The organism is Rhodococcus sp. P14 (assembly GCF_000256505.1).
GTDB lineage: Bacteria > Actinomycetota > Actinomycetes > Mycobacteriales > Mycobacteriaceae > Rhodococcus > Rhodococcus ruber.
Genome location: NZ_AJFC01000302.1, coordinates 1 through 47,844, shown reverse-complemented (window position 1 = coordinate 47,844; position 47,844 = coordinate 1). Strand labels below are relative to the sequence as shown.

The window sequence follows — 47,844 nt, the reverse complement described above, 5'->3', positions numbered from 1 at the left end:
GTGGGACCCGCCCTGCCGGTCGCTCACGGCGGCGATGCGGCTGCTCGTGCCCCCGGCCGGCACCACCGGGAAACGCCGGCGCCGGCGCCGGTCGTCCCCGCCCGAGCAGATCGAGCTGTTCGAGAACCCGGACGAGCCGACCCTGTTCGACGAACTCTCCGACTGAGCACCTCACGCCGGCCTTCCGTTTCCGAGGGTCGGGCCGTGCCCGGGACGGCTCAGGGCGTGGTCGCCTCGAGGTGCTTCAGCACGGCGAGGACGCGCCGGTGGTCCTCGGGTTCGGGGTGCAGACCCAGCTTGAGGAAGATCGCCCGGACGTGCGCCTCGACGGTGCGTTCCCCGAGGAACAGGGCCGCCCCGATCGCCCGGTTCGAGCGGCCCTCGGCCATGAGCGCGAGGACCTCGCGTTCGCGGGTGGACAGCGTGTCGATGGGACGGCTGTCGCGGTGCGGCCGGGCCACCAGCCGGCTCACCACGCTGGGGTCGATGGCCGAACCGCCCCCGGCGACCCGGTGCAGGGTGTCGACGAACTCGTCGATGTCGGAGACCCGATCCTTGAGCAGGTAGCCCAAGCCGGCGGCCCCGTCGGCGAGCAGGTTCATGACATGGTCGGTTTCCACGTACTGCGACAGCAGCACCACCGCGGTGTCGGGGTGGTCGGCTCGGATGGTCGCGGCGGCACCGATGCCCTCGGTGGTGTGGGTCGGGGGCATCCGGATGTCGACGACGGCGACGTCGGGACGTTCGTCGGCGACGAGAGCGAGCAGGGTGGCGGCGTCACCGGCCTCGCCGACGACGTCGATCCCCTCGTCGCACAGCAGCCGGGAGATGCCCTCGCGCAGGAGTACGGAGTCGTCGGCGAGCACCACCCGCAGGGGTGCCGCACTGTCGCCGCGCCGTGCGGCGCGCCGCGTCGCGGCCACCTGGGTCGGTGCCGCGGCGTCCACCGCCACCGTGCGGGCCAGCGTGTCGTCGCCCGCCGCACCGGGAACCGGGGTGGGGACGGTGGCCGTGGCCTCGGTGGCGAGGGCATCGCGGGCGGCGGCGGTGAGTTCCCGGCAGGTGCCGTAGCGGTCGTTGCGGTCCTTCGCGAGCGCGCGCGCGACGACGGAGTCGAACGCGGTCGGCAGGTCGGGCCGGGCCTCGCTCGGCCGGGGTATCGGGCTGCGGACGTGCCCGTGCCACAGCTTGGGCAGGGTGTCACCGGAATACGGGGGCCGGCCGGTGAGCAGGTGGTAGAGGGTGCAGCCGAGCGAGTAGATGTCGGTGCGGTGGTCGAGCGCGACGGTGGTGTCGAACTGCTCGGGTGCGGCGTTCTGCAGACTGCCGACGAACGTCCCCGTGCGGGTGAGCCCACTCGCCTCGTCGAGGGCCTTGGCGATGCCGAAGTCGGTGAGCAGGACCCGTTCGGGCTCGCCCGGACCGGCGGGCTCGGCGAGCAGGATGTTCGTCGGTTTCACGTCGCGGTGCAGCACCCCGGCCTGGTGCGCATAGTCCAGGGCCTTGCCGATCTCGCAGACGATGTGCACTGCCCGCTCGGGTGGGACGGGGCCGTGCCGGAGCAACGCGGCGGCGGTGGTGCCGGGGACGTACTGCATCGCGATCCAGAGCCGGCCGTCCTCGCAGCCGCGGTCGTAGACCTGGACGATGTTGGCGTGTTCGAGCCGCGCGGCGTGGTCGGCCTCGAGTTCGAAGCGGGCCCTGACGCTGTCGTCGGCGGTCAGGACCGGGTGGAGCAGTTTGAGGGCTACCTTGCGTGGCAGGTGCGGGTGCTGCGCGAGGTAGATCGACCCCATGCCGCCCGCGCCGAGCAGCCGTTCGATGGTGTATCCGGCAAACACCGAACCCGGCCCGGGAGCCCCGTTCCCGTTCACCGCCACCACCTCCCGAAGCGGCCCGTCTCCTCTATTCAACCCCTCGGGGATCGTCGGCGGAACCGAGGCCGAATCCCAGATGTTCGAACAGTGCCAGCACGGTGGTCGGCCGGGACCCGAAGCGGGATGCTGAGAGCGAGGATCGGAGGCCTCGTCGTGAGTCGTCGAACATTGCCGGCGGTCGTCGCCGTGACCACCCTGCTGGTTGTCGGGGTGGCGGTGGTGTCGGTCGATTGGCCGGGCGGTCCGCCCGCGGGACCGGCGGAGCTGATCGCGTTCCTCGCGGTGGGCGTCGCCTTCGTCGCGGCGGGCATCGTCGCGTGGCAGAGCCGGCCGGACGACAACACGGGACGGCTGATGGTGCTGGCCGGGTTGTTGAGGCTGGTGAAGGGGGGCGCCGCGGCCCGCAACCCGGTGGTCTTCACCGTCGGGGCAGCGCTGACGGTGATGTACCTGCCGGTGTTGATCCATGTACTGCTCGGCTTTCCGACGGGACGACTGACCCGCAGGTGGGAACGGTGGTTCGTGGGTGGCTGCTATGTGTACTTCCTGGCCTCGGTGCTGCTCGACCTGATGTTCTACAACCCCTCCGTGATGATCGGCACCGACCGCTTCACCGCACCCAACCTCCTGCTGGTCCGGGACGATCCGACGATCTTCGCGGCGCTGCAGCTCGTGTTCGGAGCGGTGGCCATCGGCATCAGTGTGGTCGTGATCGGCGTGCTGCTGGCCCGGTGGCGGTCGGGCTCTCCGGCCTATCGGGCCGCGTTCGCACCCCTGTGGATCGCGGGGCTCCTGGGGTTCGCCACGGTCATCGGCACCGGGCTGGTCACGGCGCGCTCGTCCGGCGTGGGGAACGTGTGGACGGCCTACGTGGGCTACCTGGCGACCGCGCTGTTTCCGATCGCGGTGCTGGTGGGGTTGTGGCGTTACCGGGTGGCCCGCGGGGCGGTCAGCGACGTGATGGTCGAGGTCGGTGCGGCCCCGCTCGGGGAGGAGTTCGTCCACGCGCTGCGCAAGGCGCTGCGCGACCCCGGTCTGGTCCTGTGGTCGTGGTCGCCGCGGTCGAACAGCTACCTCGACGCGCACGGGGACCCGCAGCGCCTGCCCGGCGGCGGCGACCCCCGTGCGGCGACCGTCCTGGAACGCGACGGCGTCCCGGTCGGGGCGCTCGTGTACGACCGGTCGCTGCGGCATCAGCCGCAACTGCTCGCGGCGGTGCGCAGCGCGGCGACCCTCGCGCTGGACAACCAGCGGCTCCAGTTCGAGTTGCAGGCTCAGCTCGCCGAGGTCCGCCGGTCCCGGGAGCGGATCGTCGCCGCCGGGGACGCGCAGCGGCGGCGACTCGAACGCAACCTGCACGACGGTGCGCAGCAACGCCTGGTCGCTGCGACGATCCTGTTGCGGCGCGCGCAGCGGACGTCCCAGCCGGAGCGCAAGCAGGAGTTGCTCACCGAGGGCACGGCCGAACTGGACTCGGCGCTGGTGGAGCTGCGGGAACTGGCCCGGGGCGTCTATCCGCCGGTGCTGCAGGAACACGGTCTCGCCGCCGCGCTGACCGCCCTGGCCGAGCGTGCTCCGCTGCCGGTGGAGATCGTCGACACCCTGACCGGGCGAGCTCCCGCGTCGATCGAACTCGCCGCCTACTTCATCGCCGCCGAGGCGGTCGCCAATGCCACCAAGCACTCCGGCGCCACGCACATCGAGATCGACCTTCGCCGGGACGGCGGGATGCTGCGGATGGTCGTCACCGACGACGGGTGCGGCGGTGCGACGCTGACTGCCGGCGGCGGTTTGAGCGGACTGAGCGACCGCGCCGCGGCCCTCGGTGGGGTGCTCGGGGTGCACAGTCCCCCGGGGGGCGGGACGACCCTGACGCTGTCGCTTCCCCTCACCGCCGGGACATCCGGGGAGCCGTCATGAACCTGCGGGTGGTGCTCGCCGACGACTCCGCGGTGCTCCGCGAGGGCATCGCCGGCCTGCTGCGCGACGAGGGAATCGAGGTGGTCGGCCAGGCCGCGGACGGGCAGGGTCTGCTGCACCTGGTGGAAGAGCACCATCCGGACCTGGCCGTGGTCGACATCCGGATGCCGCCCACCCACACCACCGAGGGCATCGACGCCGCCCTCACCGTTCGCCGGTGCTTCCCGGGCACCGCCGTGCTGCTGCTGTCCCAGTACGTCGAAACCGAGAACGTCATGAACGTCTTCGCCGGCGGGACCGCCGGCCTGGGATATCTGCTCAAGGACCGCCTCTCCGACATCGACGGGTTCCTCGGGTCGCTGCACCGCGTCGCGGCGGGCGGAACGGCACTCGATCCCGACGTGGCCGGCCGGTTGATCTCCCGGCCGCACCGCGACCGGGGGGCCCTCGACGAGCTGTCCCCCCGGGAGCGGGAGGTCCTCACCCTCGTGGTCGAAGGCTGTTCGAACCGGATGATCGGAGCCGCCCTGGCCCTCGGGGAACGCTCCGTGGACGTGCTCGTGCGTGCCGTCTTCGACAAGCTCGGTCTGCCACCCGAGCCCGACGACCACCACCGTGTCCGGGCGGTGCTCGGCTACCTCGGCCCCACGGTCCGCAGCTGATCTCGCCAGGTCTGCCGACCCGTCCGCGACCTGGCATGATCGGGTGTCGTGACATCGACGGTGAAGCTGCGTGAACTGGCCGAACGATTCGGGATCGCCACCACGTACGTGGGGTGGGATCAGCAGGACCACTACGCGAGCGACGACACGCTGCGCCGGGTCCTGGCCTCCCTGGGGGTGCCCGCCGGCACCGAGGCGGAGATCGACGCCGCCCTCGCGGATGTGCCGAATCAGCCGTGGCGGCGGATGCTGCCGCCCGCGCTGGTCGTCGTGCAGGGCGAGGAGCACACCTTCCCCGTGCACGTGGCCCACGGTGATCCCGTGCGGGTGCAGGTGCGCACCGAGGACGGCGACGTCGTCGACGTCGCGCAGCGGGACGTGTGGGTCGATCCCCGGGAGGTCGACGGCCGGCTCGTCGGCCGCGCGACGTTCGCCGTGCCGGATCTGCCGCTCGGGTGGCACACCCTGCACGCCCGCAGCAACGACACCGAGGCCGAGGCCACCCTGGTGGTGACGCCCGCCCGCCTCGCCACCGCCGACCGGCTCCTCGAGCGACGTCGCCGCGGCCTGGCCACGCAGTTGTACTCGGTGCGGTCGACGCGGTCGTGGGGCGTCGGCGACTTCGCGGACCTCGCGGACCTGACGGCGATCACCGCCTCCGTGCACGGGGGTGACTTCGTGCTCGTCAATCCCGTCCACGCGGGCGAGCCGGAGCCGCCGCTCGAGCCGTCCCCGTACCTGCCGAGTTCACGGCGGTTCGTGCACCCGATCTACCTGCGGGTGGAGAACATCCGGGAGGCGGCGCTGCTGCCGCGCAAGCACCGCAAGACGCTCGAGGCGTACACCGAGAAGTTCGCCAAGTCGAACCGCAAGGACAAGCGCATCGACCGCGACACCGCGTACCGGGCCAAGCTGGAGGTGCTCGGGCACGTGTTCCGGGTGCCGCGCAGCCCGGCGCGGCAGGCACAGTTCGATGCGTTCCGCGCGGCGGGTGGCGACGCGCTGACCGACTTCGCGTTGTGGTGCGCCCTCGGCGAGAAGTTCGGTGAGCGCAGCACTCGCTGGCAGACCCTGGCGGCGACCCCGGACGAGCCGTACGTCACGCGCCAGCGGACCAAGCTGGCCGAGCGCATCGAGTTCCACTGCTGGCTGCAGTGGCTGTGCGACGAGCAGCTCGCCGAGGCACAGGCCACAGCGCGCGCGGCCGGCATGGACATCGGGATCGTGCACGACCTGGCGGTGGGTGTCCGGCCCGACGGCGCGGATGCCTGGACACTCGGCGACGCGCTCATCCGCGACATGACCGTCGGGGCGCCGCCGGACGACTTCAACCGGCAGGGTCAGGACTGGACCCAGCCGCCCTGGCATCCGGTCCGGCTCGCCGAGCTCGGCTACCGGCCGTACCGCGACGTGGTGCGCACCGCGCTGCGCCACGCCGGGGGCCTGCGCGTGGACCACATCCTGGGCCTGTTCCGCACCTGGTGGATTCCCGAGGGCTGCACGCCCGACCAGGGCACGTACGTCAAGTACGACCACGACGCCTTCATCGGGATCCTGGCGCTCGAGGCGCACCGGGCGGGCGCCGTGCTGATCGGCGAGGACCTCGGTGTGTTCGAGGGCTGGGTGCAGGAGTACCTGTCGCGCCGCGGCATCGCCGGGACGTCGATCCTGTGGTTCGAGCGGGACGGCGACGATCCGCGGCCACCGGAGAGCTACCGCAGGCTGTGCCTGACGTCGGTCACCACGCACGACCTGCCGCCGACGGCGGGTTTCCTTGCCGGAGAACACATCACGCTGCGTTCCGAGCTGGGCCTGCTGGAGCGGGACCTGGAGACCGAGGCCGCCGACGCGGCCGCCGAACGCGACGCCGTGCTGGCGGCGCTGCGGGAGCGCGGACTGCTCGACGCGGACGCCGACGAGCAGCGCACCGTCGAGGCGCTGCACCGGTTCGTCGCCGCGAGCCCGTCGGCGCTGATCGGGGTGTCGCTGGCCGACGCCGTCGGGGAGCGACGCAGCCAGAATCAGCCGGGCACGTCCGACGAGTACCCCAACTGGCGGATCCCGCTGGCCGACGAGAACGGCCGGACCGTGCTGCTCGAGGACCTGCCCGGCAACGAGCGGTTCGCGGCCCTGCTCGCCGCGGCGGCCCCGGAGTCGTCCGGGTCCGGGCAGGCCTGAGCGCCGCGGCCTGCTGCCGGGTCCGGGACCCGGCAGCAGGCCCGAGCGTCACTTCGCGTACATGCTCTCGATGTCGGCGGCGAACCGCTCGGTCACGACGTTGCGCTTGATCTTCAGCGTCGGCGTCAGCTCACCGGTCTCCTCGGTGAGGTCCCGGTCGAGGACGACGAACTTCTTGATGGCCTCGGCGTGCGAGACCATGGAGTTGGCGTCGTCGACGATGGACTGCAGCGCGTCGTGCAGGGCCGGGTCGCGGCGCAGGTCGGCGATGGTGGCCGTGGGGGGCTTTCCGTTCTCGGCCTTCCAGTTGTCGAGCACCTCGGGGTCGACGGTGAGCAGCGCGGTGATGTAGCTGCGCCCGTCGCCGATGACGACGGCCTGCGAGACGAGCGTGTGCGAGCGCATCCGGTCCTCGAGCGGACCCGGGGAGACGTTCTTGCCGCCGGCGGTGATGATGAGGTCCTTCTTGCGGCCGGTGATGCTCACGTAGCCGTCCTCGTCGATCTCGCCGAGGTCGCCGGTGCGGAACCAGCCGTCGTGGAAGGCCTCGGCGGTGGCCTTCTCGTTGCGCCAGTAGCCCTGGAACACGACCCCGCCGCGCAGCTCGATCTCGCCGTCGTCGGCGATGCGGGTGCTGTTGCCGCCCATCGGTTGTCCGACGGTGCCGATCTTCTGGGCGCCGGGGACGTTCACGCTGTGCGCGGCGGTGCTCTCGGTCAGGCCGTAGCCCTCGTAGATCGGGACGCCGACGCCGCGGAAGAAGTGGCCGAGGCGGGGGCTCAGGGCGCCGCCACCGGAGATCGCGAACCAGCACTCGCCGCCCATCGCCTGCCGCAGCTTGGCGTAGACGAGCTTGTCGGCCATGTTGCGCTTGGCCTTGAGCGCGAACGACGGACCGCCGCGGTCGAGCGACTCGCTGTAGGCGATGGCGGTCTCCTCGGCGAACGCGAAGATCGCCGCGTTGAACCGGCCGCCGGCCGCGGCCTTGCGGGCCGCCGCGTCGCGCACCTTCTCGAAGACGCGCGGCACGCCGAGGATCGTGTTCGGGGCGTACCGCTCGAACTGGGCGGAGATGGTGCCGAAGTCCGACCAGTGCGCCTGCGCCGCACCACCTTCGAAGACGGCCAGCGACACGGCCCGGGCCAGCACGTGCGCGAGCGGCAGGAAGGTCAGGACCCGGCTGCCCGGCTTGGCGACCTCGCCGATCGACGCGGTGAGGATGCCGCGGACCTCGCTGTAGAAGTTGCGGTGGGTGAGCATGCAGCCCTTGGGCCGGCCGGTGGTGCCCGAGGTGTACACGAGCGAGGCGAGGTCGTCGGCGCGGATGCCGTCGAGGCGGGCCTGCAGGGTCGCGTCGTCGACGCCGGCGCCCTCGGCGATCAGCGTCTCCACCGCACCGCCGTCGATCCGCAGGGTGCGGCGCAAGGTGTCCGGCATGTCGACGAACAGCGCTTCGTGGCGTGCGGTCTCGACGACGGCGATGCCGGCCTCGGAATCCTGCAGGATCCAGCGGATCTGCTCGGTGGACGAGGAGTCGTAGATCGGCACGGTCGCGGCACCGGCGGCCCAGATGGCGTAGTCGAACAGCGCCCACTCGTAGCGGGTGGCCGAGAGCAGGGCGACCCGGTCGCCGGGCTGCACGCCCGCCGCGATGAGGCCCTTGGCGACCCCCGAGACCTGCTCGGCGAACTGCCGGGCGGTGACGGCGACCCAGTCCTCGCCCTCGGGGCGGGAGTACATCACGCGGTGCGGCGTCTTCTCCGCGTGCGTGAAGACCGTGCGGACGACCGATTCGTCGTCGCCGACGGTGAACTGGGCGGGGGTGGTGTACTCACGCACGAGCGTCTCCCTCGTTGTGGTCGGGGTGGGCAGTGGACCGGTGTTCCACTCCCTGGCGGAATCGGCGCAGCATGTCGACGAACCGGTCGATGTCGTCCCGGTCCCAGCCGGTCAGCGCCGCGCGGATCTCGTCGTGGCGTCCGGCGACGGTGCGGGCGAGGATCTCGCGGCCCCGGTCGGTGAGCCGGAGGGGATGGCCGAGCCGGGTGGGTCCGGCCTCGGCGTGGACCCAGCCGGCGTCGATGCAGCTGCGCAGTTGACGGGAGACGGTGGACCGATTCACGCTGAACGCATCCGAGATGTCGGTGGCTCGGCAGCCCGGGTTGCGGTCGATGAAGCCGAGCATCGAATGCTGCGCCAGGGACAGCACGTCGTCGTGGGCGCGCTCCCCCGCTGTGAGATGGCGAACCAGGTACACGAACTCGTCGTAGACCTCGGATACACCGGTCGCTGCGGACTGCGCCGCAACCTCCCGTTTGTGTTGCACGACGCAACTGTAAGCCCTGTGCCGCTCGACACCCCAATCGCCTCTAATCGCGGCGCCGCACACACGACTCGACGCCCGGATCGAGCACCCCGTCGCCGGTGCCGTCGACGAGCCGCACCGTCGCCGGCACCAGGCCCCGGCCGCGCTCGTCGAGACGCACGTCGTCGATCGCATCAGTGCCGGTCAGGGCGTCGCCGGGACGTCTCGGACGCCGGAAGCGCACCTCGGTCAGCATCCGTACGCGGCCGCCACGCTCGGGCGCCGGGCGACGGCCCGGGTGTGGATCCCGCTGACGATGAGCCCGCCGACATGCCGCCCTCCGCGGCCGCGCGAGCGGTGCGGAACCACCGGGGGTCCCAGCCGGCCCCGGCCGCACCGCCGGTCGCGGATTCGCCCGAACCGCCGGTGCGGCCGGCCCGGGTCGGGTACAGATGATGCGACAGGACTCTCCCTCACCCGAGGAGTTCCCATGGCCGTACGCGATCCTTCGACGGCCGGACGCGGCCGTCGCCTGACCACCGTGCTCGTCGGCCTGCTCGCGGCAGCGCACGCCCTGGTGATGCCGGCGGTCACCGCGGCGCAGCAACCCGTCGGGTCCTGCGCGTGGCAGTTCCGGTCCGATGCGACCGTGCTGGACATCGCGTTCCCCGACGCCGCCGCCACCTACTGGGTGCTGCCGTACGCGCTGACCCCCGGCGACAGCATCGAACTGCACGGCACCTATCCGGCGGCGCGGTACTTCTCGCTCAACACCTACGGAACGAACTTCGACACCGTCGACACCCTGCGCGACGCGCAGATCGCACCCGACCCGGGCAGCGGCAATCCGTTCGCGGACGCGGCTGCCGAGGCGCTGCCCCCGTCGGCGCGGCGCTGGAGCGCGACCGTCGTCACCGGTCCGGCCGACCCCGCCCGCAACGAGATCGCCGCGCTCCCCACCGGGTCGCCCACCGCACCGGTCGGATTCCTCATCATCCGGGTGTACGTGCCCGACGACCCGGCCTCCGCGTCCGGCGGGGTTCCCCTGCCGGACGTGACCCTGCACCAGGGCGGGCGCGCCGTGCCGGTACCCACGTGCACCGCCGAGTTCGACCCCGCCGACTACGGCAGCGGACCGGTCGAGCGCGCCGCCGAGGCGGCCGTCGACCGCATCGTCGAGAGCGCCGCCTCGGGCGCCTTCCCCGGTGACGTTCCCGAGACCACGTTCGTCAGCCCCGCCACCACGTCCGGTTTGTTTCCCAACGGCGACAACAAGTACATCGGCACCGTCCTGACCTACCAGCCGGGCCGCATCGCCGTCGTGCGGGGCAAGGCCCCCACGTTCCCCGACACCCGCGCCGGCGAACCGGTCACCACACCGGGCCGTCAGGTGCGGTACTGGTCGATGTGCCAGAACGACCAGGTCACCCCGTACCCGGTCGTCGCGTGCGCAGCCGACTTCGAGACGGCCGTCGACGCGGAGGGCTGGTTCACCTACGTCGTCGCCGCGCCCGAGGACGTGCCCGCCCGCGCCACGGCCGATCCGACGGTGACGGTCCTGCCGTGGGGCTCGACCGAGGTCCCGAAGAAGACCCTGCTCTACCGGAACATGCTCCCGTCCGACGAGTTCCTGCCGCAGTCGGTGCAGTCCGCGCAGGGCGGCGATCCGGCCGCCACGATGGGGCCGTACTACCCCCGAGGGGCCTACTGCGAGACCTCCGCCTTCGAGGCCGGCGGAGTCGCGGCCTGCCTGCCCGGACAGTGAGGCCGCTGGGGTCTGCGGCGATACGCCCGATTCCGAGACGCCGCGCCGCCCCGGCAATAACCTGTGTGACACCCGCCACAGGGCGGGCAGCTGTTCTTCCAGGAGGCCCCCGCATGTCCGTCCCCGCTCCGTCCGTCATCCTCGACCGCGTCGCGCACTGGGCGCAGACCAAGCCGGACGAGGTCGCGGTGCAGTACCTCGACCGCACCCACACCTGGGCGCAATGGCACGAGCGGCTGCTCCACCTCACCGGTGCTCTCGCCGCGGAGGGGATCGGGCCGGCCGACACCGTCGCGTTCGTCGACAAGAACAACCTCGCCTGCCTCGAGGTCACCTACGCCGCGTCCGCGCTCGGCGCGGCCAACGCGATCCCGAACTTCCGGCTCGCCGGGGACGAACTCGACTACGTGATCAACGACTCGCGGGCGCGGATCCTGTTCGTGGGAGCGGAGTTCGCGCAGGAGATCGCGTCGCTGCGGTCGCGGTTGTCCTCCGTGGAGAAGATCGTCGTCGTCGGCGGGGAGAACGACGAGTTCGAACCGTGGCTCGCGGCCGCCGCTCCGGCGACCCTGCCCGACGTCGCGGCGGAGACCACCGCGCTGCTGCTCTACAGCTCCGGCACCACCGGCCGGCCCAAGGGCGTCCAGCTGACGCACCGCAACCTGTTCGCCCATGCCGAGGACGTGCTCGCCGTGCTGCCGTTCACCGACGGCGACTGCCTGCTCGTGGCGATGCCGCTGTTCCATGTGGGCGGCACCTGCTACGCCGTCATGGGTATCCACGACGGCCGCCGCTGCGTGTTCACCCGCGAGGCGGATGCGCCCTCCCTGTTCGGGGGTCTGGCGGCGGGAGCGAACATCGCGTTCCTGGTGCCCCCCGTGATCGCGGCCGTCCTCGCCGCCGGCGAACGGGCGATCGGGGCGTTCGCGCGGCTCAAGCGCATCACCTACGGCGCCGCGCCGATGCCGCTGCCGCTGCTGCGGGGCGCGCTCGCCGCGTGGCCGGACACCAAGTTCGTCCAGGTGTACGGCATGACCGAACTCGCCGGGGTGATCACCGCGCTGCTGCCGGACGTGCACCGCGACCCGGCACAGGAACGGCGGATGGCGTCGGCGGGCACCCCGATCCCCGGGGTGGAGATGCGCGTCGTCGATCCGGCCACGCTCGAGGACGTGGCGCCGGGCGGGATCGGCGAATTGTGGTGGCGCTCGGCGCAGACCACACCCGGCTACTGGAACCGGCCCGACGCGACGGCCGAGACGATCACCCCCGACGGGTGGTTGCGCAGCGGCGACATGGGCCGGGTCGACGACGGCGGGTTCGTGTTCATCGAGGACCGCCTCAAGGACATGATCATCACCGGCGGCGAGAACGTGTACTGCCCGGAGGTCGAGCGGGTCCTCGTCGAGCATCCGGCCGTGGCCGAGGTCGCCGTCATCGGCGTCCCGGACGAGAAGTGGGGTGAGACGGTCAAGGCGGTGGTGGTCCTCGCCCCGGATCAGAAGGCCGACGAGCAGGAACTCGTCGACTACACCCGCCGGCACCTCGCGCACTTCAAGTGCCCGTCGAGCATCGACATCGTCGACATGCTCCCGCGCAACCCCACCGGCAAGATCCTCAAGCGCTCCCTGCGCGCCCCGTACTGGGCCGGGCACGAACGCACCATCTGAGCGGTGCGTCCTTTGGGCGGCTGCAGCAGCCCAAAGGACGCACCGGCCGCGGAGCGGCCCGGCTCAGCGGATGCGGCGGATCAGGGCGGCCAGGGCCTGGCCGCCGCCGATGCACATGGTGACGATGCCGAGCTCGAGGTCGCGGCGCACCAGGTCCTTGGCCACCCGCAGGGTCAGGATGCCGCCGGTCGCACCCACCGGGTGGCCGAGGGCGATCGCCCCGCCGTACGGGTTGGTGCGGGCCGGGTCGAGCTTGGCGTCCCGGATCACCGCGACGGCCTGCGACGCGAACGCCTCGTTCAGCTCGATCGTGTCGATGTCCGCCGGGGTGGTGCCGGTCTGCTCGAACAGCTTCTGCAGGGCCAGCACCGGCGCGTAGCCCATCAGCTCCGGCTCGAGGGCGGCGGTGGCGACGGACTCGAGCACCGCGAGCCCGCCCAGGCCCCGCTCGACCGCGACGGACTCGCGGGCGAGCACGACGACGCCGGCGCCGTCGTTGATGCCCGAGGCGTTGCCGGCGGTGACGGTGCCGTCCTTGACGAAGGCCGGGCGCAGCGTCGCCAGGGTCTTGACGGTGGTGTCGGGCTTGGGATGCTCGTCGGTGGTGACGACGGTGGGCTTGCGGCCGCCGATCTCGACGGGGGTGATCTCCTCGGCGAACGCGGCGCGGGCGGCGTCGGTGGCGGCGCGGCGCTGCGACTCGGCGGCGAACTCGTCCTGCGCGACGCGGTCGATGCCGTACTCGCGGGCGACGTTCTCGGCGGTGACGCCCATGTGGATGCCGTGGAACGGGTCGGTGAGCATGCCGACGGTGCCGTCGACGAGGGTGCGATCGCCGAGCTTGTAGCCGGAGCGGGCGCCGAAGTCGTAGAACGGCATGCGGGACATGTTCTCGTCGCCGCCGGCCAGGGCCAGATCGACCCCGCCCCAGCGCATCTGCATCGCCGCCGACCAGATCGCCTGCAGGCCCGAGCCGCACAGCCGGTTGACGGTGTACGCGGGGGTCGAGACGGGCAGCCCGGCCGCGAGGGCGACGCGGCGGGCGTTGTAGGCGTCGGGCCCGACCTGCCCGATGCAGCCCATGACGACCTCGTCGATGTCCTCGGCCGCCACGCCGGCACGCTCGAGGGCCGCCTTCGCGGCGGTCGCGCCGAGTTCGTGGGCCGGCACGCCGGCGAACGCGCCGCCGAAGCTGCCGACCGGGGTGCGCGCGCCGTCGACGACGACGATCCGTTCCGCTGTGCTCATCTCACGTCCCATCTCTCGCAGGAGCGGCACCGAGTGCCATATCTTGCGGTCGACGATACCGGAGCAGTGAGCCGCAACACAGTCGGGTGGCACTGCGACGCAAGGCGGGCACTGTCAGGTGGGATCGCCGAGGTCGTGCCGATGCACGCGCTCGGTCGCCGCGGCCGACCCGAGTTCCGTGCGGGCCTGCGGATTGCTCGCATAGAACTCGAGCACCCGGAACAGCAGCACCGGGTCGCAGTCGAACTTGCGGGAGTCGATCTCGATCACCGGTTCGGGAGGCAACCGGTCCAGGCGGAACAGCCGGCTGGTCCGTCGTCGCGCCCAGGCCGCGGCCGGCGTGCCCAGCACCCAGATCTCGGGGAAGCCGTGGTGGACGGCATGCACCCCGGCCACCGACACCCACGGCAGATACGACTCGATGGTCCAGCCGCGCTGCCGGATCCCGTCCGGTGTCAGCAGTAGCGCCCCCCGGCGGATCCCGCCGCGCAGCACCTCCACGACGAACGCCGCGCACGGCAGCCCGAATGCCGCGAGGAGCACACTCACCCACGGAACGCCGGGGGCGAACAGCACGATCTCGACGGCAGCGCCGAGGGAGAGCAACGCCGCACTCGTCGTCATGGCGCCCATCAGATGGAAGACCGGGCCGGATGCGCGGATCTCGGTGGCCCCGCGGCCCCACGCCTCGACGAGACGGATCTCCGGGTCGCCGCGCCGTGGCCGCCAGAACACGTATCCGAAGAGCGCGGTGAGGGCCATCAGGCCGGACAGGATGAGGAAGAACCGCATCACCGCCCAGGCCCCCGCGTGACCGGCATCCCAAGCCCGCCAGAGGGAGACGAGGATCACGACACCCGCCAGGACTATCGCGGCGGCGACCCGGGTATTGACCTTGGGAGGCGGCCACTCCTCCGGGCGGATCATTCGCGCGGAGGCGGACTCGTCTTCATCGGTGCCGTGCACGAAACACCCGTCCCACTGCGTTCCCCTTCCGGAAGCGCCGGGGACCCCGCCGCCCCGACCGGTTGCCGGTAGGTGGGGAACGCTACCGCAGGGCTCACCGATCGTGGCGCACGACACGCACCGCGACCGCGGTCGCCCGCCGAAGGGACCTTCGACCCTACGCCCGGGGCCGGATCCGGGCCCGCACGCCGCGGTGTGACCATTGCCACATACGCCCCAGGACGGACATAAAGCCCAGTTCAAGAGGTGTTCATCTCGTGGCCGTCGATCCCGGGCGGCGGGACACGAAAATCTTGTCTACGGATGAGTAACACTGGCGCCGACGGGAACGACACAATCATCGACGATCCAGACGAGACCGGAGGAATCTGCATGACTGTCCAGCTTGATTCGCCTGGCTTCGAGTCCGCCCGCGAGGTGGTTTCGACCCAGGAAGACCTCGGTCGACTGTTCGACGAGATCGGGGAGCTCGACGCGCAGATTCTCGAGGCGATCGAGCGCCGCAGCGAGCTGTCGCGCCGGGCGGGCATCGCTGCGAAGGAGTCCGGGACTGCTCGGCAGGCCCAGAACCTCGAGATGCGAGTCCTCGACCGTTTCGCCGAACTCGGCGCCGACGGCAAGACCCTGGCGATGACGCTGCTCCGCCTCGGACGCACCCGCCTGTCCTAGACCTGACGACTTCCGCGGCCCCCGCACCGATCGGTGCGGGGGCCGCATCGTCGGCACTGCCGGAACACGAACGTTCAGTGCCTCGCGTGCAGCAGACCCTCCCGCACCGAAGCGGGCCGAGATGCCTCGAGCTCGAACTCGGCGAGCGCGCGGCCCGCGACGGCGGCGATGCCCGCCGGCGGCAGCTCCTCGAACTCGCCGAGCACGAGGGCGATCTGCTCGATCGGCGGCAACGTCGAGAACAGCACGGCGTCGTCACCGCAGCCCTCCGCACGCCGGGGCGCCCGGCCCTCCGCGTGCAACAGGTACACGAACCACGACACGGCGTACGCGCACAGTTCGGGACCGATCGGGCCGCGCCAGGTCGCGACCGCCCGTGCCAGCGCCCGGTCCAGGATCGGAGCCGCCCGCTCGGAGCCGACGGACAGCAGCCGAGCGCACGCGGCGAGGTCCGGGAGCCGGCCTTCGAGCACCTCGCGCAGACCACGACCACTCGGGTCGCCCGTGGACCCGCCACTGGGCTCCGGCGGCATGATGTACATCGTCCGCTCCCTCCGTGCATTCCGGCCCGGGGAAACCGATGCCGTCTCCCCGTCTATCGTTCGGCGAGGCCCGAACGTGACGGACCTCTCACCGCAGCAGTGCCTTGACCTCCAGGAATTCTTCGAGGCCGAAGACGCCTGCCTCGCGGCCGACACCGGAGTGCTTGTAGCCGCCGAACGGTGCGTCCGTGTTGAAGGCGCCGCCGTTGAGGTAGACCTGCCCGGTGCGCAGCTGCCGAGCGACTCGCTCGGCCCGGGCGCGGTCGGCGGACCAGACGCCGCCGGAGAGCCCGTAGTCGCTGTCGTTGGCGATGCGCACGGCGTCGTCCTCGTCGCGGTATCCGATGATCGACAGCACCGGCCCGAAGATCTCCTCGCGCGCGATCGTCATGTCCTCGGTCACGTTCGCGAACACGGTCGGTCCGACGAAGTAGCCGGTGCCGAGGCCGGTTTCGCGGCCGTCGAGGACCAGCTCGGCGCCCTCCTCGATGCCCTTGTCGATGTAGGACCGCACCCGCTTGAACTGGTTGGCGTTGACCAGCGGCCCGAGGCGGGTGGTCGCCGCGGCGGGATCGCCGACGGTGTAGGCGCGCGCGACCTGTTCGGCGAGGGCCGCCACCTCGTTCATCCGCTCGGCGGGGACGAGCATGCGGGTCAGGGCCGAGCAGGTCTGCCCGGAGTTCAGGAAGCACTGGGCGACGCCGTCGGTGACGGCGCGGGTCAGGTCGGCGTCGTCGAGGATGACGTTGGCAGACTTGCCGCCGAGTTCGAGCGCGACCTTCTTCACCGTCTCCGCGGCGACGACGGCGACGCGCTTGCCCGCGCGGGTGGAGCCGGTGAACGACACCATGTCCACGTCGGGATGCGCGGCGATGGCCTCCCCCACGACGGGACCGTATCCGCTGACGAGGTTGAACACGCCGGGCGGCAGCCCGGCCTCGTCGCAGAGGTCGACGAGCGCGTAGGTGATCAGGGGCGCCACCTCGGTCGGCTTGAGCACGACGGTGCAGCCGCCCGCGAGGGCCGCGAAGACCTTCAGGACCACCTGGTGCAGTGGGTAGTTCCACGGGGTGATGGCACCGACGACACCGATGGGTTCCCGGACGATGAGGGCGTTGCCCACCTCCCCGGCGTCGAAGTCGTAGGTCGCGGCGAGTTCGGCGTAGCGGGTGATGTTCTTCAGCGGCATGCCGATCTGGACCGGCTTGGCCAGCGCCACCGGCATGCCCATGTCGCGCGAGACCAGTTCGGCGAGCTCGTCGATGCGCTCGGCCATGAGGGCCGCGACCTTGCCGAGGTGGGCGCCCCGTTCGGCGCCGCTGAGCGCCGACCACGCCGGGAACGCCGCACGCGCGGCGCGGACGGCCCGGTCGACGTCCTGCGCGGTGCCTTCGGCGACGACGGCGATGACGTCCTCGGTGGCCGGGGCGATCACGTCGATCCGGCCGGTGCCGTCGGAGTCCACCCATTCGCCGCCGATGTAGATCTTCGTGCGATCGAGCACGTTGTTCATGTTTCGGTCCTTCTCCCCTGAGTGATGTGCTTCACAGGCAGCGTACGACGCGGGTCCGACGCGCAGCGGGAAGCCGGTCCGGCCCGCCGCGGCGGGTCAGGGCCGAGTCTCGAGGGCGCGCTGGAGCGTCGGCCACGCCTTGGGCAGCTGGTCGCGCCAGTAGCCCCACGCGTGCACCCCGACGGGTTCGTAGGTGACGGTGACGGGGATCTTCAGGGCCCCGAGGCGCTCCTCGAGCCGCTGGGTGCACATCCGCGAGCCGGCCTCGAGGATGCCGCCGAGGACGAGGGTGCGTGCGAGGTCCGGGGTGTCGGGTGTCTCGTGGGGTCCCGGCACGCCGGTCGCGGCGGACAGGTACAGCTCCTTGCCGGCGAGGTTCTCGGCGTGCGCGACGGTGTCGTGCTCGGCCCACTCCCGGCTGCCGGGCGGCCCCCACATGTTCACGGCGTCGCCGCCCTGCGACGAGGTGCTGGTCTGCACGACGGCGCTGCCGAGCAGGTCGACGGTCGAGTAGCAGCCGCTGAACGCGGCGACGCCCCGGTACAGCTCGGGGTGGCGGTGGGCGAGCATCATCGCCGCCTGCCCACCCATCGAGTTCCCGGCGATCGCGTTGACCCCGTTGCTGTTCAGCCGCGCGGCGAGCAGCGGCGGCAGTTCCTGGGTGAGGAAGGTCTCCCACTTGTTGAGCCCGAGCTTGGGGTCGGACTGCAGCCAGTCGCTGTAGAGGCTGCCGCGCCCACCGTTGGGCATGACGACGTTGACGTTCTTGTCGGCGAAGAAGGCGGGCGCGCCGCCGATGTTCATCCAGCCGCTCGTGTGGTTGCGGGCGCTGACCCCGTCGAGCAGGAACAGGGTGGGACGCGGGACGGAGTTGTCGGCGGGGAGCAGGACCTCGACGCCCACGTCGCGGCGCAGGGCGGGGCTCGCGACCGTCAGCCGCACCGCGCGTTCGGCGATCGGGGTCTCCCCCACGATGGCCGCGGTCTCGATGTCACGCAGCTCGGGCAGCGGGCCGGGGTCCTCCTGGAAGGCGGCCGGCACCGAGGAGCCGGAGTTCGACCCGGTGCCGGGTGCCGCGACGGCGGCTCCCGCACCCAGCACGGTCACGGCGGCGAGGGCCGTACCGGTCGTGAGCAGGCGGACGAGTGCCGGACGCCGGGCAACCACCACGAGGACCTCCCTAAACCTCAAGTTCAGGTTGAGAGTAGCCGACGCGCGGGCTTCGTGGTGCCTTTCCGGATCGTCGGCGTGCCCGAAAGACGCCACGGCGACGGAGGCGCCTCCTACACTTTTGGCACAGGCCACGGGAGGAGTCGCCGATGCCCGACCGCTCTGCCGCACGCACCGAACGGGCGCCCGCCGTCGAGCGCCCCGCACAGCTCCGCAACGTCGTCCTCGTCGGCTGCAGCGGGGTCGGCAAGACCACCCTCGCCGAATCCCTCGCGCTGGCCGCCGGCGCCGTGGGCCGGGCCGGCCGGACCGCCGACGGCACCACAGTCTCCGACTACGAGGCGATCGAACAGCAGCACCGTCGCTCGGTGCAGCTGGCCGTGCTACCGCTCGCGTGGAACGGGGTGAAGATCAACATCATCGACACCCCCGGGCACCCGGACTTCGACGCCGAGGTCCGCGCGGGACTGCACGCCGCCGACGCGGCCGTATTCGTGGTCTCCGCAACCGATCCCATCTCCGCCGCCACCCGCACCCTGTGGCGCGAGTGCGCCGAGACCGCGATCCCCCGCGCCATCGTCGTCTCCAAGCTCGACGTCGCCCGCACCGGCTTCGACGACATGCTCACCGCGTGCCACGACGCGTTCGACCTCGGCCCGGACACCCTGCGCCCGGTCTACGTGCCGGTCTTCGACGGCGGCCGCCCCTGCGGCTCGATCGATCTGCTCACCGGCCGCGGCTACGGCAATCCCGCCGCCGTGCCGGACACCGGCGCCGCACGCGAGAGCCTCGTCGAGGCGATCTCCGGCCAGGACGACACCCTCATGGAGCGCTACCTCGCGGGCGAAGCCCTCGACACCGAATCCCTCGACGAGGGGCTGCGGCACGAGATCGTCGACTGCGCACTGCATCCCGCGCTCGCCACCACCGACTACGGGGTGGGCGCCGCCGAGCTCCTCGACCTCGTCGCGATGGCCTTCCCCGACCCCACCCACCGTCGCCCGCCCGCCCCCGCCGCCGACCCCGAGGCACCGCTGGCGGCGCAGGTCATCCGCGTGGCCGGGGACGCCTACGTCGGACGCATCAGCCTCGTTCGGGTGTATTCCGGAACCCTGCGGCCCGACACGACGATCCGGCTGGCCGGAGCCGCCGGCGACGACACCACCGAACGCGTCGCGACCCTCACCAGCCCGTTCGGCCGGCAACAGCGCCCGGTGCCCGAGGCCGTCGCCGGCGACCTGGTCTGCATCGCCAAGCTCCTCACCGCCCAGCCCGGCGACACCCTCTCCGACACGGGGGAGTCGACCCTCCTGGACCGCTGGCCGCTACCCGAGCCGCTGCTGCCGGTGGCCGTCGAGGCCCACACCCGCAGCGACGACGACAAGCTCTCCCAGGCCCTCGCCCGGCTGACCGCCGAGGATCCGGCCCTGCGCCTCGAACAGAACCCCGACACCCACCAGCTGGTGCTGTGGTGCACGGGCGAGGCCCACGCCGAGGTCGTCCTCGACCGGCTCCGCACCCGCCACGGCGTCCACGTCGACGCCGTCCCCTACCGTGTGGCGCTGCGCGAGACGTTCGCAACCCCGGCCAAGGGCCACGGCCGGCTCGTCAAACAGTCCGGCGGGCACGGCCAGTACGCGGTGTGCGACGTCGAGGTCGAACCGTTGCCCCTGGGCGGCGGCATCGAATTCGCCGAACGCGTCGTCGGCGGCGCCGTGCCCAGGCAGTTCTTTCCGTCCGTGGAGAAGGGCGTGCGGGCGCAGGCCACCAAGGGGGTGGCCACCGGGAACCCGCTCATCGACGTCCGTGTCACCCTCGTCGACGGCAAGGCGCACTCGGTGGACTCCTCCGACGCCGCGTTCCAGACCGCGGCCGGGCTGGCGTTGCGGGACGCCGCCACGCACACCGAGGTCACGCTGCTCGAACCCGTCTCCGCGGTGCGGGTGATCCTGCCCGAGGAGTACCTCGGCGCCGTCCTCGGTGACCTGTCCGCCCGGCGTGGCCGGGTCCTGGGCACCGAGAGCGCCGAGCCGGGCCACACTCTGCTGCGCGCGGAGGTCCCCGAACTCGAACTCGCCCGCTACCCGGTGGATCTGCGGTCGCTCACGCAGGGCACCGCGGAGTTCTCCCGGATGCACCTGCGCTACGAGCCCATGCCGGCCGCGGCGGCGGCACAGTTCACCGGCGGGCAGCGCGAGTCCACGTCGAACGGCAAGTCCCGCAACGGAAACCGGTAGCGTCCCGGGCAGATCATTCCCGCAGCAGCAGCGACGCCAGTTCGGGCGGGCGGGCGAGGGCCGGCAGGTGGCCGGTGTCGATCACCTCCGGCTCCACCCCCACGCGTTCGTGCGCGAGCCGCTCGATCAGCGGCAGCGGGAACAGCCGGTCGTGCCGGCCCGCGATCACCCGCACCGGCACGTCCGGCCACCGCTGCGCCCGCCACGCCGGCTCGAACGCCGACTCCGCCATGTCCGGCTGCTCGTGCGCGAACGCCTCGTCGACGACGTCGTCCGGCACGTCGTGGAAGAACAACGCGCGCGGATCCAGCGGCGCGTCCGGGTCACGTCCGTCGGCGACGTCCTGCGCGCGCTTCGCCTCGGCCTGGCCCACCGCCGACCACCACTGTCCCGGCGACTCGCCCGGCGCCGGGATCATCGGCGCCACCAGGACCAGCGCGTGGACCGGCATCCGCTCGGCGACGATCGCCGCGGTGAACGCGGACATCGACTGCGCCACCACCGTCGGTGGGCGCGCGAGGTCACGGCAGGCCGCCACCACGACGTCCGCGTACGCGTACTGGTCGGCGCCGGGATCGGTGTACGGGAGGTCGACCGGCACGACCTCGTGCCCGCGCAGCAACGGCGCCACCCGGTGCCAGTACCACGAGTCCGACCCCGCCCCCGGCAACAGGACGAAGCTGCGGGTCGTGGCACCGGGCATCGTCGGCGGCCGATCCGTCACGAGAGGGGCCGGTCAGTCCGGCGCCTCGTCGCCGGTCTCGATCGGACGCTGCTCCTCGCGGTCCGAAACGCTGCCCTCGACGCCCTCCTCCTCGCGTTCGCTCTCGACCCGTTTCTCCATGTCGTCCACCAGGTTCTCCAGGTCCTCCCCGGTGACCGGGGCGGGACGGTCGGTGGCCTCCACGGGCTCTTCTCGGTCATCGCGCTGTTCCGGACTTCCCACGGTGTGACGTCCTTTCGATGTCGGCCGACCTCGGTCGGTGCAGCCCTCCCGCATTACCCGGTCGCCCGCGCCCCGAAACCGCGCACCGGGCGCACATCACACCGTCGGGAAGGTCTCCGAGGGGCGCTCCCCCTCGTCGTAGACCGTCTCGGGTGAGCCGATGATCTGGGCATCCGGGGTGCCGACCACGCGCGGATTCTTGCCGGTGTAGTCGAAGCGATGCAGCACCCACTTCATCGCCTCGATCCGCGAACGCTTCTTGTCGTTCGCCTTGACGATGGTCCACGGGGCGTGCGGGGTGTCGGTGTAGAACAGCATCGCCTCCTTCGCCTCCGTGTACGCGTCCCACTTGTCGAGGCTCGCGAGGTCCGTCGGCGAGAGCTTCCACTGCTTGACGGGGTCCGTGCTGCGCGCGACGAACCGCGCGTGCTGCTCCTCGCGGCCCACCGAGAACCAGAACTTGACCAGGTGGATCCCGGACTGCACCAGCATCCGCTCGAATTCCGGTGCGGAGCGCGTGAATTCGCGGTACTCGTTGGGGGTGCAGTAGCCCATCACCCGTTCGACACCGGCCCGGTTGTACCAGGACCGGTCCATCAGCACGATCTCCCCGCCCGCCGGCAGGTGCTCGACGTAGCGCTGGAAATACCACTGCGTGCGTTCCCGCTCGGTCGGCTTCTCGAGCGCCATCACCCGCGCACCGCGGGGATTGAGATGTTCGGTGAACCGCTTGATCGCCCCGCCCTTGCCGGCCGCGTCGCGCCCTTCGAAGATGACGACGATCTTCTCGTTGTGCTCCTTGACCCAGGCCTGCAGCTTGAGCAGTTCGATCTGCAGCTTGCGTTTGCGGGCCTCGTACTGCCGCCGCGTCATCTTCGTGTCGTACGGATAGCCGTTCCGCCACGGTTCGTCGACGTCGGCGATCCGATTCTTGCGGCCGGACTTCCGCAGCAGCTCGCCGATCTCGTCGATCTCCGGGGTGACGTCGATCTGACCGTCCGACGCGAGTTCGAACGGTTCGCCCTTCTCGTTCAACTCGTCCACTCCGTGAGATTACCGCCGCCACCGGCCCGTCGCGGTCCGAACGCCGGTGCGACCCGCGGCGCATTCGCCCGTTTCCACCCCACCCTGTAGGCTTCGAGTCATCGATGGGCATTTCGCATCGGGCTTCCCGCCCGGTGGGCCCCGATTGGAACATCTTCCGGCTGATTCGCGGCCGACCAAGGAGCGTCCCGTGACGCACACACCGCGGCCCGGACAGCGCGGCACCGACCGGGGTGTGCCGGCGCAGCCGGGAACGCAACCGTTCCCCGAACCCACCCGCACCCCGCGGCTGCTGCTGCGTCCTGCCGGGGCACCCACGTCGTCCGTCGACGGCGCCTGGTTCCCCTGGACCCAGAACATCACCTCGGAGCTGCACGACCTGGTCTCGGCACTCGCCCCGAGGCTCGGGCCCGTCGTGCGGATCGCGTTCGAATGGAATGCGGTCAGCTCCGCCCAGCGGCGCATCGACGACGTCGACGGCATCGAGATCACCGGTCCGATCCCCGGCCAGCCGTCGACTCTGATGTACCTGTTCGGCGAACACGGCACCCGGCTCGCGCTGACGATCGTCGCGCCCCACACCGACCCCGACCGCGCCTACGAGATCATGCGGACCGTCGCCGGTGTGCCCGATGAACACTGACCCGCTTCCCCCGACGATTACCACCACAGAACAGGACACCATGCAGCACCACGAGTACCCGATCTTCCTTCAGCCCGGCACCCCCGCCGACGCGGACACTCCCACCGAGGCCGAGACGGATCCCCGCCGGCACGGACCGCACGACTACTCCGGGCTCTTCTCGGCTCCGAACTGACCGGCATATCCCCGCTGCGGGGGGAACATGATCGAATCCGGCGCAGGACCCCGGCGCAGACGTCACACTGAAATCCGGAGAAATCCCCCGAACTCTGGAGACGCCATGCGCCGGCTGTCGATCCTTGCGATGACCACCTTCGTTCTGGCGGCCGCCGCCTGCGGCTCCGACAGCGGCACCGAGGACTCCGCGACGACGACCACCCGCGCGCCCGACTCGGCCCAGGCCGAGCAGTTCCAGGCCGCGCTCGACGACGTGCGCGACGACTTCAAGTTCCCCGGCGTCGTCGCGCGGGTGATCACCGCCGACTACGAGTGGACCGGCAGCTCCGGGACCGCCGGCCGGGACTCGACCGAGCCCCCGACCGCCTCCGACCACACGCGCATCGGCAGCATCACCAAGACGTTCACCGTCACCGCGATCCTCCAGCTGATGCAGGACGGCAAACTCTCCCTCGACGATCCCATCGGCAAGTACGTGCCGGGCCTGCCCAACGGCGACACCGCCACCCTGCGCCAGCTCGCCGACATGACCAGCGGCATCCCCAGCTACACCTTCGACGAGAACTTCCAGAACCAGCTGTTCGGCGACCCCACCAAGCCCTGGACTCCCGAGCAGCTGCTCGACATCGTGCGCGGCGACCCGCCGAACTTCGCGCCCGGGGAGAAGTGGGAGTACTCGAACTCGAACCTCATCGCCCTCGGCCTGGTCGTCGAGCAGGTCAGCGGGCAGAGCCTGGGCGACTACATCACCGAGCGGATCACCGAGCCCATCGGCATGAGCGAGACGTCGTTCCCCGACGGCACCGACATCCCCTCCCCCCACCTCGACGGCGTCACCGAACAGGGACAGCCGGAGGGGCAGACCACCGACGCCACCAACTGGGATCCGTCGTGGGCGTGGGCCGCCGGAGCGATGATCTCCACCCTCGACGACCTGGAGATCTGGGCGAAGGCCATCGGCACCGGCGAGGGACTCTACGACCAGCAGACCCAGGACGTGCGGATGTCGTCGTTCCTGTACGGGCTGCCGCCGAACACCGCGACCGCGGCGTACGGGCTCGGACTCGGCGACGCCGACGGCTGGCTCAGCCACACCGGCGAACTGCCCGGCTTCAACACCTACTTCGGCTACAACCAGGACACCCGCGACATCATCCTCGTCGCGGTCAACAGCGACATCCCGAACGCCCAGAACCAGAACCCGGCACCCACCGTGGTGCAGAAACTGCAGGCTGTGCTCGCCGGCTCCTGAGGCCGTGGCGGCCCTCACGTTGGCCGGATCCGGCGTGATCGGTCGTTATGGTGGATCAGGTGACTGCCGCACTCCTCGCCGCCATACCCGCCGACGCCGGCGCCCCCACCGACGGCCTCGCCGGCTGGGCGCTGTCCCTCATGGACCGGCTCGGCGGCGTCGGAGCGGGCATCGCGATCGCGCTGGAGAACTTCTTCCCGCCGCTGCCGAGCGAGGTCATCCTGCCGCTCGCCGGCTTCGCCGCGAGCCTCGGCAGCTTCACCCTCTTCGGTGCCCTGTTCTGGACCACCCTCGGCTCGCTCGTCGGCGCCCTCGGGCTCTACGCGGCCGGACGCGGCATCGGTCCAGACCGGATCCGGCGGATCGTCGACCGGCTCCCCCTCGTCGACGTCGCAGACCTCGACCGCACCACCGCCTGGTTCGAACGACACGGCGGCAAGGCCGTGTTCTTCGGCCGCATGGTCCCGCTGTTCCGCAGCCTGATCTCCATCCCCGCGGGCGTCACCCGCATGCCCGCGTGGCGATTCGTCCTCTTCACGACCGCGGGCAGCCTCATCTGGAACAGCATCTTCGTCTTCGCCGGCTACGGCCTGGGCGCGAACTGGTCCCGCGTCGAGCCGTACGCGTCGGTGTTCCAGAACGTCGTGATCGGTGGCGTCGTGCTCTTCGCCGGGTACGCCGTGGTCAAGCGGGTGCGCAAGCGCCGCGCGCAGACCGACGCGAACTAGCCGACCTTGCACCCGTTCCTGTCGGCTTGCATCCGTTCCGGCGCGACGAAACGGGTGCAAGCACGCAGAAACGGGCGCAGGCTCGGATTCAGAACATGACGCCCGCGAACGGCGCCGAGGCCGTCGCGAACAACTGCTCGACCACCGGCAGCGCGTCCGCGTCGTGCACCTGCACGAGCCCGGCGACCTCGAGCTGATGCCAGCGGGTCCCGCCGAGCAGCGTCGCGGCGAGCGCGGACGCGTCCACCTCCAGCTGCGCCGGCTCGTCCACGCGGTCCGCGCCCGACGCCGAGATCCGGTAGGTGCCGGAGTTCTCCGGCAGCCGGTCGTCGACCACCGCCAACCGCACCTCACCGGGGCCGGCGAACGTCCGCTCCCGCAACGCGGCGGGCACGTCCACGATCCGCAGCCACGTCTCGTCGCCGGCGCGGCGCAGCTGCACCGCCCGGGAGTCCGTCAGCAACCACGGCAACGGGTCGTCCTGCGGCATCGCGACGAACACGAACGTGTCGACCAGATCCAAGTTGAGCAGGAACCGCAGCAGACCGAGGTAGGCCGTGCGGGTCGGCGCGAAGAAGTCCTCGACGACGACCGTGCGCTCCCGGCTGCCGAACCAGGTGTCGGTGCCGATCGGGCGGTAGCGGGCGAAGCCCGTCTCCGCTCCCGGCTCGCCGTGCACCGCGACGTACCGGGGTTCGCGGTCCCCGACGATCCGGTGCTCCTGCGACCGCCACCAAGGCGGGATGCGGTCGATGCTCCCGGGCCGCGACGACGGATTGTCGTCGGCGATGCGCGAGAGCAGGTCCCACGCGTCGTGCGGGTCGACGAGCCGCACCGGCCCGCCCTCCCCCACCGACGGGCGCAACGCCGCCCGCCGCACGTCCAGTTCGACGGTGTGCGTCGTGGTCGCGATGCCGTACCCGAAACGGCCGTAGATCGTCGCCTCGGAGGCCCGCAGCGACGTCACCACCTCACCCCGCTCCTGGGCGTCACTCAGCTGGTGCCGCATCAACGCCGACAGCACGCCCCGACGCGTGTGCGTGGGCAGCACCCCGACGTGCGTGACGGCGGCATGCGGGACGCGGCGCCCGCCCGGCAGGATCATCCCGCTCGACGCCGACTCCACGGTGCCCACCAACTGCCCGTCGACGAACGCGCCGAGCGTGCGGCCCTGCTCACGCTGGGTCAGGATCTGCCCCGGCTGGAGCGGGTTCGGGGCGGGCATCCCGATCATCGCGGTACGGAACAGTTTCGCCGCCGACAGCAGCTCTGATTCGGTCTCGAGGACCCGGATCTCCGGCATTACCGCAGCATACGGGGATCGCGGCGACGGGACCGCCCGGACGTGCCCTCCGCCCTGGGCTGTCGTTCATCGAAGTGCCGCCGCCACCCCACCGAACAACAGAACACCGACCAGCAGCGACGGGACCGCGACGCTGGAGATGGCCAACCCTGTGCCGAATCGACGGACCGGCCCGCGGAACGCCGTCAGCACTCCCCCACCGACGAGGGGACCGAGGTACGGCCACGCTGCGTCGCCGCCGGCAATGCCGAGAGGGACCGACGCCACGCACACCAGTCCGCACAGCGCCCCGGCGAAGCTCTCCGGGCCGAACCAGTCGATGCGATCGGCCCACCACGACTCACGGCTCATCACGACAACGACCACACGACACAGAGAACTACCGCAGCCCCACCGACTCCGAGCGCAATGCCGCGGCGACGTTCGACGCGTGAGCGCGCCAGCACAGCAGCGATGGCAGCCATGACCGCGGCGACGACAACGAGAATCCACCCTTCCGGCGGGTTCGCCCGATAGTCGATCATGCCGATCGCGGCGACAATCCCGACGAACATCGACGCTCCGCCGGCTGCGGCAAACGGCAGGGACCACGTGGCGGCCTCCCAGAAGCCGATCCGATCGAGCCGTTGCGAAAGCCCAGGCGGGAGGACCGGCCGAATCATCGGACGACCACCACACGAAGCGCATCCTCCGTACCACCGAGCCGGGTGGGCTGGTGCGGATCCGCATCGGGACGTGTCCCCGCCTCGTAAGGCGGCAACTGAGCGTACGCAGACCTGAAACGTTCGAACGCTTCCGTTCCGACCCCGATCGAATGATGGAACGGAAGGTTGATGAGCGGACCGTATTCGCTGCCGCTGTCGGCAGGGTCGATCGTGACAGTTTCCGTACCGCCCATGGGCGTATCCCGATAGACCTCGAGCGCCGGGTAATCCGTGATCACACCGTCGACAGCAATTCCTTCCGCCCGCGGCGATACCACGATGTCGCCGTTGACCGTATGCGTTGGCGTCGACACATCCGGAGCGAGAGGGTTTCTCGCGTGGTACTGGATCCGAACGGCACCGTCGGCCGCCTGCTGGACGTCTACGGTCGGCACACCGACCCGTACGTCACCGTCGACCGACACCGAAGGATTCTGACGGGCGATCACCATGCCGTTCTCGTAGTCGACGTAGATCGCGACTCGTGTGTCCTCGACGTCGAATCGGGGATCCTCGGACCGATGGTCACCCAGATCCTGCGGCAGGTTCACCACCGTTTCGGACGGGATGTAGAGCCCGATCCGGACTACGCCCTGACCCGGCACGGGTTCGATCCGACCCGCGACGACCTCCGGCCCCACTCCCGCGTACTTCTCGGCATAGCTGTTCGCCACAAGGATGTACGCCGTCTCCCAGTCCACCGGATCGAGCGGGAGCCGACCCGTGACTCGCTCGAACGCACCAGCGGCATCCGCCCGCCGCTCATCGCCGGAGTCTCCCCCCGGGGCAGGCGTGGGTCCGGCGAGAACCACGTCCGTGGGAAATCGAACCTCGTCCGATTGCATCGCGGAGAGCGACTCGAGCGCTCTGCGCATCGCCGACGCAACCCGAGCGTCTTCGTCGCCCAATACGGTCAACGCGCGGGCAATTTCCGTCTCGTGTCGGCTCGCGACTTCTGTGGATGCTCCGGCCATATCGACCGCCACGACGCGCCCATCGTTCGCAACCCGAAGCCCCTCACATTCCGCCGATGCGACGGCATGCACTACGTATGAACGCGCAGCCTCGATGCTCGAGGCTCCGCGGCGAGCAACATCGGCACAGCGTTCGAGAGCCCCTGCTGCGCGATTCGCCGCGTCGACGAACCGCTGAATCCAGCTGCGTTCGTGATCTCCGGCTGCTCCTCGCCAAAACCGGTACGAGTCGTCGAAGTCGCGCTCCATGTCGCGCTTACGCCGGTCGATCTCGTCACCAAGATCTTCCCATTCAGCTGCGATCACGACCAGCGAAGCGGTGTCCCAGCGTTGGGCGTGCTCTCTCGTCGCCGGACTCACACTCTGCCCCGCAGGTCGCGCAACGCGTCGGCCGACGCACGATCCACCTCCGAATACGAATCCGCAGCAGCATCAGCCCTCACCGCCACGCCGCGCAGACGAGCGGCCAACTGGGACATCGATGCGACCACGGCTGTCCACACCTCTTCACATGCAATCGCGGTACACGATCCGGAAAGCAGATCCCCGACTTCCGACCTGTCGGTGCATTTCTCCAGTGCGGCAACGGCGTCCGCAGTCCTTGCTGCAAGCAACCGGAGTTCTTCCGGCACGACGAAAACGCTCTCCCCCATGCAGTTGCCCCCTCTGTCCCCAACCTGCCCGATGCACCTTACACAGAAGGACCGCCCCTACTTACGACTGTCGGATGACCCGATGCCGAAAACCTGACGACTTCCGCGGCAACGCTCACCGAGTCGGCAGACTCCCGGTCGTCCCGCCCATCAGTCGCCAGTGCCTCGCGTTCGAGCGGTGGCGTTCCCATGCCGTCGGCGCGCTACAGTACCCGGGCCGATGGACATCATGGGGGGATTTCATGGCCGGGGAACTTCGTCTGGATCCGCAGACGATCGACGAGATCGTCGCGATCTGCGACACCATGCTCGGAACGCTGAAAGACGCGGCTGAGAAGGCTGGCAATCTGTCCGATGGGCCCAGCTTCGGTGGCTTCGCGTCGGCCGAGGCTCTCCGCGCCGGATTCGTGCGCAAGGCCCAGGGCACACCCGAATCGCTCTACGAACGGCTCGAACAGTTCTATGTGGTGCTCAAGGACATGCGGGACCTGTTCGCCGCCGGTGGCGAGGGTTTCCTTGCCGCCGAGTACGACTGGGTGCAGCGTGTGCACGGCGCAAGTTTGGACGAGCAGTGACCGGCCGCCGCACCGCCGGTGGCCTGCTCGCTGTCGGGGTGCTCGCCGGCTGCGCGGTGCCTTCACACTCCGCCATCACTACGAGCGAGCCGCCGACCCCCGTGACCACCACGACACGCGTGCCGCGCCTGGTCGACGAATCCGATCGACCGCTCGTCGCCTTCGACCCCTGCCTCGACATTCCCGACGAAGTGCTCACCGCCGCCGGCTACGACCCGAGAACCGAGGACAATGCGGACTTCGCCGCCACGCATTTCACGATGCTCGGCTGCTCCTACGACGGCATCGTGCACATCCCCGGAATCCTGGCCAACTATGGTCTGTCCGTACTGTCCGCCAACTTCGACTTCGAGGAGGAGCGGCAGAAGGCCACCGGCAACGGTGATGACATGGTGCTCACGGAACTCGCCGGCCGGAGAGCACTGTTGAAGACCAATACGTCCCTGCCGTACCGATGCGGCATGAGCGTCGAAACGTCATATGGGGTGCTCATATTCGGCCGAATCCACTTCCGCGACAGCAGCGCTCCCCTACCCGAATCACAGTGGTGCGTCGGCCTGGAGGACACCGTCGGTCGGATCGTCGCGGTTCTCGACGACTTCGAATCGGCATCGCGCTGAACGACATCCGCAGGATTCACGCAGAGAGCACCGCTTTTGTGTCGGCATCCCGCGCTACGGTTGATCACACTGGAGGAAACCACAGAGGAGGCGGCCAGTGAACGACAGCACGGACCTCCCGGAGATCAACACCTGGGACGGAATGATCGACTGGCTCGTCGACTCGTTCACCGACAAGCCGACGGGTCTCGTCATCGATCTGGGACCGAGCGGCTACGTCGCTCCACTCGACCACGACGAGGACGAGGACGAGGACGAGGACGAGGACGAGGACGAGGATCCGGTGGTGTGCGCGCAGGTACACGTGCTGGCAGACGGTGTGCTGATGGTGCGCCGCTCCCGGACCGTCCTCGGCCGGCTGCGGCTGGACACTCACGCTGTGGACGGACTCGAGCTCGACCGGTGGTTCTTCGACGGTCACTTCGACGACTGCAGCGCTGGCTACCTCTTCACCCGCGACGTCACCTTGGCTGCCGACGCATGTGTTTCGTGGTTCCGCGACAGCCCGGACGCGCCCCCGCTCGACGAACTGGGATGCGAGTACGAGTTCCCCGACACGCTTCCGACCGGCACGTAGCCCCTGGCGTGATCCCCGTGGCTCGTTCCGGTCAGCCGTGCCGCTGTCCGAGCAGACGCTCGAGGCCCGTCTGCCCGATGATCGAGATCCTCTGCCCGAGCCGCAGGCGCTCCCGCACCGCGTACAGCTTGCGTCCCTCGGACTCGTTCAGCCCATTGCGGACGTCCCCTCGCACGAGCAGCGTGGTCGAGTCGCCGACGGCATCCTGCACGTGTCCGCCGGCGCGCCGGACGAGCTCCGCGGCCTCGTTCCGGGTCCATCGCTGGAGCTTGCCGGTGAAGACCACCCGATGGCCCTCCAATGACGCGGGGCCCCGTCCCGACCGCATGTTGACTTTCGCCAGCGTCGTCAATGCCTCACGTGCGTCGAGTGCGTCGACATACTTCTTCGCCTTGGCGGCCGTCGCGTGCCAGATCCAGCACTTCAGATCGTCCGGCGCCGTCAGAGTTCGCAGTTGCTTCACGTCACGTGCCGTCCAGATCTCGCCACTCAGCAGGGTGCACGCGAGGAGTCCCAGTTGGAACACGTCGTCGCCGGGACCCCAGTTGTGGTGGACCCACACCGCGTCCGGAACGAAGTCGGGCGTGAAAGCGGTCACCTTCGCCTTGCGGGGATCGAGTGTCATCCGGGAAATACCGAAGTCGCCGAGGACGAGCCGTCCACCCCGGAGGAAGACGTTCTGGGGTGTGATGTCGCGGTGCGTGATGCCGACGTTGTGCATCGTCGCAAGCAATTTCAGTAGGGCACCGACCTCCGTGCGCACGCGCGACGGACTCCACCCGCGACCGTTCGCCTCGACGAGGTCGGCGACGGTTCCATCCGGCATGTATTCGAACACGAGCAGGTGCAGGCGCCGTCGCCCGCCACGACCGGCGGCAACGACGAACGAGTCGTGTAGCGCGACGGCCCGGTCGTTGCCGTGGAGCAATCGACCGAAGAACGCCTCCCCGTGCCAATCGTCGATGTTGTGACACACTTTGACGCACACTCTCCGGACCCGACGACCCGAGTTCCGCGCGAGGCGGTAGGCCAGGTAGGTCTCACCGAATCCGCCCTCGCCGATCCGCTCGCAGAGCTCGTAGCGAATCCCGTCATCGTTGACCACGGATCCGCCGACCTCGAGTCGTCCCACCCCGCCTCCCGCCCGTCGGTCCCGACAGCGACGATATCGAAGGAAGGCGCCCCATCGTCTTGTCCCCGCGTCCGAGGAGCTTCGCCGAGATGTGGATGAGCAACCGGATCGAGCGCGCACCAGGCTCGTCAGCGCGTGGAGGTCTGCCTCGAGTCACTCGACAACCACCCGGCGTGTCCTGTCCAGACCGGCGCTGCCTCCCCGGAGGTTCGAAACGGCGATGCCCAGCGACCACGCCCCCGAGGCCGCTGCGCTCCGCCCAGTGAGACACGCAAGAGTGCTCGGAGCGGTGAGCGAAAGACCGAGTAGTGAGCCCTACGTCATGCTGCTCGTTCGAACCAGTCAATCGCGAGGTCGGCGACCGCGGCTGGGGCATCGTCGGTGATGAAATGCGCTGCGTCGTCGACGTAGGCGAACTCGATGCGATCGGCGTACCGCCCCGGATTGCGGCAGATGCGCCCCAGCTGTTCGTTCCACGGGCGGTCTTGGCGGCCGAACACGACGAGGGTCGGCACCGTGAGCCTCCGACGTCGGTAGACCCCCCGCGCCATGCGCACGGCTTCGGGCAGCACCATGCCACGCAGAAGCGGACGCACCGCGCCGTCGATGTCGGGGCGGCGCATCGGGGCGAGATGCGCTTCGACGGTTGCCTCCGACATCGGGCGGGCAACGTACGCCGCGGAGAAGGTTCCGCGCAGTGAGGCGCCCGGGCGGTGCCAGACCAACGAGGGCAGGTGCCGGAAGCCTGGCAGGACCTTCGGGCTGAACGTCATGAAGGCCGGGGGCACGGCGAGTTGCACTGCCGTGCGAACCCGCTCGGGGTGGTCGTAGGTCAGCTGCACTGCGGTCAGGACGCCCATGTCGTGGGCGACGAGGTGGGTGCGCTCGATGTGGAGGACGTCGAAGAGGGCGAGCAGGTCGCGGAGCCTGGTTTCGCGCTCGACACGCGGATCGTCCGCCACGGTCCAGCCGGCCCCGCGCAAGTCGGGGCAGATGACCCGGTAGCCGCAGGCCGCGATGACCGGAGCTATGGCGTGCCATTGCCACCAGTGCTCGGGAAATCCGTGCAACAGCACGACCGGCTCACCTTCGCCGATGGCGGCGACGTGAGTATGCAGTCCGGGCGTCTCCACGACGAGATGGTCGAAGCCGGACGCCTCGGGCAGCGGCGGCGACCAGACCGAGGCGGGCGTGGGCACGGCGACCCCCTTCGCACGGTGGAGATACCACGTTCATAGTGGACCTCTCGGAAAGGGTGTGTCCATGCCGGCGGCTACCCGGGAGCGCGGACTCGAGGCAAGGGCGAAGGGACAGGAGGGCGTCCCTGTGGGCGGACAGCTGATCTCCCTGATGCGGACAGCTGATCTCCCTCTCCGCGGTCAGGTGATCTCCTCGAGCTGGTTCCCCACCCGTCGGGCGCTCCTCGGCGGAATCGACGACTGGATCGCCGAACGCGAGCGCGCCGACCTCGAGCCAGCCTCACGCGGTGACGGTGGAACGGTTCCGGCCGCCCCTGGCCCTGTTCGCGGTCGACGCCCCGAGCGTGACATGAGAATCGTGAAGCGGATGTTCAGGATGCGGCACGCGCGGTGACTGCCGAATTTGGTGGTCGGCCGCACTCAGCGCTCGCGTTGTTCCTGGGACGATCAATTCCATTCACAAGCTACGCCGTCGTCGTCCCGATCGAGTTCAAGTCTATAGCCCGCCTGACCGCGCAAGAGCGGTGCAACGCCGGCATCGCGGGCAGCGTCGCAATTCTTGTAATAGGCGAACGATTCAGGCGCCGGCGGTGGTGGGGTGTACTCGGGCGTGTTCACCGGTGGGGCGGGCACGTACGTCGTGGTCTCCGACGGCATGTACTCGGGAGGCGGCGGTCTGAACACGGTGGTCGTCGGTACAGAGCTCGATGACACGATCTCCGACGGTGTGCGAATTGCCTCTGGCGAAGTCTGCTGTGTCGTGGCCGCCGAGGAGAGTTCACGAGTAGTCGTCGTGGATGACACTTGCGGCGGTTCTACCGGGCGGTCGGAGTTCGAGCTGTTCACGCCGGCCAACACGCTTCCTCCGACAACAATGAACATCACCACACCGACCGCCACGAGCCCCCTGTTTGCACGTTGATTCGCTGGGGTCTTCCGCGTCCTCCGCTCTGGCACCGCCTCGGCCAACTTCGACAAGCGGGCAAAAGTCGCGGCACCGACAGACTTGGCGACCGCAAGTAGCAGTCTCCTAGCTTGCTCCGCTTCATGCCTCTCCCAGACCTTCATCGTCTGGTCTCGGGGATCGGTAGGCCGCTCATGACGAGACTCGGCCTTCTTCTGCGAAGGCCACGACGGAGGCGCCACCGTATCGGGCGCGCAGAGTCCTACCTTGTTGCGCTCAGTGACGCGACCGGCACGATCGATCTCGAACAATTGGATCCGATGCGTTCTTGCATAGTCGACAGCCGTTGGTCCGTAGCCGTTGATCGCAAAGTACGCTCGCGTCTCGGCCGTACCTATATCGCGATCCATGTAGAAGCTCGTCAGTTCGGATCGGCTGACGGGGGCGGCACGAACAGTTACCTTCGCAACCAACCCCGGTGCCCGAATATTCATGCGGCTCGATCCACCGCCGGCAGTCGGGACGAACCCGAGAGACCTCAGGTAGCGCTCAGCGATGGCTTTCGCCTCTGATGGCGTCATGCTCTCGGCCATAATGCCCTCGCCGGTCCTACTTCAAGATCATCGATGCGAAAGCGCATTCACGCTGATTCACTCATTGAGGTAATCGTTCGGTACGAATAGGCCATTACGCACCGGCAGACGTACAGCAGACGGTCGTGGGCCGTCTCCCCCTGGACGGGCTTCGCCAACCTCGCGCTTTCACGGTGGTTCGTGAGTGCAGGATGTCGCAGACAAAGAATGACGCCCTGAACTGCGAGGTTATGGCTTGCCCAGGGTCATGTCGGAGCAGTTCGAGGAGCACCTTTCAGATAAGCAAGCCTTCTCCTCCTGCCCCGTCTGTCGACAACCCTCGCCGATCTGCTCGCAGAGTTCGTGGCGGATCCCGTCATCGTTGACCACGGATTCGCGGATCTCGAGTTGTCCCCCACCGTCTCCCGCCTGCCGGTCCCGACAGCGACGATATCGAAGGAAGGCGCCTGATCGCCTGCTCCCGGGTCGGAGGTTCTTCGCAAAGACGTGGATGAGCAACCGGAATCGGACGCGTGCCAGGCTCGTCAGTGCGTGCGGGTCCGCCTCGAGTCCCTCGACTGTCAGGACACGGTCGTCGGTCGACGGCGTATAGGGTGCCGACCATGAGCCCCGCGAGCCTGGACCCGCTCGACGTCGCAGGCCGCGTCGTGCAGTTGCTCGAAACAGGTCGACGGGAATCCACCTACAAGCTTGCGACAGTCATGGCCTTGGTGGACATCTGCGTCGAGAACACGCCCGCGCCCGACGGCAGCCTCGCGGTTCCGATCGACGAGATCACCCACCGGATCGTCGCCTACTACTGGCAGCAGGTGCGGCCGTTTCAGCAGCATGGTCCACTCGCTCAGGTGAAGAGGGGCCGCTCGATGCCGGATCGAATTGCCGAGGCGCGGAACGACTTGATCCGTGAGGGATTGCGCACCGCAGAGGCAGCTCGCGCCGCTTCGCATCCCTCCTATCAGGCCTTGGTGCGCTCGCTGCGGAAAACCGTCGCGCAATACCCGCTCACACACCTGCAGACGGTTCTAGATACCCGCATACGCGACGACTTCCTGTTCGATGCTTCCGCGTTCCGCAAGAAGATGACGGTCGCCGACGTCAACCGGGTCGCAATGATCGTCCTACGTCCGGGCGTCCCCGAGGGTCTGCGACGCACCTCGACGTTGCTGCGGGCATTCGTGCGCTCACTGTGGGCGCAGGACGTAATAGCCTTGAACCGTGCCGAGCTCGACGCAGAGGACCTCGACGGCTTTCTGTTCGGTGCCGACCGCGTCGCCTTGCGAGCTCTCGTCGATCCACTCCGCGATCTACAGGGTGATAGGTGCTTCTACTGCGCGACCCGCATGCGCGACGATGTGCAGATCGATCACGTCGTGCCGTGGTCCCTCGTCCCGATCGACGGCGTCGCGAATCTCGTCGCAGCCGACACTCGCTGCAATCTTGACAAGTCCGCTAGCGTGCCGGTCCGGATGCATATTCGGCGGGCACTGGACCGTGCCCATCTCGATGATGTCGCTGCCGCCACGAAGATGCCGGTGCTTTTTCGGCGAACAGCCTCGGCGGCTGAGGGCATGTACGGATCGTTGCCCGTCGGGTCCCTGCTGTGGCGGCAGGTGCAGGACTACGAGCTTCACACGGGTTGAGGACGACACGAGACGGACCGTGGTTGCGGTCCCCACCGTTATCCGTTTGGTCCAATAGCGGAATGACAGACGCGCCCCCGCCCGAGGAGTTGTCCACTGCGATTGCCGCGATTCGCCGCATGGCACCGGAAGGCGTGCAGGAACACTGGGTCGATGTGGGAGGCGTCAGGTACCCACCCAAGCAGGTATGGGGAATTTTGAGTGGTCGCCCGCGCTCCGGCTACAACACCCATCACGCCCTGTCACAGCTTGGCAAGATCGGTTTCGAGACGAGCGTGAACCGGCCGCACGGAGCCCAGCAGAACGAGCTCGATTCCGCCGAGACCTCGGTCGACACCAGCACGGCGGCATCCGGAACCGATTCGGAAGCGAATGACGGGAATGACGGGGGCACCGGCATGACCACACCCGGAACTTGGCGAATCAGCGACGGCTCGCGGGTGGCATTCGCCGACGCTCGGGCGGCGTGGGCGGTGGCCGCCCAGGGCATTCTCGAGCGCACTGCGCGGCGATACAACGGATTCATCACCTACATGGATCTGGCCGAACAAGTCCAAGAAGAAGCCGGCATTCGCACCCGAATACAGATGCGCAATTGGATCGGAAAGGTCCTCGGAGTAGTAGTCGACGAATGCGCACGTCGCGGCGAGCCCCCGCTCACGGCACTCTGCGTCAAGCAGGACCACACCGTCGGCGACGGTTACCGCTACGTCCTCGAGACCGCCAGTGAGCCCATTCCCGATGACCTCGATCATCACGCCGCCTGGGCCCGGCTCGAGTGCTACCGCGCCTATGCCGACAACCTGCCCGCGGACGGTGGAGAACCCACGCTCACGCCCAAGGTGGCGGCCACGCGGTCCGCAGCGGCTCGCCGGGATGCGTCGACCAGACACACCCAAACCGATTTCTGCCCGGTACACCGCACGGCTCTTCCGGCTACCGGTCGATGCGACTACTGCGATTAATAGGTAGAGCTTGCCTTCATCGGTTCTGTGCTCGGTGATATCGGTGAGCCACAAGCGATTCGGCTCGTTCGAGGCGAAGACGCGGCCGACGAGATCGTCGTGCACCGGTGGCCCGGAACAACCCTTCTTCGAGCCACGTTTCTTGCCGAACGCACTCCACCACCGATTCTCGGAGCAGATCCGCCAGGCCGTCCGGTCCGACATCGACTCACCCGCATCGCGGGCCTCGTCGGCGAGGAACCGGTAGCCGAATTCCGGGTCTTCGCGGTGGGCGTCGAACAGGGCGTTCGCCCGATAGGCCTCCTCGAGTTCGGCATCGGTGACAGGACGGACGAGCCACCGGTAGTACGGTTGGCGGGCGATCCCCAGGACCCGGCACGTCACCGCGACGGGGATCCCGCCGGCGGCCAGCTCGCGGACGAGCGGGTAGATCATTTTCCCGGAAGATTCGCCTGCGACAGATAGGCTGCGGCCCGCCGAAGCACCTCGTTCTCCTGCTCGAGCAAACGGATCCGTTTTCTCAGCTCGCGGTTCTCTCTGGACTCCTCGTTCGTCGTCCCTGGCTTGATGCCCTCTTCGACGTCAGCCTTCCTGAGCCAGTTCGTCAAGCAGGATTCGCTGATGCCGAAGTCCGCGGCGATCTGCCGCAGGTGCTGACCTGGTTCGCGACCTCGGGCCACCCGGACGACATCGTCGCGGAACTCTTTCGGATAAGGCTTGGGCACGGGGTCCATCCTTCCAGCAGTGCCTCACGGCACCACAGTTCAGATGTCACCTGTTCCTACAGCAGTCCCATGCCACCAAGTTCGGCGACACCACCCCCCCGGATCATTCGAGTGACAGGGGCAAGAAGTCATACCGAACTTGGCGACCGTCGCCCTGTGTTGCAGGGCTACGAAGAAGGTAACGGGAAGACCGATACGTGGATGTTGATCGTCTTCATCTACGAGATGTTGTTTGTGAGTAGCGGTCCATTCCGCCTTTGTATCTCGGCCAGATCACATCGTCCTCGATGTGTCTGGCACGTTTGTCCGCCATCAGTGCCCGGTCGCTGGCTGGGTTCAGAGGAGTTGATGGAAGATGTCGAGGGTGACGTTCCACTCGGCGGTCCCGGGGTTTTTGCGGTCCGGCTGGACAGTGACGAAAGTGCGCGCCAGCGCCACGCTCAAGCCGCCGGCAATCAGCGGCAATCTCTGCTCGGTTCTCTCGGAGAGGGCTACGTCCAAGGGCGGTTGGGCCGCCAGTTGGTCGAGCAGAGGTTGTAGTTCGATCTCCTCGTCCAGCTTCTCGAATCGGTCGATGCTCTCCTGCAGCCCCTTGGTGATCGGCAGGTCCCACGGTTCGATCACGTCCCGCAGGTTTGCCTTTGCCGAGGCCTTGCCGATGAGGATCACGTCGTAGATCTTGTCGTCGATGAAATCTGTATAGCGTTTGAGATCGTTCCGGTCGACGTGCAGTCCAGCCGCTACCCGGAAGAACCGCTGGAATTTTGCAGTGCCCATCACTGGCATGTCGTCAGCTCCTCTCGAAGTATTCATGGATTTGTCGTACCGCCATCGCTCCTTCACCGACAGCGGATGCGACCCGTTTTACCGAGCCGCTGCGGACGTCACCCGCTGCGAACAGACCGGCCCGGCTCGTTTCGAGTGTTCTCGACGGCGGGGCGTCGATTCTCTGGTTGCCGTCCTCACGGGCGGGGACGGCGTCCACGCCCGTGAGGACGAAGCCGTGATCGTCGAGCGCGATCGCGTCGGTCAGCCACCCGGTATGCGGCATCGCCCCGATGAAGACGAACAGAGCGTGCACCCGGATCCTGGCCTTGTCGCCCGTGCGATTGTCCTCGATTGCAATCTCTTCGAGGTGCTTGTCGCCGTGGACCTCACGAATCTCGGCATTTCGGTGCACGGTCACGCGCGGATGGCGTTCGATCTGGTCGACGAGATACCGGGACATACTTTTTCCGAGGTCGTGGCCGCGGATGAGGAGGTGAACGTGGGAAACTTGGTCTGCGAGGAAGACGGTGGCCTGGCCGGCGGAGTTTCCGCCGCCGACGATGGCTACAGGGTCGGTGCCGCACAGCCGCGCTTCCTGATTGGTTGCGGCGTAATACACGCTTCTCCCCTCCAGTGCCTCGATTCCCGGAACCTCCAACTTGCGATATCACGCCCCGGTGGCGAGCACGACCGCCCGGGCGCGGATCTCGCCGCCGTCCGCCAGTTGGAGCACATGGTGCCCGCCCTCGGATCCCAAACCGGTCACTTCCGCCGACACGAGAAGGCGGGTACCGAACTTCCCGGCCTGAATCACGGCCCGCTCCGCCAATTCGGCACCGGAGATCCCCGCCGGAAAGCCCAGGTAGTTCTCGATCCGGGAGGAGGTGCTAGCCTGCCCACCTGCAGCGATCGACTCCAGTGTCACCGTGTTCAACCCGTCGGATGAGCCGTACACGGACGCGGCCAGACCCGCCGGTCCGGCACCTACGACGACGAGGTCGCATACGTCGTGCGCTGCGTCCGGGACCGGAAGCCCGACGATGCGGGCGAGTTCGGCGTTCGTCGGATTGCGCAGCACCTTCTCGCCGTGCCAGATCACGACGGGAGTGTCCTCTGGGGCGACACCCAGGCTTTGCAGCAGTTGCTCCGCCCGTTCGTCTTGCTCCAGATCGATCCATTTGTGGGGCAGCCGGTTGCGCATCGCGAACTCGCGAAGCCGCAACGTGTCCGGGGAATAGCAGGAGCCGATGATTCGGAACCCCGAACCGAGCCCGATCAGTAGGTGCCGGCGCACCAGGTAGGCCCGCAGGATCAGATCGCTGAGCACGAGGTCGTGGGCGACGAGCTCGCGCACCCGCTCGGCTGGGACGACGAGCACCTCGCCGTCCTCGATCGCCTCGGCGGTGAAGAACGCCACCTGGCCATCCAGCAGTCCGAGCTCGCCCAGGAATCGGCCCGGACCGTGCAGGCGCAATATCCGACGCTCACCGTCCTCGGCGCCCTCGTCGATGATCGCGACCTTGCCGGAAAGGACGACGAAGAAGTCGCTGCTGCGGGTGCCCGCTCGAATCAGCACCTCGCCGGCGTGAACCGATCGACGTGTGCCTCCGGTCTCGAGCGTCGCTACCTGGGCGTCCGTCAACCGCGGGAATGCCCCGACTGCATCCGGAGTCTCGTCGTCGACGAGCTGACCGTCGCCGAGGCGTGGGGCGTCCTCAGACGAAATTCTGGTCGACATAACACCAACGCCAATCTTCACCGGGTTCCATCGACTGGACGATCGGATGGCCAAGGGCGTGAGCGTGTGCGCTCGCGTGCTTGCCCGGCGAGGAGTCGCAGCAACCGACGTGTCCGCACGACAGACACAGCCTCAGATGTACCCACGGGGTGCCGAGGCGAAGACATTCCTCGCAACCTTGTGGAGTGCGGGGCGCCACGGCCCGGATCGCGATCACATGTGGGTCCGCGTGGGAAAAAGTCATGAGTTCGCCTCCTTGCCTGCTTTTTCCGAGAGCGCCTGATCGAGCCATGTGCGCAACACCGGTACCGGAGCGGCGCCCGCCTGACGAGCGAGTACCTCACCTCGGTCCATCACCAGCAGCGTCGGAACGGCACGGACGGTGAAACGTTCGGCCGTCTGGGGTGCAGCATCCACGTCAACCTTGACGAGCTTGATCTGACCTGCGCGTTCTGTGGCGAGCTGCTCGAGCGCGGGGCTGACCATTCGGCACGGAGCGCACCACGTCGCCCAGAGGTCAACGAGTACAGGCACCGAGGATTTCTCGGCGACCTCCGCGAAGTCGCCATCCCCTGCCGAGGCGATCCAGGGCAGCGGCTCGTGGCAATTTCCGCAGCGGGGTCTCCCGTTCCCGGCCGCCGGTACCCTGTTGACCTTGCCGCAGTGTGGGCACTTCACCTTGTCGGATCCCATGACGACACCCCTTCTCAGGCCGCGATGGCGGGTTCCGTATATGCGACGGACAGTTCGCCGTCATCGACCGTGACATCGATGGTGCCGCCCGGTTCGATTTCGCCGCGCAACAGCGCACGACCTATCCTGGTTTCGACCTCATGGGCGATATACCTGCGCAGGGGTCGTGCACCGTAGACCGGGTCGAAACCGTGTTCGGCGATGAGCCGGCGTGCTTCCGGTGTGATATTCAAGTGTATCTGTCTCTCTGACAATCTGTTCCGAAGATCGGTGAGTTGTAGCTCGACGATATGTTCGATCTGGGGCAGCGTGAGCGGGGTGAACAACACGATGTCGTCGATCCGGTTGAGGAACTCGGGACGGAAGTGCCCGCGCAGTTCCGCCAGCACCCGCGCCCGGGCGTCCGGCTTGATCTCGCCGTCCGCTGTGACTCCGTCGAGGAGATGCTGGGATCCGATGTTCGAGGTCATGATGATCACCGTGTTCCGGAAATCGACCTGCCTGCCTTGAGAATCGGTGATCCGGCCGTCGTCGAGCACCTGTAGAAGGGTATTGAAGACGTCGGCATGGGCCTTCTCGATCTCGTCGAAGAGCACCACGGAGTACGGCTTGCGACGCACCGCCTCAGTGAGCTGACCCCCCTCGTCATACCCGACGTACCCGGGGGGTGCACCGATGAGTCTGCTCACCGTGTGCCGTTCCTGGTACTCGCTCATATCCAGGCGCACCATGTTGTCTTCGCTGTCGAAGAGGGCACTGGCCAGCGTCTTTGCGAGTTCGGTCTTCCCCACACCTGTCGGGCCCAGGAAGATGAACGAACCGATCGGCCGGCGCGGATCGCGGATACCCGACCTTGCTCTGATTACCGCGTCTGCGACTAGTTGTACCGCCTCGTCCTGACCGATGACTCTCTCGTGCAGGATCTCGTCGAGCTTCAACAGTTTCTCCCGCTCGCCTTCCTGCAGTCGAGCGACCGGGATACCCGTCCATGCGGCCACGATTTCTGCGATCTCGTCTTCGGTGACCACCTCGCGCAGCAACGGATTGCGGCCTTGCCTGGTGGCCAATTGCTCCTCCGCCGCCTTGAGTTTGCGTTCGAGTTCGGTGATCTCGCCGTATCGCAGCTCGGCGGCCCGATTGAGGTCGTAATTGCGTTCGGCCTCCTCGGCTTCGTGTCGCAATCGTTCCAGCTCTCCCCGTAGCTCCTGCACCCGACGGATCGCTTGGCGCTCTGCCTCCCACTGAGCGTGCCGGGCGTCGGTCTCGGCCCGCAGATCGGCCAGTTCCTTACGCAACTCCTCGAGGCGTGTCTTGCTGGCGGCGTCCGTTTCCTTGGACAGGGCGGCCTCTTCGATCTCCAGCCGGGTCACTTTCCGGGTGAGTTCGTCGAGTTCGGCGGGCATCGAGTCGATTTCGGTTCGTAGCCGGGCGCACGCTTCATCTACCAGGTCGATCGCCTTGTCCGGAAGGAAACGGTCGGTGATGTACCGGTGCGAGAGGGTCACGGCGGCCACCAGTGCGCCGTCCTGGATCTTCACGCCGTGAAACACCTCGAGGCGTTCTCGAAGTCCGCGCAGAATCGAGATTGCATCCTCGGCACTGGGCTCGTCGACGAGAACGGTCTGGAATCGACGCTCCAATGCTGCATCGGATTCGATGTGCTTGCGATACTCGTCGAGAGTGGTGGCACCGATCATGTGCAGTTCGCCGCGGGCGAGCATCGGTTTGAGCATGTTGCCGGCGTCGAGAGATCCCTCGCCGCCGACCGATCCTGCGCCGACGACGGTGTGTAACTCGTCGACGAACAACAGGATGCGCCCCTCGGCCGCTTTCACCTCGGACAGCACCGCCTGCAGCCGTTCCTCGAACTCGCCGCGGTACTTCGCGCCGGCCACCAGGGAACCCATGTCGAGCGAGAAGATCGTTTTGTCGCGTAGGCCCTCGGGCACGTCGCCGCGGACGATCCGCTGGGCGAGTCCCTCGACGATCGCGGTCTTGCCGACGCCGGGGTCGCCGATCAGCACCGGATTGTTCTTCGTTTTCCGGCTCAGGATCTGCGTTACCCTGCGGATTTCGGCGTCTCGCCCGATGACCGGATCGAGTTTGCCTGCTCGGCCCTCGGAGACGAGGTCGCGTCCGTACTTCTCGAGCGCCTCGTACGCCCCCTCCGGGGTGGCCGAGGTGACGCGCTGGTTGCCGCGCACTGTGGTCAAGGCGGCGAGGAAGGTCTCTCGTGTGACCCCATGGCTGGTGAGAACCCGTCCGGCCGCACTGGTCGACCCCTCCTCGGAGAGGGCCATCACGAGATGCTCCACCGACACGTAGGAATCCTTGAGTCGCTTTGCCTCTCGTTCGGCGGCGTCGAGCAGTTTGGCCAGGCGCTGGGTGATCATCACCTGACCGGGCGTCGCACCGGGGCCGCTGACCTTCGGCCTACGCATGAGTGCCTGTTCCAGATCGGAGCGTAGGGCGTCGACGTTCGCACCGGCCTGCTCGAGCAGTCGCGGTACGAGCCCTTCCTGCTGATCGACCAACGCGAGCAGCAGGTGCTCTCCGTCGACCTCGGTGTGGCCCATTCTGGTCGCGATGTTCTGGGCCTCCTGCAGGGCTTCTCGTGACCTTTCAGTCAGACTGCCGGTGTCCATGGGGGTGTCTTCCTTCCGTGGGACGCTGCTTCGAGTTTCTCGATTCGATCCAGCAGATCGAGCACGAGCCCGATTGCCGAGTAGTTCAGGCCTAGACCCGTCCGCAACCGTTGGATGCGGGCAGCGTGGGCCACTGCTGACGGTTCGAACAATATTTCGCCGCCGGGGTCGCGGCGTGCGTCGATCAGGCCGAGAGCCACGAGTTTTCTTGCCAGGTCGGGGTGCAGCCCGGTACGTTCGGCGAAGACATCCAGCGACATTCCGGTACGGCGAACCAATATGTACTGGGTGCCCGGGGTCGGGGTGCTCATGGCTGTTTCCTCGGGTCGAAGTTCGATTCGGCGGCCAACTGTTCGAACAGCTCGCGTTCACGTGCTGTCGGTTTCGATGGCACCATCACCTTGATTTCGGCGTAGAGGTTGCCGTTGGAGCCTCGCGGGTTGGGCATGCCTTCTCCGCGCAGGCGCAGCTTCCTACCTGTCGACGAGCCCGGTACGACTTTGACTTTCGCCTCACCGCCGGGAGTGGGAACGGCGACCGTCGCGCCGAGGGCTGCTTCCCAGGGGGAGACGGGAAGGTCGACGTAGATGTCCCGGCCCTGTACGCGGAACCGGGAATGCGGTTTGATCCGGACCACGAGGTACAGATCCCCGGGCGGTGCGCCGCCGTTGCCTCGGCCCCCTTGCCCGGCCAGCCGGATTCTTTGGCCGTCGAGGACACCGACCGGAATGTTGACGTCGTATCGTCGTCCGTCCAGACGGAGAGTGCGTTTGCCGCCCCGGTACGCCTCTTCCAGGGTCAGTTCCAGTTCCGCTTCCTGATCGGCGCCGGGAATCGGGCCGTACGCGCCACCGCCGCCGAACATCTGTCCGAAGAGGTCCTCGAAGTCGACGCCCCCCTCGCCGTCTGTGCCGTGTCCGAAGTGCACCCTCCGGCCCCCACCGCTGTACCTTCCGCCGCCGTACCCGCCGGCGCTTGCCCGGACCCGTTCGTCGTAGTCCTCGGGTACCCGACGGAAGTCGTCCCCGAATCGGTCGTAGCGTTTCCGGGTGTCTGGGTCGGATAACACTTGGTAGGCCTCATTGATCTCTTTGAACTTGTCTTCCGCAGTGGGGTCTTTGTTGATGTCGGGGTGATATTTGCGGGCAAGTCGGCGGTAGGCCTGCTGGATTTCGTCGGTGTCGGCGCTGCGCGGGACCCCGAGCGCTTCGTAGTAGTCACGCGCCATGGCGCTCACTCCTCAGGTCGGCTGACGACCACGGTGGCGGGACGCAACTGCTGTCCGTTTTCTCCGTAACCTGGCCGCAAGACCTCGATCACGGTTCCGGAGGGAAGGTCGGGTTGGGTCACCACACTGACTACTTCGTGGAGTTCCGGGGTGAACGGCACACCGACCTCGTCGTGGCGCTCGAAGCCGAGCCGTGACAGTATCTGCACCGCTTGGTCCCGGATTGCCTTCACACCCTCGACGACGGCCTGAGGATCGCTATCCGCATGGGCCAGCGCGAGCTCCAAGTTGTCCAGGACAGGCAGCCACGCCGCCGATACCCTCGCTGTCTCCGCGGCGCGTTCACGGTCGAGATCTTTGGCATACCGCTTGCGCAGGTTGTCCAGATCTGCGAGTGCTCTGCGCCAGCGGTCCTCGAGTCGAGCCAGCTTGGCTTCGGTATCGGTGTGATCAGGCCTCGTCTCGGTCTGGTCCGTGTCAGTATGGTCGGTAGCCTGCTCGGTCGTCGAATGATCAGCAGATCTGTCCATCAGGTGCCTCAGCTCCGATCGAACTCGGCGTCGATCACGTCGTCGTCATCCGACGACGCAGCGTCTCTTCCGCCGGTCTGGTATCCCTCGCCGCCGTTTTGAACCGCTGCAAGCCCGTAGAGCAACTGCTGCAGCTCCGAGGTCAGTGGCTCTACCTCCGAGGGTGGAGCACCGTCTTCTACAGCCTTCCTCGCGTCGGCGATCAACATCTCGGCACGCGCTTTCTCGTGCGGTGGCGCACTGTCACCCAGTTCGGCAAGTCGCCGTTCCACCTGGTAGGCAACCGAATCGAGGGCGTTACGTGCGTCGACCGCCTTGCGCAGCTCCTCGTCCTCACGCCGGTTCCGTTCGGCCTCGGCGAGCATGCGCTCGACCTCGCTCTGGTCGAGGTTGCCCTGTTCGCTGATCGTGATGCTCTGCTCCTTGCCGGTGTCTTTGTCACGGGCGGTGACGTTGAGAATGCCGTTGGCATCGATATCGAATGTGACTTCGACCTGCGCCTCGCCGCGTGGCGCAGGTCGGATGTCTTCCAGCCGGAACCGGCCCAGCACCCGGTTGTCGGCGGCGCGTTCGCGTTCGCCCTGCAGGACTACGACGTCCACGGCGGACTGATTGTCTTCCGCTGTGGAGAACACTTCGCTGCGTCGGGCGGGGATCGTCGTGTTGCGCTCGATGATCTTGGTCATTACCCCGCCCTGCGTCTCGACGCCGAGGGACAGTGGGGTGACGTCGAGCAACAGTACGTCGGAGACCTCACCTTTGAGCACGCCTGCCTGGACCGCGGCACCGAGCGCCACGACCTCGTCCGGGTTGACGCCCATGTGGGGATCCTTACCGCCGGTGAGCCGGCGAACGAGTGCCTGTACCGCCGGAATGCGTGTCGAACCACCGACCAGGATCACCTCGTGGATGTCGTTGGCGGTGATCTTGGCGTCACTCATTGCCTGCTTTACCGGACCGAGGCAGCGTTCCACCAGATCTGCCGTCAGATCCTCGAACTTCGATCGCATGATCGTGGTGGTGAGGTGTTTGGGGCCGTTCGCGTCTGCGGTGACGAAGGGCAGGTTGACCTGGGCTTGAGTTACCGAGGACAACTCGACCTTGGCCTTCTCTGCCGCCTCGAAGAGTCGTTGCAGCGCTTGTGGATCCTTGCGCAGATCGATGTTCTCCGCGCTCTGGAACTCGTCGGCGAGGTAGTCCACCAGGCGCCGGTCGAAATCGTCTCCGCCGAGGTGGGAGTCGCCGGCCGTCGAGCGAACCTCGACTACTCCCTCGCCGACATCGAGCAGGCTCACATCGAACGTGCCGCCGCCGAGGTCGAAGACCAGTACGGTCTCGTGGGTCTGTTTGTCCATGCCGTACGCCAATGCCGCCGCGGTCGGCTCGTTGATGATCCGCAGGACCTTGAGGCCCGCGATCCGGCCGGCGTCCTTGGTGGCGTTGCGCTGCGCGTCGTTGAAGTAGGCCGGAACGGTGATGACCGCTTCCTTGACCTTCTCGCCAAGGAACTTGCTGGCGTCGTCGACGAGTTTGCGCAGCACCAGGGCACTGATCTCCTCTGGTGCGTACTTCTTACCTCGCACGTCGAATCGTGCCTCACCGTTGTCGCCCGGTACGACGTCGAAGCTGACCGCTTTGGCCTCCTCGGAGATCTCGTCGAAATGACGTCCGATGAAGCGTTTCGCCGAGTAGATCGTGCCCTTCGGGTTCAGGATCGCCTGTCGTCGGGCCAGCTGACCCACCAGGCGCTCGCCGCTATCGGTGAATGCCACCACCGACGGCGTCGTCCGCGCACCCTCGACATTGGAGATCACCACCGGTTCGCCGCCTTGCCAGCTTGCGATGACCGAGTTGGTGGTGCCCAAGTCGATGCCTACCGCAGTTGCCATGATTCATTCCTTTCGATTGGTCCGGCCGGTGAGTCGGCGGACGGCTTGGTCCGCGACTTCGACGTCGGCGAGGACTTCGGAGTGCCGTGGTTGTGTAGGGACATGGTTCCCAGTGTCATCCGATGCGGTTCGGCCGCAGTGAGAATTGTCGCGTCAGGATTGCGTGAGTCCTGCATGTACCTGGCCTCTACTCGGTCCGGGGCACTTCTCAGTATCGCCCAGAACGGTGCCTACCGTCATGGAATGGGGGAATCGACGCGGCGGGTTCAAGTATTGG

At 68.4% G+C, this 47,844-nt stretch carries 45 protein-coding genes and 2 pseudogenes; 15 read left to right on the top strand and 32 right to left on the bottom strand.

What is annotated here, in order from left to right; translation table 11 throughout:
* Positions 1 to 218: 218 nt before the first annotated feature.
* Complete coding sequence (locus OEY_RS0121350; RefSeq protein WP_010595803.1) at positions 219 to 1,883, bottom strand: protein kinase domain-containing protein; 1,665 nt, start codon at positions 1,881 to 1,883, stop codon at positions 219 to 221.
* 147 nt (positions 1,884 to 2,030) lie between these two features.
* On the opposite strand from OEY_RS0121350, the gene OEY_RS0121340 reads away from it, so the two are divergent.
* Genes OEY_RS0121340 through malQ form a run of 3 tightly spaced genes read left to right on the top strand, consistent with a single transcriptional unit; the run spans position 2,031 to position 6,637 of the window.
* A complete protein-coding gene (locus OEY_RS0121340; protein WP_237713774.1) occupies positions 2,031 to 3,797 on the top strand; it encodes a sensor histidine kinase in 1,767 nt (588 codons plus the stop codon).
* On the top strand, positions 3,794 to 4,459 hold the full coding sequence (locus OEY_RS0121335; RefSeq protein WP_010595801.1) for a response regulator: 666 nt from the start codon (positions 3,794 to 3,796) through the stop codon (positions 4,457 to 4,459). The genes OEY_RS0121340 and OEY_RS0121335 overlap by 4 nt, the downstream gene beginning before the upstream one ends.
* A 48-nt stretch (positions 4,460 to 4,507) precedes the next feature.
* A complete protein-coding gene (gene malQ / locus OEY_RS0121330; RefSeq protein WP_029540151.1) occupies positions 4,508 to 6,637 on the top strand; it encodes a 4-alpha-glucanotransferase in 2,130 nt (709 codons plus the stop codon).
* Positions 6,638 to 6,685: 48 nt separating this feature from the next.
* On the opposite strand, the gene OEY_RS0121325 is transcribed toward malQ, so the two are convergent.
* The 3 genes from OEY_RS0121325 to OEY_RS0121315 are packed head-to-tail and all read right to left on the bottom strand — an operon-like array spanning position 6,686 to position 9,186.
* Entirely contained in the window at positions 6,686 to 8,476 is a 1,791-nt protein-coding gene (locus OEY_RS0121325; protein ID WP_010595799.1) for an AMP-dependent synthetase/ligase, read from the bottom strand.
* The gene (locus tag OEY_RS0121320) at positions 8,469 to 8,963 is read right to left on the bottom strand and encodes a MarR family winged helix-turn-helix transcriptional regulator (RefSeq protein WP_010595798.1); all 495 of its coding nucleotides are present in this window, start codon (positions 8,961 to 8,963) and stop codon (positions 8,469 to 8,471) included. Before OEY_RS0121320 ends, OEY_RS0121325 begins: the two co-directional genes overlap by 8 nt.
* Before the next feature lie 43 nt (positions 8,964 to 9,006).
* The gene (locus OEY_RS0121315) at positions 9,007 to 9,186 is read right to left on the bottom strand and encodes a hypothetical protein (RefSeq protein WP_237713773.1); all 180 of its coding nucleotides are present in this window, start codon (positions 9,184 to 9,186) and stop codon (positions 9,007 to 9,009) included.
* A 246-nt stretch (positions 9,187 to 9,432) separates the two neighbouring features.
* Here OEY_RS0121315 and OEY_RS0121310 point away from each other — a divergent pair, with 246 nt between their 5' ends.
* Positions 9,433 to 10,707, top strand: coding sequence for a hypothetical protein (locus tag OEY_RS0121310; RefSeq protein WP_010595796.1), 1,275 nt, complete (start codon positions 9,433 to 9,435; stop codon positions 10,705 to 10,707).
* Positions 10,708 to 10,820: 113 nt separating this feature from the next.
* Complete coding sequence (locus tag OEY_RS0121305; protein WP_010595795.1) at positions 10,821 to 12,377, top strand: long-chain-fatty-acid--CoA ligase; 1,557 nt, start codon at positions 10,821 to 10,823, stop codon at positions 12,375 to 12,377.
* Positions 12,378 to 12,440: 63 nt separating this feature from the next.
* On the opposite strand, the gene OEY_RS0121300 is transcribed toward OEY_RS0121305, so the two are convergent.
* Both OEY_RS0121300 and OEY_RS0121295 read right to left on the bottom strand, forming a co-directional pair.
* Positions 12,441 to 13,625: a thiolase family protein gene (locus OEY_RS0121300; protein ID WP_010595794.1), complete on the bottom strand. Its 1,185-nt coding sequence runs from the start codon at positions 13,623 to 13,625 to the stop codon at positions 12,441 to 12,443.
* 114 nt (positions 13,626 to 13,739) lie between these two features.
* On the bottom strand, positions 13,740 to 14,591 hold the full coding sequence (locus tag OEY_RS0121295; RefSeq protein WP_228287167.1) for a hypothetical protein: 852 nt from the start codon (positions 14,589 to 14,591) through the stop codon (positions 13,740 to 13,742).
* Between the two features lie 372 nt (positions 14,592 to 14,963).
* Between OEY_RS0121295 and OEY_RS0121290 the strand changes: the two genes are divergently transcribed.
* Positions 14,964 to 15,260 (top strand): chorismate mutase, encoded by a 297-nt coding sequence (locus tag OEY_RS0121290; RefSeq protein ID WP_010595792.1) that lies wholly within the window; start codon positions 14,964 to 14,966, stop codon positions 15,258 to 15,260.
* Between the two features lie 74 nt (positions 15,261 to 15,334).
* On the opposite strand, the gene OEY_RS0121285 is transcribed toward OEY_RS0121290, so the two are convergent.
* The 3 genes from OEY_RS0121285 to OEY_RS0121275 all read right to left on the bottom strand — a co-directional run bounded on the left by OEY_RS0121285 (position 15,335) and on the right by OEY_RS0121275 (position 18,485).
* Positions 15,335 to 15,802, bottom strand: a complete 468-nt coding sequence (locus OEY_RS0121285) for a hypothetical protein (RefSeq protein WP_010595791.1) — start codon at positions 15,800 to 15,802, stop codon at positions 15,335 to 15,337.
* 88 nt (positions 15,803 to 15,890) lie between these two features.
* Positions 15,891 to 17,315, bottom strand: coding sequence for an aldehyde dehydrogenase family protein (locus OEY_RS0121280; RefSeq protein WP_010595790.1), 1,425 nt, complete (start codon positions 17,313 to 17,315; stop codon positions 15,891 to 15,893).
* Between the two features lie 96 nt (positions 17,316 to 17,411).
* Positions 17,412 to 18,485, bottom strand: coding sequence for an alpha/beta hydrolase (locus OEY_RS0121275; RefSeq protein ID WP_010595789.1), 1,074 nt, complete (start codon positions 18,483 to 18,485; stop codon positions 17,412 to 17,414).
* A gap of 149 nt (positions 18,486 to 18,634) precedes the next feature.
* Here OEY_RS0121275 and OEY_RS0121270 point away from each other — a divergent pair, with 149 nt between their 5' ends.
* Positions 18,635 to 20,722, top strand: coding sequence for an elongation factor G-like protein EF-G2 (locus tag OEY_RS0121270; RefSeq protein ID WP_010595788.1), 2,088 nt, complete (start codon positions 18,635 to 18,637; stop codon positions 20,720 to 20,722).
* Between the two features lie 13 nt (positions 20,723 to 20,735).
* Here OEY_RS0121270 and OEY_RS0121265 read toward each other — a convergent pair whose 3' ends face one another.
* The 3 genes from OEY_RS0121265 to ppk2 form a co-directional block, all read right to left on the bottom strand.
* Positions 20,736 to 21,425: an alpha/beta fold hydrolase gene (locus tag OEY_RS0121265; RefSeq protein ID WP_010595787.1), complete on the bottom strand. Its 690-nt coding sequence runs from the start codon at positions 21,423 to 21,425 to the stop codon at positions 20,736 to 20,738.
* Positions 21,426 to 21,458: 33 nt separating this feature from the next.
* Positions 21,459 to 21,629 (bottom strand): hypothetical protein, encoded by a 171-nt coding sequence (locus OEY_RS30915; RefSeq protein ID WP_017680406.1) that lies wholly within the window; start codon positions 21,627 to 21,629, stop codon positions 21,459 to 21,461.
* A gap of 135 nt (positions 21,630 to 21,764) precedes the next feature.
* Positions 21,765 to 22,712: a polyphosphate kinase 2 gene (ppk2, locus tag OEY_RS0121255; protein ID WP_010595786.1), complete on the bottom strand. Its 948-nt coding sequence runs from the start codon at positions 22,710 to 22,712 to the stop codon at positions 21,765 to 21,767.
* 190 nt (positions 22,713 to 22,902) lie between these two features.
* Here ppk2 and OEY_RS0121250 point away from each other — a divergent pair, with 190 nt between their 5' ends.
* The 4 genes from OEY_RS0121250 (at position 22,903) to OEY_RS0121235 (ending at position 25,512) form a co-directional block, all read left to right on the top strand.
* Positions 22,903 to 23,355, top strand: coding sequence for a DUF5994 family protein (locus OEY_RS0121250; protein ID WP_010595785.1), 453 nt, complete (start codon positions 22,903 to 22,905; stop codon positions 23,353 to 23,355).
* The gene (locus tag OEY_RS30590; RefSeq protein ID WP_124258589.1) at positions 23,345 to 23,530 is read left to right on the top strand and encodes a hypothetical protein; all 186 of its coding nucleotides are present in this window, start codon (positions 23,345 to 23,347) and stop codon (positions 23,528 to 23,530) included. The genes OEY_RS0121250 and OEY_RS30590 overlap by 11 nt, the downstream gene beginning before the upstream one ends.
* Before the next feature lie 105 nt (positions 23,531 to 23,635).
* Positions 23,636 to 24,784 (top strand): serine hydrolase domain-containing protein, encoded by a 1,149-nt coding sequence (locus OEY_RS0121240; RefSeq protein ID WP_010595784.1) that lies wholly within the window; start codon positions 23,636 to 23,638, stop codon positions 24,782 to 24,784.
* A 47-nt stretch (positions 24,785 to 24,831) separates the two neighbouring features.
* On the top strand, positions 24,832 to 25,512 hold the full coding sequence (locus tag OEY_RS0121235) for a DedA family protein (protein ID WP_010595783.1): 681 nt from the start codon (positions 24,832 to 24,834) through the stop codon (positions 25,510 to 25,512).
* Between the two features lie 88 nt (positions 25,513 to 25,600).
* On the opposite strand, the gene OEY_RS0121230 is transcribed toward OEY_RS0121235, so the two are convergent.
* The 5 genes from OEY_RS0121230 to OEY_RS31505 form a co-directional block, all read right to left on the bottom strand.
* Positions 25,601 to 26,815, bottom strand: a complete 1,215-nt coding sequence (locus tag OEY_RS0121230; protein WP_010595782.1) for a GNAT family N-acetyltransferase — start codon at positions 26,813 to 26,815, stop codon at positions 25,601 to 25,603.
* A 66-nt stretch (positions 26,816 to 26,881) separates the two neighbouring features.
* Positions 26,882 to 27,166: a hypothetical protein gene (locus OEY_RS0121225; protein WP_010595781.1), complete on the bottom strand. Its 285-nt coding sequence runs from the start codon at positions 27,164 to 27,166 to the stop codon at positions 26,882 to 26,884.
* Positions 27,166 to 27,477, bottom strand: a complete 312-nt coding sequence (locus OEY_RS0121220; RefSeq protein WP_010595780.1) for a hypothetical protein — start codon at positions 27,475 to 27,477, stop codon at positions 27,166 to 27,168. Before OEY_RS0121220 ends, OEY_RS0121225 begins: the two co-directional genes overlap by 1 nt.
* Entirely contained in the window at positions 27,474 to 28,853 is a 1,380-nt protein-coding gene (locus OEY_RS0121215) for a WXG100 family type VII secretion target (protein ID WP_230831794.1), read from the bottom strand. Before OEY_RS0121215 ends, OEY_RS0121220 begins: the two co-directional genes overlap by 4 nt.
* The gene (locus OEY_RS31505) at positions 28,850 to 29,146 is read right to left on the bottom strand and encodes a type VII secretion target (protein ID WP_082061378.1); all 297 of its coding nucleotides are present in this window, start codon (positions 29,144 to 29,146) and stop codon (positions 28,850 to 28,852) included. The genes OEY_RS0121215 and OEY_RS31505 overlap by 4 nt, the downstream gene beginning before the upstream one ends.
* A gap of 242 nt (positions 29,147 to 29,388) precedes the next feature.
* Between OEY_RS31505 and OEY_RS0121210 the strand changes: the two genes are divergently transcribed.
* From OEY_RS0121210 to OEY_RS0121200, 3 genes are all read left to right on the top strand, one after another.
* Positions 29,389 to 29,721 (top strand): hypothetical protein, encoded by a 333-nt coding sequence (locus OEY_RS0121210; RefSeq protein ID WP_010595778.1) that lies wholly within the window; start codon positions 29,389 to 29,391, stop codon positions 29,719 to 29,721.
* Positions 29,718 to 30,341, top strand: a complete 624-nt coding sequence (locus OEY_RS0121205; RefSeq protein WP_010595777.1) for a DUF3558 domain-containing protein — start codon at positions 29,718 to 29,720, stop codon at positions 30,339 to 30,341. Before OEY_RS0121210 ends, OEY_RS0121205 begins: the two co-directional genes overlap by 4 nt.
* Before the next feature lie 97 nt (positions 30,342 to 30,438).
* Entirely contained in the window at positions 30,439 to 30,918 is a 480-nt protein-coding gene (locus tag OEY_RS0121200) for a hypothetical protein (RefSeq protein ID WP_010595776.1), read from the top strand.
* Positions 30,919 to 30,949: 31 nt separating this feature from the next.
* Here OEY_RS0121200 and OEY_RS0121195 read toward each other — a convergent pair whose 3' ends face one another.
* From OEY_RS0121195 to OEY_RS31035, 3 genes are all read right to left on the bottom strand, one after another.
* A complete protein-coding gene (locus OEY_RS0121195; protein ID WP_010595775.1) occupies positions 30,950 to 32,050 on the bottom strand; it encodes a protein kinase domain-containing protein in 1,101 nt (366 codons plus the stop codon).
* A 320-nt stretch (positions 32,051 to 32,370) separates the two neighbouring features.
* Positions 32,371 to 33,249: an alpha/beta fold hydrolase gene (locus OEY_RS0121190; RefSeq protein ID WP_006939500.1), complete on the bottom strand. Its 879-nt coding sequence runs from the start codon at positions 33,247 to 33,249 to the stop codon at positions 32,371 to 32,373.
* 447 nt (positions 33,250 to 33,696) lie between these two features.
* Positions 33,697 to 34,734 (bottom strand): excalibur calcium-binding domain-containing protein, encoded by a 1,038-nt coding sequence (locus OEY_RS31035; protein ID WP_202800289.1) that lies wholly within the window; start codon positions 34,732 to 34,734, stop codon positions 33,697 to 33,699.
* Positions 34,735 to 35,348: 614 nt separating this feature from the next.
* Between OEY_RS31035 and OEY_RS0121180 the strand changes: the two genes are divergently transcribed.
* Entirely contained in the window at positions 35,349 to 36,386 is a 1,038-nt protein-coding gene (locus OEY_RS0121180) for an HNH endonuclease (protein ID WP_010595773.1), read from the top strand.
* A gap of 242 nt (positions 36,387 to 36,628) precedes the next feature.
* Here OEY_RS0121180 and OEY_RS31030 read toward each other — a convergent pair whose 3' ends face one another.
* The 12 genes and pseudogenes from OEY_RS31030 to OEY_RS31470 all read right to left on the bottom strand — a co-directional run.
* Positions 36,629 to 37,786: a hypothetical protein gene (locus OEY_RS31030; protein ID WP_010595772.1), complete on the bottom strand. Its 1,158-nt coding sequence runs from the start codon at positions 37,784 to 37,786 to the stop codon at positions 36,629 to 36,631.
* Entirely contained in the window at positions 37,783 to 38,076 is a 294-nt protein-coding gene (locus tag OEY_RS31025) for an IS3 family transposase (protein WP_006930764.1), read from the bottom strand. The genes OEY_RS31030 and OEY_RS31025 overlap by 4 nt, the downstream gene beginning before the upstream one ends.
* Before the next feature lie 336 nt (positions 38,077 to 38,412).
* Positions 38,413 to 38,853 (bottom strand): DUF1931 family protein, encoded by a 441-nt coding sequence (locus OEY_RS0121165; protein ID WP_010595771.1) that lies wholly within the window; start codon positions 38,851 to 38,853, stop codon positions 38,413 to 38,415.
* A gap of 13 nt (positions 38,854 to 38,866) precedes the next feature.
* Positions 38,867 to 40,582 (bottom strand): annotated as a pseudogene (locus OEY_RS28805) (FAD-dependent oxidoreductase).
* Positions 40,560 to 40,826 (bottom strand): UBP-type zinc finger domain-containing protein, encoded by a 267-nt coding sequence (locus OEY_RS29895; RefSeq protein ID WP_010595770.1) that lies wholly within the window; start codon positions 40,824 to 40,826, stop codon positions 40,560 to 40,562. Before OEY_RS29895 ends, OEY_RS28805 begins: the two are co-directional and overlap by 23 nt.
* Positions 40,823 to 41,275, bottom strand: a complete 453-nt coding sequence (gene trxA, locus OEY_RS0121155) for a thioredoxin (RefSeq protein ID WP_029540149.1) — start codon at positions 41,273 to 41,275, stop codon at positions 40,823 to 40,825. The genes OEY_RS29895 and trxA overlap by 4 nt, the downstream gene beginning before the upstream one ends.
* A gap of 14 nt (positions 41,276 to 41,289) precedes the next feature.
* Positions 41,290 to 43,920 (bottom strand): ATP-dependent chaperone ClpB, encoded by a 2,631-nt coding sequence (gene clpB / locus OEY_RS0121150; protein WP_006930774.1) that lies wholly within the window; start codon positions 43,918 to 43,920, stop codon positions 41,290 to 41,292.
* Positions 43,902 to 44,231: a chaperone modulator CbpM gene (locus OEY_RS29890; protein ID WP_006930777.1), complete on the bottom strand. Its 330-nt coding sequence runs from the start codon at positions 44,229 to 44,231 to the stop codon at positions 43,902 to 43,904. The genes clpB and OEY_RS29890 overlap by 19 nt, the downstream gene beginning before the upstream one ends.
* Entirely contained in the window at positions 44,228 to 45,148 is a 921-nt protein-coding gene (locus tag OEY_RS0121145; protein WP_006930779.1) for a DnaJ C-terminal domain-containing protein, read from the bottom strand. Before OEY_RS0121145 ends, OEY_RS29890 begins: the two co-directional genes overlap by 4 nt.
* Positions 45,149 to 45,153: 5 nt before the next feature.
* The gene (locus OEY_RS0121140) at positions 45,154 to 45,678 is read right to left on the bottom strand and encodes a nucleotide exchange factor GrpE (RefSeq protein WP_006930780.1); all 525 of its coding nucleotides are present in this window, start codon (positions 45,676 to 45,678) and stop codon (positions 45,154 to 45,156) included.
* A gap of 8 nt (positions 45,679 to 45,686) precedes the next feature.
* On the bottom strand, positions 45,687 to 47,567 hold the full coding sequence (dnaK, locus tag OEY_RS0121135) for a molecular chaperone DnaK (protein WP_006930781.1): 1,881 nt from the start codon (positions 47,565 to 47,567) through the stop codon (positions 45,687 to 45,689).
* Between the two features lie 3 nt (positions 47,568 to 47,570).
* Positions 47,571 to 47,660, bottom strand: a pseudogene (locus tag OEY_RS31470) (general stress protein); the annotation flags it as partial.
* Positions 47,661 to 47,844 lie beyond the last annotated feature (184 nt).

What these genes read in the sequence shown, in the direction of transcription:
- OEY_RS0121300 (WP_010595794.1), bottom strand. Translation starts at nt 13,625, where the DNA reads ATGAGCACAGCGGAACGGATCGTCGTCGTCGACGGCGCGCGCACCCCG.
- OEY_RS0121335 (WP_010595801.1), top strand. Translation starts at nt 3,794, where the DNA reads ATGAACCTGCGGGTGGTGCTCGCCGACGACTCCGCGGTGCTCCGCGAG.
- OEY_RS0121165 (WP_010595771.1), bottom strand. Translation starts at nt 38,853, where the DNA reads ATGGGCACTGCAAAATTCCAGCGGTTCTTCCGGGTAGCGGCTGGACTG.
- OEY_RS0121145 (WP_006930779.1), bottom strand. Translation starts at nt 45,148, where the DNA reads ATGGCGCGTGACTACTACGAAGCGCTCGGGGTCCCGCGCAGCGCCGAC.
- clpB (WP_006930774.1), bottom strand. Translation starts at nt 43,920, where the DNA reads ATGGACACCGGCAGTCTGACTGAAAGGTCACGAGAAGCCCTGCAGGAG.
- trxA (WP_029540149.1), bottom strand. Translation starts at nt 41,275, where the DNA reads ATGGGATCCGACAAGGTGAAGTGCCCACACTGCGGCAAGGTCAACAGG.
- OEY_RS0121235 (WP_010595783.1), top strand. Translation starts at nt 24,832, where the DNA reads ATGGTGGATCAGGTGACTGCCGCACTCCTCGCCGCCATACCCGCCGAC.
- OEY_RS29895 (WP_010595770.1), bottom strand. Translation starts at nt 40,826, where the DNA reads ATGACTTTTTCCCACGCGGACCCACATGTGATCGCGATCCGGGCCGTG.
- OEY_RS31505 (WP_082061378.1), bottom strand. Translation starts at nt 29,146, where the DNA reads ATGGGGGAGAGCGTTTTCGTCGTGCCGGAAGAACTCCGGTTGCTTGCA.
- OEY_RS0121290 (WP_010595792.1), top strand. Translation starts at nt 14,964, where the DNA reads ATGACTGTCCAGCTTGATTCGCCTGGCTTCGAGTCCGCCCGCGAGGTG.
- OEY_RS0121285 (WP_010595791.1), bottom strand. Translation starts at nt 15,802, where the DNA reads ATGTACATCATGCCGCCGGAGCCCAGTGGCGGGTCCACGGGCGACCCG.
- OEY_RS30590 (WP_124258589.1), top strand. Translation starts at nt 23,345, where the DNA reads ATGAACACTGACCCGCTTCCCCCGACGATTACCACCACAGAACAGGAC.
- dnaK (WP_006930781.1), bottom strand. Translation starts at nt 47,567, where the DNA reads ATGGCAACTGCGGTAGGCATCGACTTGGGCACCACCAACTCGGTCATC.
- OEY_RS29890 (WP_006930777.1), bottom strand. Translation starts at nt 44,231, where the DNA reads ATGAGCACCCCGACCCCGGGCACCCAGTACATATTGGTTCGCCGTACC.
- OEY_RS31030 (WP_010595772.1), bottom strand. Translation starts at nt 37,786, where the DNA reads ATGATCTACCCGCTCGTCCGCGAGCTGGCCGCCGGCGGGATCCCCGTC.
- OEY_RS0121270 (WP_010595788.1), top strand. Translation starts at nt 18,635, where the DNA reads ATGCCCGACCGCTCTGCCGCACGCACCGAACGGGCGCCCGCCGTCGAG.
- OEY_RS0121265 (WP_010595787.1), bottom strand. Translation starts at nt 21,425, where the DNA reads ATGCCCGGTGCCACGACCCGCAGCTTCGTCCTGTTGCCGGGGGCGGGG.
- OEY_RS0121280 (WP_010595790.1), bottom strand. Translation starts at nt 17,315, where the DNA reads ATGAACAACGTGCTCGATCGCACGAAGATCTACATCGGCGGCGAATGG.
- OEY_RS0121210 (WP_010595778.1), top strand. Translation starts at nt 29,389, where the DNA reads ATGGCCGGGGAACTTCGTCTGGATCCGCAGACGATCGACGAGATCGTC.
- OEY_RS0121220 (WP_010595780.1), bottom strand. Translation starts at nt 27,477, where the DNA reads ATGATTCGGCCGGTCCTCCCGCCTGGGCTTTCGCAACGGCTCGATCGG.
- OEY_RS0121140 (WP_006930780.1), bottom strand. Translation starts at nt 45,678, where the DNA reads ATGGACAGATCTGCTGATCATTCGACGACCGAGCAGGCTACCGACCAT.
- OEY_RS0121305 (WP_010595795.1), top strand. Translation starts at nt 10,821, where the DNA reads ATGTCCGTCCCCGCTCCGTCCGTCATCCTCGACCGCGTCGCGCACTGG.
- OEY_RS0121180 (WP_010595773.1), top strand. Translation starts at nt 35,349, where the DNA reads ATGAGCCCCGCGAGCCTGGACCCGCTCGACGTCGCAGGCCGCGTCGTG.
- OEY_RS0121240 (WP_010595784.1), top strand. Translation starts at nt 23,636, where the DNA reads ATGCGCCGGCTGTCGATCCTTGCGATGACCACCTTCGTTCTGGCGGCC.
- OEY_RS0121230 (WP_010595782.1), bottom strand. Translation starts at nt 26,815, where the DNA reads ATGCCGGAGATCCGGGTCCTCGAGACCGAATCAGAGCTGCTGTCGGCG.
- OEY_RS0121310 (WP_010595796.1), top strand. Translation starts at nt 9,433, where the DNA reads ATGGCCGTACGCGATCCTTCGACGGCCGGACGCGGCCGTCGCCTGACC.
- OEY_RS0121225 (WP_010595781.1), bottom strand. Translation starts at nt 27,166, where the DNA reads ATGAGCCGTGAGTCGTGGTGGGCCGATCGCATCGACTGGTTCGGCCCG.
- OEY_RS31035 (WP_202800289.1), bottom strand. Translation starts at nt 34,734, where the DNA reads ATGACGCCATCAGAGGCGAAAGCCATCGCTGAGCGCTACCTGAGGTCT.